This is a genomic window from Salmonella sp. NW884 (assembly GCF_051700745.1).
Classification (GTDB): domain Bacteria; phylum Pseudomonadota; class Gammaproteobacteria; order Enterobacterales; family Enterobacteriaceae; genus Salmonella; species Salmonella enterica.
Window position 1 is genome coordinate 340,368 of record NZ_JAMMDE010000003.1, and the last position, 57,671, is coordinate 398,038.

General features: G+C 53.9%; 52 protein-coding genes (2 of these 52 cut by a window edge). 26 read left to right on the forward strand and 26 right to left on the reverse strand.

Going from position 1 to position 57,671, the window contains the following annotated elements; translation table 11 throughout:
- Window positions 1-288: the 5' portion of a reactive chlorine-specific transcriptional regulator RclR gene (rclR, locus tag NA197_RS09725; RefSeq protein ID WP_000339624.1), read on the reverse strand. The gene continues 567 nt to the left of window position 1, outside the view; only the first 288 of its 855 coding nucleotides appear in the window; its start codon is at window positions 286-288; the stop codon falls past the left edge of the window.
- A 215-nt stretch (window positions 289-503) separates the two neighbouring features.
- On the opposite strand from rclR, the gene rclA reads away from it, so the two are divergent.
- From rclA to rclC, 3 genes are all read left to right on the forward strand, one after another.
- Entirely contained in the window at window positions 504-1,829 is a 1,326-nt protein-coding gene (gene rclA, locus NA197_RS09730; RefSeq protein ID WP_064042982.1) for a reactive chlorine resistance oxidoreductase RclA, read from the forward strand.
- Window positions 1,830-1,985: 156 nt separating this feature from the next.
- The gene (rclB, locus tag NA197_RS09735) at window positions 1,986-2,222 is read left to right on the forward strand and encodes a reactive chlorine resistance periplasmic protein RclB (RefSeq protein WP_000922170.1); all 237 of its coding nucleotides are present in this window, start codon (window positions 1,986-1,988) and stop codon (window positions 2,220-2,222) included.
- Between the two features lie 12 nt (window positions 2,223-2,234).
- Window positions 2,235-2,795 (forward strand): reactive chlorine resistance membrane protein RclC, encoded by a 561-nt coding sequence (gene rclC / locus NA197_RS09740; RefSeq protein ID WP_000362177.1) that lies wholly within the window; start codon window positions 2,235-2,237, stop codon window positions 2,793-2,795.
- 78 nt (window positions 2,796-2,873) lie between these two features.
- Here rclC and NA197_RS09745 read toward each other — a convergent pair whose 3' ends face one another.
- Window positions 2,874-4,049 carry a DnaJ family molecular chaperone gene (locus NA197_RS09745; RefSeq protein ID WP_064042983.1) on the reverse strand — a complete coding sequence of 392 codons (1,176 nt, stop codon included), beginning with the start codon at window positions 4,047-4,049 and terminating at the stop codon, window positions 2,874-2,876.
- A gap of 325 nt (window positions 4,050-4,374) precedes the next feature.
- On the opposite strand from NA197_RS09745, the gene pheP reads away from it, so the two are divergent.
- Window positions 4,375-5,769 carry a phenylalanine transporter gene (gene pheP, locus NA197_RS09750; protein WP_000786291.1) on the forward strand — a complete coding sequence of 465 codons (1,395 nt, stop codon included), beginning with the start codon at window positions 4,375-4,377 and terminating at the stop codon, window positions 5,767-5,769.
- 41 nt (window positions 5,770-5,810) lie between these two features.
- Here the strand turns inward: pheP and NA197_RS09755 are convergent, their stop codons facing one another.
- Window positions 5,811-7,058 (reverse strand): mechanosensitive ion channel family protein, encoded by a 1,248-nt coding sequence (locus NA197_RS09755; protein ID WP_001156965.1) that lies wholly within the window; start codon window positions 7,056-7,058, stop codon window positions 5,811-5,813.
- 310 nt (window positions 7,059-7,368) lie between these two features.
- Between NA197_RS09755 and NA197_RS09760 the strand changes: the two genes are divergently transcribed.
- Window positions 7,369-9,339 carry an autotransporter outer membrane beta-barrel domain-containing protein gene (locus NA197_RS09760; protein WP_064042984.1) on the forward strand — a complete coding sequence of 657 codons (1,971 nt, stop codon included), beginning with the start codon at window positions 7,369-7,371 and terminating at the stop codon, window positions 9,337-9,339.
- A gap of 266 nt (window positions 9,340-9,605) precedes the next feature.
- Here the strand turns inward: NA197_RS09760 and nfsB are convergent, their stop codons facing one another.
- From nfsB to NA197_RS09775, 3 genes are all read right to left on the reverse strand, one after another.
- Window positions 9,606-10,259, reverse strand: coding sequence for an oxygen-insensitive NAD(P)H nitroreductase (gene nfsB, locus NA197_RS09765; protein ID WP_064042985.1), 654 nt, complete (start codon window positions 10,257-10,259; stop codon window positions 9,606-9,608).
- 96 nt (window positions 10,260-10,355) lie between these two features.
- Entirely contained in the window at window positions 10,356-10,724 is a 369-nt protein-coding gene (locus NA197_RS09770; RefSeq protein WP_000348989.1) for an MmcQ/YjbR family DNA-binding protein, read from the reverse strand.
- Window positions 10,724-11,305: a TetR/AcrR family transcriptional regulator gene (locus NA197_RS09775; protein WP_000113609.1), complete on the reverse strand. Its 582-nt coding sequence runs from the start codon at window positions 11,303-11,305 to the stop codon at window positions 10,724-10,726. The genes NA197_RS09770 and NA197_RS09775 overlap by 1 nt, the downstream gene beginning before the upstream one ends.
- A gap of 288 nt (window positions 11,306-11,593) precedes the next feature.
- Here NA197_RS09775 and NA197_RS09780 point away from each other — a divergent pair, with 288 nt between their 5' ends.
- On the forward strand, window positions 11,594-11,935 hold the full coding sequence (locus NA197_RS09780; RefSeq protein WP_000155633.1) for a RamA family antibiotic efflux transcriptional regulator: 342 nt from the start codon (window positions 11,594-11,596) through the stop codon (window positions 11,933-11,935).
- 5 nt (window positions 11,936-11,940) lie between these two features.
- Here the strand turns inward: NA197_RS09780 and NA197_RS09785 are convergent, their stop codons facing one another.
- The 4 genes from NA197_RS09785 to NA197_RS09800 form a co-directional block, all read right to left on the reverse strand.
- Window positions 11,941-12,189 carry a DUF1158 family protein gene (locus tag NA197_RS09785; RefSeq protein ID WP_000682497.1) on the reverse strand — a complete coding sequence of 83 codons (249 nt, stop codon included), beginning with the start codon at window positions 12,187-12,189 and terminating at the stop codon, window positions 11,941-11,943.
- A gap of 66 nt (window positions 12,190-12,255) precedes the next feature.
- Window positions 12,256-13,374 carry a YbdK family carboxylate-amine ligase gene (locus NA197_RS09790; RefSeq protein WP_001196908.1) on the reverse strand — a complete coding sequence of 373 codons (1,119 nt, stop codon included), beginning with the start codon at window positions 13,372-13,374 and terminating at the stop codon, window positions 12,256-12,258.
- A gap of 11 nt (window positions 13,375-13,385) precedes the next feature.
- Window positions 13,386-14,090 carry an enterobactin synthase subunit EntD gene (entD, locus tag NA197_RS09795; protein ID WP_064042986.1) on the reverse strand — a complete coding sequence of 235 codons (705 nt, stop codon included), beginning with the start codon at window positions 14,088-14,090 and terminating at the stop codon, window positions 13,386-13,388.
- 45 nt (window positions 14,091-14,135) lie between these two features.
- Window positions 14,136-16,391 (reverse strand): TonB-dependent siderophore receptor, encoded by a 2,256-nt coding sequence (locus NA197_RS09800; protein WP_001034966.1) that lies wholly within the window; start codon window positions 16,389-16,391, stop codon window positions 14,136-14,138.
- A gap of 188 nt (window positions 16,392-16,579) precedes the next feature.
- On the opposite strand from NA197_RS09800, the gene fes reads away from it, so the two are divergent.
- The 4 genes from fes to wzz(fepE) all read left to right on the forward strand — a co-directional run bounded on the left by fes (window position 16,580) and on the right by wzz(fepE) (window position 23,310).
- On the forward strand, window positions 16,580-17,794 hold the full coding sequence (gene fes, locus NA197_RS09805) for an enterochelin esterase (RefSeq protein WP_064042988.1): 1,215 nt from the start codon (window positions 16,580-16,582) through the stop codon (window positions 17,792-17,794).
- Window positions 17,795-17,824: 30 nt separating this feature from the next.
- On the forward strand, window positions 17,825-18,043 hold the full coding sequence (locus NA197_RS09810; RefSeq protein ID WP_000396006.1) for an MbtH family protein: 219 nt from the start codon (window positions 17,825-17,827) through the stop codon (window positions 18,041-18,043).
- On the forward strand, window positions 18,040-21,924 hold the full coding sequence (gene entF / locus NA197_RS09815) for an enterobactin non-ribosomal peptide synthetase EntF (RefSeq protein ID WP_064042989.1): 3,885 nt from the start codon (window positions 18,040-18,042) through the stop codon (window positions 21,922-21,924). The genes NA197_RS09810 and entF overlap by 4 nt, the downstream gene beginning before the upstream one ends.
- Window positions 21,925-22,173: 249 nt before the next feature.
- A complete protein-coding gene (wzz(fepE), locus tag NA197_RS09820; RefSeq protein ID WP_023227377.1) occupies window positions 22,174-23,310 on the forward strand; it encodes an LPS O-antigen length regulator Wzz(fepE) in 1,137 nt (378 codons plus the stop codon).
- A gap of 52 nt (window positions 23,311-23,362) precedes the next feature.
- Here the strand turns inward: wzz(fepE) and fepC are convergent, their stop codons facing one another.
- From fepC to fepD, 3 genes are read right to left on the reverse strand one after another with little or no spacing between them, the layout of a single operon-like run.
- Window positions 23,363-24,157, reverse strand: a complete 795-nt coding sequence (fepC, locus tag NA197_RS09825; protein WP_000140620.1) for an iron-enterobactin ABC transporter ATP-binding protein — start codon at window positions 24,155-24,157, stop codon at window positions 23,363-23,365.
- Window positions 24,154-25,143, reverse strand: coding sequence for an iron-enterobactin ABC transporter permease (gene fepG, locus NA197_RS09830; protein WP_074181580.1), 990 nt, complete (start codon window positions 25,141-25,143; stop codon window positions 24,154-24,156). Before fepG ends, fepC begins: the two co-directional genes overlap by 4 nt.
- Entirely contained in the window at window positions 25,143-26,150 is a 1,008-nt protein-coding gene (fepD, locus tag NA197_RS09835) for a Fe(3+)-siderophore ABC transporter permease (RefSeq protein WP_001277879.1), read from the reverse strand. The genes fepG and fepD overlap by 1 nt, the downstream gene beginning before the upstream one ends.
- Window positions 26,151-26,260: 110 nt before the next feature.
- On the opposite strand from fepD, the gene entS reads away from it, so the two are divergent.
- Complete coding sequence (entS, locus tag NA197_RS09840; protein WP_064042991.1) at window positions 26,261-27,505, forward strand: enterobactin transporter EntS; 1,245 nt, start codon at window positions 26,261-26,263, stop codon at window positions 27,503-27,505.
- A 62-nt stretch (window positions 27,506-27,567) separates the two neighbouring features.
- Here entS and fepB read toward each other — a convergent pair whose 3' ends face one another.
- Window positions 27,568-28,524 carry a Fe2+-enterobactin ABC transporter substrate-binding protein gene (gene fepB, locus NA197_RS09845; protein WP_001523322.1) on the reverse strand — a complete coding sequence of 319 codons (957 nt, stop codon included), beginning with the start codon at window positions 28,522-28,524 and terminating at the stop codon, window positions 27,568-27,570.
- A gap of 308 nt (window positions 28,525-28,832) precedes the next feature.
- Here fepB and entC point away from each other — a divergent pair, with 308 nt between their 5' ends.
- The 7 genes from entC (at window position 28,833) to NA197_RS09880 (ending at window position 36,218) form a co-directional block, all read left to right on the forward strand.
- Window positions 28,833-30,008, forward strand: coding sequence for an isochorismate synthase EntC (gene entC / locus NA197_RS09850; RefSeq protein WP_000367601.1), 1,176 nt, complete (start codon window positions 28,833-28,835; stop codon window positions 30,006-30,008).
- A 9-nt stretch (window positions 30,009-30,017) separates the two neighbouring features.
- Window positions 30,018-31,628, forward strand: coding sequence for a (2,3-dihydroxybenzoyl)adenylate synthase EntE (gene entE / locus NA197_RS09855; protein ID WP_064042992.1), 1,611 nt, complete (start codon window positions 30,018-30,020; stop codon window positions 31,626-31,628).
- A gap of 13 nt (window positions 31,629-31,641) precedes the next feature.
- The gene (locus tag NA197_RS09860; protein ID WP_001007166.1) at window positions 31,642-32,499 is read left to right on the forward strand and encodes an isochorismatase; all 858 of its coding nucleotides are present in this window, start codon (window positions 31,642-31,644) and stop codon (window positions 32,497-32,499) included.
- On the forward strand, window positions 32,499-33,254 hold the full coding sequence (gene entA / locus NA197_RS09865; RefSeq protein WP_000145518.1) for a 2,3-dihydro-2,3-dihydroxybenzoate dehydrogenase EntA: 756 nt from the start codon (window positions 32,499-32,501) through the stop codon (window positions 33,252-33,254). Before NA197_RS09860 ends, entA begins: the two co-directional genes overlap by 1 nt.
- 2 nt (window positions 33,255-33,256) lie before the next feature.
- Window positions 33,257-33,670, forward strand: coding sequence for a proofreading thioesterase EntH (gene entH / locus NA197_RS09870; RefSeq protein WP_000637966.1), 414 nt, complete (start codon window positions 33,257-33,259; stop codon window positions 33,668-33,670).
- A gap of 181 nt (window positions 33,671-33,851) precedes the next feature.
- Window positions 33,852-35,957 carry a pyruvate/proton symporter CstA gene (gene cstA, locus NA197_RS09875; protein ID WP_001043108.1) on the forward strand — a complete coding sequence of 702 codons (2,106 nt, stop codon included), beginning with the start codon at window positions 33,852-33,854 and terminating at the stop codon, window positions 35,955-35,957.
- A 63-nt stretch (window positions 35,958-36,020) separates the two neighbouring features.
- On the forward strand, window positions 36,021-36,218 hold the full coding sequence (locus tag NA197_RS09880) for a YbdD/YjiX family protein (protein WP_000460619.1): 198 nt from the start codon (window positions 36,021-36,023) through the stop codon (window positions 36,216-36,218).
- A 35-nt stretch (window positions 36,219-36,253) separates the two neighbouring features.
- Here NA197_RS09880 and NA197_RS09885 read toward each other — a convergent pair whose 3' ends face one another.
- Window positions 36,254-37,342 (reverse strand): oxidoreductase, encoded by a 1,089-nt coding sequence (locus tag NA197_RS09885; RefSeq protein WP_001016849.1) that lies wholly within the window; start codon window positions 37,340-37,342, stop codon window positions 36,254-36,256.
- A gap of 126 nt (window positions 37,343-37,468) precedes the next feature.
- Between NA197_RS09885 and NA197_RS09890 the strand changes: the two genes are divergently transcribed.
- Window positions 37,469-38,629, forward strand: coding sequence for a pyridoxal phosphate-dependent aminotransferase (locus NA197_RS09890; protein ID WP_001245592.1), 1,161 nt, complete (start codon window positions 37,469-37,471; stop codon window positions 38,627-38,629).
- Here the strand turns inward: NA197_RS09890 and NA197_RS09895 are convergent, their stop codons facing one another.
- From NA197_RS09895 to dsbG, 4 genes are all read right to left on the reverse strand, one after another.
- Entirely contained in the window at window positions 38,630-39,247 is a 618-nt protein-coding gene (locus NA197_RS09895; protein WP_001164759.1) for an IbrB-like domain-containing protein, read from the reverse strand.
- Complete coding sequence (locus NA197_RS09900; protein WP_064042993.1) at window positions 39,220-40,455, reverse strand: phosphoadenosine phosphosulfate reductase; 1,236 nt, start codon at window positions 40,453-40,455, stop codon at window positions 39,220-39,222. Before NA197_RS09900 ends, NA197_RS09895 begins: the two co-directional genes overlap by 28 nt.
- Before the next feature lie 165 nt (window positions 40,456-40,620).
- Window positions 40,621-41,523, reverse strand: a complete 903-nt coding sequence (gene citR, locus NA197_RS09905; RefSeq protein ID WP_001578022.1) for a DNA-binding transcriptional repressor CitR — start codon at window positions 41,521-41,523, stop codon at window positions 40,621-40,623.
- Window positions 41,524-41,839: 316 nt separating this feature from the next.
- Entirely contained in the window at window positions 41,840-42,586 is a 747-nt protein-coding gene (dsbG, locus tag NA197_RS09910) for a thiol:disulfide interchange protein DsbG (protein ID WP_000597122.1), read from the reverse strand.
- A 440-nt stretch (window positions 42,587-43,026) separates the two neighbouring features.
- On the opposite strand from dsbG, the gene ahpC reads away from it, so the two are divergent.
- From ahpC to NA197_RS09940, 6 genes are all read left to right on the forward strand, one after another.
- Window positions 43,027-43,590, forward strand: a complete 564-nt coding sequence (ahpC, locus tag NA197_RS09915; protein WP_000052802.1) for an alkyl hydroperoxide reductase subunit C — start codon at window positions 43,027-43,029, stop codon at window positions 43,588-43,590.
- 241 nt (window positions 43,591-43,831) lie between these two features.
- Window positions 43,832-45,397, forward strand: coding sequence for an alkyl hydroperoxide reductase subunit F (gene ahpF, locus NA197_RS09920; RefSeq protein ID WP_000887644.1), 1,566 nt, complete (start codon window positions 43,832-43,834; stop codon window positions 45,395-45,397).
- 332 nt (window positions 45,398-45,729) lie between these two features.
- Complete coding sequence (locus NA197_RS09925; RefSeq protein WP_064042994.1) at window positions 45,730-46,290, forward strand: TorD/DmsD family molecular chaperone; 561 nt, start codon at window positions 45,730-45,732, stop codon at window positions 46,288-46,290.
- Window positions 46,283-48,562, forward strand: a complete 2,280-nt coding sequence (locus tag NA197_RS09930) for a molybdopterin-dependent oxidoreductase (protein WP_064042995.1) — start codon at window positions 46,283-46,285, stop codon at window positions 48,560-48,562. The genes NA197_RS09925 and NA197_RS09930 overlap by 8 nt, the downstream gene beginning before the upstream one ends.
- Window positions 48,559-49,116 carry a 4Fe-4S dicluster domain-containing protein gene (locus tag NA197_RS09935; RefSeq protein WP_001250381.1) on the forward strand — a complete coding sequence of 186 codons (558 nt, stop codon included), beginning with the start codon at window positions 48,559-48,561 and terminating at the stop codon, window positions 49,114-49,116. The genes NA197_RS09930 and NA197_RS09935 overlap by 4 nt, the downstream gene beginning before the upstream one ends.
- Window positions 49,116-49,883, forward strand: a complete 768-nt coding sequence (locus NA197_RS09940; RefSeq protein ID WP_064042996.1) for a dimethyl sulfoxide reductase anchor subunit family protein — start codon at window positions 49,116-49,118, stop codon at window positions 49,881-49,883. The genes NA197_RS09935 and NA197_RS09940 overlap by 1 nt, the downstream gene beginning before the upstream one ends.
- A gap of 67 nt (window positions 49,884-49,950) precedes the next feature.
- Here NA197_RS09940 and uspG read toward each other — a convergent pair whose 3' ends face one another.
- Complete coding sequence (gene uspG, locus NA197_RS09945; RefSeq protein WP_000278499.1) at window positions 49,951-50,379, reverse strand: universal stress protein UspG; 429 nt, start codon at window positions 50,377-50,379, stop codon at window positions 49,951-49,953.
- 222 nt (window positions 50,380-50,601) lie between these two features.
- Between uspG and NA197_RS09950 the strand changes: the two genes are divergently transcribed.
- Window positions 50,602-51,840, forward strand: a complete 1,239-nt coding sequence (locus NA197_RS09950) for a zinc-dependent alcohol dehydrogenase (RefSeq protein ID WP_023227389.1) — start codon at window positions 50,602-50,604, stop codon at window positions 51,838-51,840.
- An 80-nt stretch (window positions 51,841-51,920) separates the two neighbouring features.
- On the opposite strand, the gene rnk is transcribed toward NA197_RS09950, so the two are convergent.
- From rnk to citF, 6 genes are all read right to left on the reverse strand, one after another.
- Complete coding sequence (gene rnk / locus NA197_RS09955) at window positions 51,921-52,331, reverse strand: nucleoside diphosphate kinase regulator (protein ID WP_000089748.1); 411 nt, start codon at window positions 52,329-52,331, stop codon at window positions 51,921-51,923.
- 234 nt (window positions 52,332-52,565) lie between these two features.
- Entirely contained in the window at window positions 52,566-53,372 is an 807-nt protein-coding gene (rna, locus tag NA197_RS09960) for a ribonuclease I (protein WP_064042997.1), read from the reverse strand.
- A 109-nt stretch (window positions 53,373-53,481) separates the two neighbouring features.
- Window positions 53,482-54,945, reverse strand: coding sequence for a citrate/succinate antiporter CitT (citT, locus tag NA197_RS09965; RefSeq protein ID WP_000059029.1), 1,464 nt, complete (start codon window positions 54,943-54,945; stop codon window positions 53,482-53,484).
- Between the two features lie 37 nt (window positions 54,946-54,982).
- Window positions 54,983-55,879 (reverse strand): triphosphoribosyl-dephospho-CoA synthase CitG, encoded by an 897-nt coding sequence (citG, locus tag NA197_RS09970; RefSeq protein ID WP_064042998.1) that lies wholly within the window; start codon window positions 55,877-55,879, stop codon window positions 54,983-54,985.
- Window positions 55,851-56,402, reverse strand: coding sequence for a citrate lyase holo-[acyl-carrier protein] synthase (gene citX / locus NA197_RS09975; protein WP_001236065.1), 552 nt, complete (start codon window positions 56,400-56,402; stop codon window positions 55,851-55,853). Before citX ends, citG begins: the two co-directional genes overlap by 29 nt.
- 3 nt (window positions 56,403-56,405) lie before the next feature.
- Window positions 56,406-57,671, reverse strand: partial view of a citrate lyase subunit alpha gene (citF, locus tag NA197_RS09980; RefSeq protein WP_052932426.1) — the 3' portion only. It continues 264 nt past the right edge of the window; the window shows 1,266 of its 1,530 coding nt (coding positions 265-1,530); its start codon lies beyond the right edge, outside the window — the gene reads right to left on this strand; its stop codon occupies window positions 56,406-56,408.

Sequence of the window (57,671 nt, forward strand, 5' to 3'; positions counted from 1 at the left end):
CGTGTGCAGACGTAGACTACCGCACACGATATGTGTCGGTGCTTCGCCAGACTGGCGCAAACGGTGGGCGGAGTTTTGCGGCAGAATCACCACCTTTCCCGGCGTAAGCGTCATGGCGTCGCCGGTAGGCATTTCCAGTTGCGCTTCGCCCTGCGTAACGGTATGCCAGCGAATCACCGATAGTTCGCCAGCGGCGTGCGGCAACTGCCAGTCGCCGCCTAACGGACAATTCTTGTCGATTGAGCCCTGAGGGGCGTTAAGCGTCAATAGCCGACTAAGCGCATCCATATAGACTCCAGAACAGATTCTTTTTCAAAAATAGGGATAACCATTTCTGTCTCTGATCACTATATTTCGGACTCAATGTCATTTCTACTCTTGTTTTTGCTAACCGCCAATTTAGACGATAAGACAAAAAATGACGCGTTGCGGATAACCCTGTCTTTTTTGACGTTATTTATACTTGTCCTGACAAACAGATGGTGATTTGGCGGAGAAAGAAGATGACACAGTATCAGGCGCTCATTATTGGTTTTGGCAAGGCAGGAAAAACGTTGGCGGCAACTCTGGCGAAGACGGGATGGCGCGTGGCGATTATCGAACAGTCCGCCAGTATGTTCGGCGGAACCTGCATCAACATTGGCTGTATTCCAACGAAAACGCTGGTGCATGACGCGGAACGTGAGGGCGATTTTTCTGTCGCCATGCAACGCAAAGCGGCGGTCGTAAATTTTTTACGCGACAAAAATTTTCATAATCTTGCCGACCTGGACAATGTCGATGTGATTGAGGGAAGGGCGGAGTTTATTGATAACCATACCTTACGGGTATTTCAGGCGGACGGCGAGCGGGTGTTACGGGGAGAAAAGATCTTCATTAATACTGGCGCAGAGTCGGTGATCCCGGCTATTACGGGCTTAACAACGACGGCAGGGGTGTTCGATAGCACCGGACTACTCAGCCTGAGCCAGCGTCCGGCGCGCCTGGGGATTTTAGGCGGTGGTTATATTGGCCTTGAATTTGCCTCAATGTTCGCCAACTTCGGTACGAAGGTCACTATCTTTGAAGCAGCGCCGCAATTCCTGCCTCGTGAAGATCGGGATATCGCGCAGGCAATTACCCGTATTTTACAGGAAAAGGGCGTCGAGCTGATTTTAAACGCCAACGTACAGGCCGTATCCTCAAAGGAGGGCGCGGTACAAGTGGAAACGCCGGAAGGCGCGCATCTTGTGGATGCCCTGCTGGTGGCGTCGGGGCGAAAACCGGCGACGGCTGGCTTACAGTTGCAGAACGCCGGCGTGGCGGTGAACGAACGCGGCGGGATCATCGTGGATGATTACCTGCGTACCACGGCGGACAATATCTGGGCGATGGGCGACGTTACCGGTGGGTTGCAGTTTACCTATATTTCACTGGATGATTTTCGTATTGTACGCGACGGGTTATTGGGAGATGGCAAACGCAGTACCCGCGATCGCCAGAACGTTCCATACTCCGTCTTTATGACGCCGCCGCTCTCTCGTGTCGGGCTGACGGAAGAGCAAGCGCGGGCAAGCGGCGCAACGGTGCAGGTGGTGACATTACCGGTGGCGGCGATCCCTCGCGCCCGTGTTATGAACGATACCTGTGGCGTACTAAAAGCGGTAGTGGACGTGAATACGCAGCGTATTGTAGGGGTATCATTGTTATGCGTCGATTCTCATGAAATGATTAATATCGTTAAAACCGTTATGGATGCAGATTTACCTTATACGGTGTTACGCGACCAGATATTTACCCATCCTACAATGAGTGAGTCTTTAAACGATCTCTTCTCTCTCATTAAGTAAAACATAAATAATGTAGCCCTGTTAATCAGGGCTTTTTTTTGCCTGTCAGACTATAAAAATACGCCAGGACAAATATGCTGGCGTCTGAAAGAAAAGGCTTTAGTCAGGCATAACGTATTATAACAGCATTGACATAACCCACGACTGGAAATCTCGATGTTAAAAGTTACCACACTTATTGCTTCATTATTGGCTGCGCCGCTGGCGTTTTCCGCCTCCGCCCAGCCGCTAACTGACGTTGAATATATCAGCGTTTCTGCGGTGTCAGCAACACCGTCAATGCTTGAAGACGCTATTGCCAGACTGGCGCAAAGTAAACAGGCGTCGTCATGGAAAATTACGTCAATGCGTATTGATAATACGGGTTACGCCACTGCGATATTATATAAATAAGGAGAGCCTGAGATGGATAAATATCTTCGTCTGTTAAGTCAGGGGGATCGGCTGGGATTAACATTAATTCGCCTGAGTATCGCCATCGTTTTTATCTGGATTGGACTACTAAAATTTGTGCCCTATGAGGCAGACAGTATTACCCCGTTTGTAGCGAACAGCCCGTTTATGTCTTTTTTCTATGAACATCCGGAAGAATATCGTCAGCATCTGACTCATGAGGGCGAACTAAAACCGGAGGAACGCGCCTGGCAAACCGCCAATAATACGTATGCGTTTTCGGATGGTCTGGGCGTGGTGGAATTGATTATCGCGGCGCTGGTACTGGCTAACCCTGTCAGCCGCTGGTTAGGGCTGGCGGGCGGCGTGCTGGCATTCCTGACGCCATTTGTCACGCTGTCGTTTTTGATCACCACGCCGGAGGCCTGGGTTATGCCGCTGGGCGATGCGCATTATGGTTTTCCGTATTTATCGGGCGCCGGACGGCTGGTATTAAAAGATACGTTAATGCTGGCAGGTGCGGTGATGATCATGGCGGACTCCGCCCGTTCGTTACTTTTACAGCGACAGTAGCGACCCTCTTACCCTCTTTATGCCGCGATTCGTCGGGTGGCGCTTGCGCCATCCGACAATGTGTTGATAAATGATGGACTACCCTGACAGAAGTTCCTGTTCCACCTGTTGAACCTGCGCCTCCAGCGTATTGCGAATTTCGGTTAGCGCTCGTTCCTGCTCGGAGAAATAGGCTTCCTTATCCGCAACGGAAGAGGCGAGCCGCCAGGCATTTTCCGTTTCCAGTTGCGTTATCTCTTTCAACAGCGCGTCGATTTGCGTGCGGAGCTGGCGTATTTTATGGCGCAGATGTTCCAGATTATTTAGCCTGTCGCTTGCCATCATCGGTTCCAGGCCGCTTTGCAGCTGCGTCAATAACGCGCGAATTGCCGCCAGATCGGCATTCTGCCGCGCCTGATTAAGCTGTACCATCATCTGGTGCGCTTTTTCTTTCAATTCATCGGCGACCACATCCGGGTGACACAGGCGGCTGGCCTGACGCCACAAACGTTTTAATTCACTGCGTTCGTCAGCCGACAAACGTTGATCGCGGGCGTAGCGGAATTGCGCTTCCTGCTGCTGCTCCCGGTACTGGTGATAGTCCTGTTCCGCATTTTCCTGCGCCTGGCGGAATGCGCTGTCGTCCTGATGGGAAAAATCCGCTTCCAGCTCGCGAATTTCCGCCAGCAACGCGGTGATTAACTCCGTCTGCTGCTGGATTCGCTGACGGATGCCCACCGCTTCGCGCGAGGCGGCATTCAATCCTGTCCACTGCTGTTTTAGCGTTGCCAGTTGATCCACGGCCTGGGAAATAAATTGCAGGCAGGATTGATAATCCTTTTCCCGGCGTTTTATTTCGGCTTCTTGCTTACGCTGCATACTCACTGCGAGCTGTTTACGCAACTCCAGAATACGGCTCATCAACGGCCCGAGACGCAGATGATAGAGGTCATTGAAATCGTCGAGGATTTGTACCCGCGCATTTCGTTTGTCAATCAGATCGCGAAGCTGGGCTTCAAGCGCTTTCAGCTCCAGTTTACTGGCGGCAATAGAGGGATCTTGCCACGTCGAGAGCGCCCGTTGAGCCTGTAGCCAGGCGGCGATCTCTTGCATGGCGTCACTGAATCGACGAGCTTCAATCGCCTGGGCAATCGCGCTGATTACGGCATCCTGCGGCTCATTTTTCAGGTAGATGAGCTGATGACGGATAATCTCTTCGTCCTCAAGTTCGATGGCGCTTTTGATGATCTCTAAACGTTTGATGATTTTATTCATGACGTTGATGCCTGGCGTGGCTCAAAAACGGATAACAGATACCAGGTCTGATTCACCTTTTTGAAAATACTGAAAAAATACTAAATGTATTCTGTAGGGTGTCGTACTTTTCGTCCAGAGTTATTCACATATTTTATACCCGGCGTCTGTCACCCGTAACGTTCTATATCGGCGCGCACTCTTTTCTTTTTACTCCCCGCGACATCTTTTTTTACACGATAACGTTAACGTCCGGAGTTGAGCCTTGACAAACGATTGCGCCTTGCGGCAGCGAGAGCGAAATGTTAAAAGGTGCCCCTCAATAAAAACGATACAGGGGTAGGACGTGAAAAACGCGTCAACTGCATCCGGCGCCAGCGTGTCGGATGCCGCGTCGAAGAATGAACCGACGCTTCAACGGGGGTTGCAAAACCGCCATATTCAGCTAATCGCCCTGGGCGGCGCCATTGGCACCGGACTGTTTCTGGGCATCGGCCCGGCGATTCAAATGGCGGGGCCGGCTGTTTTGTTGGGCTATGGCGTTGCCGGGATTATCGCTTTTCTCATTATGCGCCAGTTGGGTGAAATGGTCGTGGAAGAGCCGGTTTCCGGATCGTTTGCCCACTTCGCCTGGAAATATTGGGGGCCGTTTGCGGGCTTTTTGTCGGGCTGGAACTATTGGGTCATGTTTGTGCTGGTCGGGATGGCGGAGCTGACCGCGGCGGGCATCTATATGCAGTACTGGCTGCCTGACGTACCAACATGGGTATGGGCGGCGGTGTTTTTTATTATCATTAATGCCGTGAATCTGGTGAACGTTCGTCTGTATGGCGAAACGGAATTCTGGTTCGCGCTGATTAAAGTGCTGGCGATTATCGGCATGATAGGTTTTGGTCTGTGGCTGCTGTTCTCCGGCCACGGCGGCGAACATGCCAGCATTGATAACCTCTGGCGTTATAACGGTTTCTTCGCTACCGGTTGGCATGGTTTGCTTCTGTCGCTGGCGGTGATTATGTTTTCTTTTGGCGGACTGGAGCTGATCGGCATTACTGCGGCGGAAGCGCGCGATCCGCAAAAAAGCATCCCGAAAGCGGTGAATCAGGTGGTATACCGTATTTTGCTGTTCTACATCGGTTCGCTGGTGGTGTTGCTGGCGCTCTATCCGTGGGTAGAGGTGAAATCCAATAGCAGCCCTTTTGTGATGATCTTCCATAACCTGGACAGTAATGTGGTGGCTTCGGCGCTGAATTTCGTTATTCTGGTCGCGTCGCTTTCGGTGTATAACAGCGGCGTTTATTCGAACAGCCGAATGCTGTTCGGCCTGTCCGTACAAGGCAATGCGCCGAAATTTTTAACCCGCGTCAGCCATCGCGGCGTGCCGGTGAACTCGCTGATACTTTCCGGAGCGATTACCTCGCTGGTGGTGCTGATCAACTATCTGTTGCCGCAAAAAGCGTTTAGCCTGTTGATGGCGCTGGTTGTCGCGACGCTATTGCTAAACTGGATAATGATCTGTCTCGCGCATTTACGTTTTCGCGCGGCGATGCGTCGTAAAGGGCGCGAGACGCAATTTAAGGCGCTGTTCTATCCCGCCGGAAACTATTTGTGCATTGCGTTTCTGGCGCTGATTCTGGTGTTAATGTGTACGATGGACGATATGCGATTGTCGGCGATTTTGCTGCCGGTATGGATTGTATTCCTGTTTATCGCGTTTACCGTTTTGCGCCGTAAGGCTCATTAACTTTTTTGCCCGATCCCATGCTCATGCGATCGGGCAATCCATTAATGCCGCAATGTCCCTGACAGCGCGCGAATATCGCTGCCGGTCGGCGTCTGATGAATACGCAAGCCAAACTCTTCCACCACGGCAAAAATATGGTCGAAGATATCGGCCTGGATGCTCTCATATTCCAGCCACACGACGGTATTGGTAAAGGCGTAGATCTCTATCGGCAAACCATGATCGTCAGGCGCCAGTTGGCGTACCATCAGCGTCATGTCTTTACGGATGCGCGGATGGTGGCGTAAATATTCGTTCAGATAGGCGCGAAATGTCCCGATATTGGTCATGCGGCGGTGATTTAAGGCTGATTCCGGCGCATCCAGTTGTTTATTCCATTCATCGATTTCCTGATGACGGCTGGTAAGGTACGGCTTTAACAGTTGCGCGGTTAACAGCCGCTGTTTTTCATCATCATCCAGAAAATGGATACTGGTCGCGTCAATATTAATGCTGCGTTTAATCCGGCGTCCGCCGGACGCAGACATGCCGCTCCAGTTTTTGAATGAGTCGGAAACCAGCGACCAGGTGGGAATGGTGGTGATGGTATTATCCCAGTTGCGTACTTTTACCGTGGTTAAGCCAATATCAATGACCGCGCCATCTGCGCCATATTTCGGCATTTCCAGCCAGTCGCCTAGTTTGAGCATATCGTTGGCGGAAAGCTGGATACCGGCAACCAGGCCAAGAATCGGGTCTTTAAAGACCAGCATTAATACCGCGGCCATCGCGCCCAGCCCGCTGATTAAAATTGCTGGTGACTGGCCAATCAGCAGTGAGATCATCAGAATGCCGACGATAATTGCGCCGATGAGCTTAATACCCTGAAATATTCCTTTTAGCGGTAACTGAGAGGCGGCGGGCCATTTTTGCGATAGATTGAAAATCACGTCCAGCAGAGAAAATAACGACAGCAGGGCGTAGGTCATAATCCATAACTGCGCGCAGGTCGTCAGGATATCCGCAGCCTCACTGCCTTTTTGTAGCCAGAGCGCGGCCTGAATATTGACAATGATGCCTTGCAGCGTAAAAGCCAGACGATGGAATAATTTATTCTGGGTAATAATTTGCAGCCACAGGCGGGAACTGGCGTTGGCACGTTTTTCGAAAGCGCGCAGTACTATCCAGTGCAAAATAATATGCACGACAACTGCTGTCAGAAAAATAATACCAAATATCACCACCAGCGACGTGGTGTGATTCATTTCAATTCCCGCTAAATCTTCTACCTGGGATATCAATTCCTGCATAATCTCTCCTTTATAAACAGCAGCCTATGATGACTGCTGAATGGCATTTATGCAAATCAGGACGCCTGCGCTTCAGGCATAATCAGCAACAGACGGGTAAAAGCGCCTCTGGGGTTATCCATACGCTATATTTTATCCAGTGCCCTATAAACGTCGTTATTTTACGCGGTTCCCTCTTTTTGAACAGGCGCCAGTACGTCAACAATGAATGAAAACTTTTTAACCAGAATGTTTAAAACGATTGCAATATCTCTGTCGGATAATGATTAGCACCGTCGTACCTATCAACAATAACATTAAGGAACATCGGATGACCCAAAAGCGTACCCTGCTAAAATACGGCATACTCTCGCTGGCGCTGGCCGCGCCATTATCTGCCTGTGCGTTTGACTCTCTTACGGTGATTGGCGATAGCCTTAGCGATACCGGGAATAACGGTCGCTGGACCTGGGATAGTGGTCAAAATAAGCTCTACGACGAACAGTTGGCCGAACGATATGGGCTGGCATTAAGCCCTTCCAGCAATGGCGGCTCTAATTATGCCGCCGGCGGCGCGACGGCGACCCCGGAATTAAACCCGCAGGATAATACCGCGGATCAGGTACGGCAGTGGCTTGCCAAAACGGGGGGAAAAGCCGACCACAACGGTTTGTATATTCACTGGGTCGGCGGAAACGATCTGGCGGCGGCCATCGCGCAACCAACCATGGCACAGCAAATAGCCGGTAATAGCGCCACTAGCGCGGCGGCGCAGGTAGGGCTGTTACTGGATGCCGGCGCCGGGCTGGTCGTGGTGCCAAACGTACCGGATATTAGTGCGACGCCAATGCTTCTGGAGGCGGTAATCACCGCCGGGCTGGGCGCAGCGGCGCCCCCGGCGCTAAAAGCGGCGTTAGAGGCGCTGGCGGAGGGAGCTACGCCCGATTTCGCCAGTCGGCAACAGGCGATCCGCAAGGCGTTGCTGGCGGCGGCTGCAACGGTAAGCAGCAATCCGTTTATTCAGCAACTGCTCGTTGAGCAACTGCTGGCGGGCTATGAAGCGGCGGCAGGGCAGGCGTCAGCTCTGACCGATTATTATAATCAGATGGAAGAGAAGGGGCTGGAGCAACACGGAGGTAATATAGCCCGTGCCGATATCAACGGCCTCTTTAAGGAAATTCTTGCCCACCCGCAGGCGTTTGGTCTGACAAATACCGTAGGCATGGCCTGCCCGCCGGGCGTATCCGCTTCGGCGTGCTCCTCGGCAATGCCAGGATTTAATGCATCGCAGGACTATCTGTTTGCCGATCATTTACATCCCGGTCCGCAGGTCCATACCATTATTGCGCAATATATCCAGTCGATCATTGCCGCGCCGGTACAGGCGACATATCTGAACCAAAGCGTTCAGTCGATGGCGCAAGGCAGTCGTGACACGCTTGACAGCCGTTATCAGCAGCTTCGCCAGGGGGAAAATCCTGTTGGTTCACTGGGCATGTTCGGCGGATACAGCGGGGGATATCAACGTTATGATAATAATGAGGCCGACGGGAACGGTAATCATAATAATCTGACGGTTGGCGTCGATTATCAGCTTAACGAGCAGGTACTGCTGGGAGGGCTGATAGCCGGTTCTCTGGATAAGCAACATCCTGACGATAATTATCGTTATGACGCCCGCGGTTTTCAGGCCGCCGTATTCAGCCATTTACGCGCCGGTCAGGCGTGGCTGGATAGCGATTTACACTACCTGTCCGCTAAATTTAGTAACATTCAGCGCAGTATAACGCTCGGTGCGCTAAGACGGGTGGAAGAGGGCGAAACCAACGGTCGGCTGTGGGGCGCGAGGTTAACCAGCGGTTATGATTTTGTCATGATGCCGTGGTTAACGACCGGACCGATGCTGCAATATGCATGGGATTACAGCCACGTTAATGGTTATAGCGAGAAGCTCAATACCAGTACATCAATGCGTTTTGGTGACCAAAACGCCCATTCGCAGGTGGGTAGCGCGGGTTGGCGTCTGGATCTCCGCCACAGCATCATTCACTCCTGGGCGCAGATTAATTATCGCCGTCAGTTTGGCGATGATACGTATGTGGCGAACGGCGGCCTTAAATCGACCGCGCTGACGTTTAGCCGCGACGGAAAAGCGCAGGATAAAAACTGGGTTGATATCGCGATTGGCGCAGATTTTCCGCTGTCGGCAACGGTGTCCGCTTTCGCCGGGCTGGCGCAAACGGCAGGGTTAAGCGATGGCAATCAAACCCGTTATAACGTTGGGTTTAGCGCCCGATTTTGATGACACGCCAGGGAGGGCCAACCCCGTGGTGACAATATCGCCATCGTAGGCGCAAACCGGTGTCACGCCGTTTTCTCCTTCATCCAGATAGGGGGTATCCAGATATGGCAAACGGCGTACCAGTTTTAAATATTATTTATTTTTAATAGGTTGAAAGAGAAAGTTAACACTAGCGATGTAAAACCTGGCACTTCGCGCTATTGATCATTGGGGAACCTGGCAGAAAGGTGAAAAAAGCCGGACGGGCGTCCGGCTTAGGCAGGGGATTAAACTTCCGTCAGTGTGGTTTCAAGCGGCAGACGTGATTTCGGCAGCCCGGCGTTGAAATCCTCGACGCTATGATGGCCGACCGGCACCACGACCAGACTGGTATAGCCTTTTTCTTTCAGACCAAATTCAGCGTCGAGCACCTCGGCGTCGAAACCTTCAATGGGGACGGCGTCGAGACCCATCGCGGCAACGCCCAGCAGAAAGTTGCCGACGTTCAGATAAACCTGTTTCGCCATCCACTGGTGGTCATCTTTCAGCGAGACGCGGTGCATATCGGCGAAAAAGCGGCGACCTTTATCATTTGCCGCTTTAGCTTCCGGCGTAGCGAAACGGCCATCGGCATCTTCCTGATCGACGACGCGCTCAAGCCATGCGTCATCCATCGCGGTTTTCGCGCAGAAGACCACCACATGGGAGGCGTCCAGCATTTTGTGTTCGTTGAACGTGTAGTTTCCGGCAGCGGATTTTGCTACGCGCGCTTTGCCTTCTTCCGTACTGGCGACAATAAAGTGCCACGGCTGGGAATTGGTGCTGGAGGGGCTGTACTGTAGTAGTGTTTTTATTTTATCCGCTTCTTCGGCGGTCAGTTTTTTGCTGGGATCGAACGCCTTAGTGGAGTAGCGCTGTAAGGCGACAGAAACGATATCCATAAATGCTCCTGGTTGGTTTAGTACCCTTTTGTATCAGCAGGGTACCGGGTTATCGGTAAAAAGATAAGGGAGGAAAATGCGGAAACGGTTATTGCATCAGCGCGGTCGCAGGCGCAGTTGCTCTCTTTTAGGCAGCCCGTCTACAACCAGATTCCATGAGTCATTTATCAAATCGTTGAGTAGCGAGACGGTGATATCCTCGCCCGCATAGACTGAAATCCAGTGTTTCTTATTCATGTGATAGCCAGGCGCAATGCTGGGGTAAATTTGTTGATTTACCAGGGATTTTTGGGGATCCGACTTCAGGTTCACCACTGGGCGACAGTGATGTTCAGTGAACAGCATGAATATTTTGCCACCGACTTTAAACACATCGTACTGTGGGCCGAAAGGCCAGCAGTGTTCGGTAAAAGGCAGTTCCAGCGCAAAGCGTTTTGCACAGGCGTGCAGTGTTTGACCGTCCATTATTGCTCCTCGCGAGTCAGCGCGCGCCACATGGCTTCGAATCCCAGCGCAATATATTCGCCAGCGCGAGCGGGATCGCGCGCGGCGAAATCCATTGTTGTTTCAGCCAGCGCCAGAAAAAGGCCGTCGCCGAAGGCGCGGTACTCATCCGACATAAATACCATCAAAACGGAACGATGACATAAATCGCGCAATTCGGGGAACATATCGTCGGCCCGTTGTTCCGTCTCTTTGGTGAGCTTTTCGCTGACGGCCAGTTGACGGATCGCCCGATGGCGCGCGGGATGGTTCAGACCCCAACTGATGTAACTGTTCCAGATAAAACGAGTCATCATTTTGGCATCGGTAATGGATCGATCCAGCTCCATTATCATTGACTGGCAGAGATCCTGCTTTAAATGCAAATACAACGTGTTAATCAGCTCATCTTTGGTCGCGAAATAGCGAAACAATGTTCCTTCTGCAACACCTGCGTTACGCGCAATCACCGCCGTTGAGGCGGCGATACCGGATTGCGCTATCGCCTGGGTTGCCGCTTCCAGTAATGCTTGTTTTTTGTCTTCACTCTTCGGACGAGCCACTACACGTTACCCTTATGTCTGTAAAAACATGATTGAATCACGCCCGTTGTCGCGTCGCAACGGTGAATGTCAACCTTTGAAAAGTACCTTGACGGCGTATCATTGCTTTCTATAATGAGTGCTTACTCACTCATAATCAAGGGCTGCCGCATGAAGTGGTAGAAAAGCATATTGCAGGCCATGCGATAAGCCGTCTCACAATTTGTGTGGTTATTACTATGCTTATTGCTGTTGCCGTAAATGTGCGGTGCGGGAGCCGCTGACGAGTTTGATAGAGGGGAGAGCACGATGACCATTTCCGCTCAGGTTATCGACACGATTGTCGAGTGGATTGATGATAATTTGAATCAGCCGTTACGTATTGATGATATTGCCCGTCATGCGGGGTATTCCAAGTGGCACCTGCAGCGCCTTTTTATGCAGTACAAAGGGGAGAGTCTGGGGCGCTACGTGCGTGAACGGAAGCTAAAACTGGCGGCGCGCGACCTGCGCGACACCGACCAGAAGGTGTATGATATTTGTCTCAAGTATGGTTTTGATTCGCAGCAAACCTTTACGCGCATTTTTACCCGCACGTTCAACCTGCCGCCAGGCGCTTATCGTAAAGAAAAGCATGGCCGTACGCATTGAAATGTTTAATCGGCCAGCGAAAACCAGCGCCGCCAGATAAAGCGAATGACATAATATTCCAGCGCGCCGAGCAACAGAAACCATAAACAAAACAACAAAGTATAAAGCTGGTTGAGATCCATAAGATGAAAGATCCCGACCAGTTTTTGCGCCAGCGCAAGGCCGAGCGAAGGGGCGGGCAGCAGCAGGCTGGAGAGCAACGCCATCAGCAAAATACCGGCAGCGGTCATCAATGATTCAAGCGGGTGTTTCATGGCTTTGTTAAACGTAAGTTAAAACGCCATTGTCCGGGATATCGCCTGGTAAGGCAAATATGCTGTCTATTGTCCCGCCCAGATTTCACAATGTTTTTGTACCAGACCTATCAGCGATCCGCCGTCGGCAATAAACTCCCGCATATATTGCGCTTCGTTACCGCCTTTTTTCACCTGCAGACGTAGCGCGTCAATGGCGCTGTCGGCGCCCAGCTTGCGCGCTGAGGGGGTAACGTTGTCCAGCAGACGCAGCGTATCATCTGCCAGGCGACGGCGGTCGCCGGTATAGGCATCGGTTAGCACGCCCTCCAGACCATAGCGGCAAGCCTGAAAACGGTTGAATTTATATAACAGATAGTCTTGTTCCTGCGGTTTAAAGGGACGCTCGGTCAGCAGCCAGTGCGCGGTCGCCTGAATCAACCCTGCCATATTGATGGCATGATCAAGGGTGAGCGGCGTATCCATCACCCGAACTTCTACCGTGCCAAAGGCCGGGCTGGGGCGGATATCCCAGTGCAAATCTTTGATGCTGTCGATCATCGTGGTGTAAGACAGACGACGAAATAGTCCGGCAAACTCTTGCCAGTTACTGACCCACGGCATGGGACCGTTATCGGGAAAAGCGGAAAAAATATTCAGGCGCGCGCAGGCAAAACGGGTGTCAGATCCTTGCATATAGGGAGACGCGGCGGAGAGCGCAATAAAGTGCGGCACAAAATGCGACAGCCCGTGTAAAAGATAAATCGCATCGTCGCCATTCGCGCAGCCGACGTGGACATGCTGACCGAAAACCGTCGCCTGTTGAATTAAGTAGCCGAAATTTTCCAGCGTGCGTTGATAGCGCTCATTATCACAGACCTCCTGACGCTGCCATTTTTGAAAAGGGTGCGTACCGCCGCCGCAAATGCCGAGATGGTGTTCCGACGCCGCCTGTAAAATAACGTGCTGCATGGCAGAAAGTTGGGCCGCCGCCTGGTCAATATCGCGGCAGACGCCCGTGGCCATCTCCAGCATACTTTCGGTGATATCGTGCTTAATTTCTCCCGCAGTAAGTTGGGGCTTAACGGCGTCGATCAGCGTAGAAGAGTCCTGACTTAAATCGTAGCCAGGTGGATTGATCACCTGCATCTCCAGCTCAATACCAAGCGTATAAGGTTCAGAAACGTGAAAATCATTCAGCGCCATAGCGATCTCATTTATCGGGGGATTGCGCTAAGTATAGAAGCGGGAGCGCTCCTGTCGTGGGGAAAGCGCGTTATTGCAGAAACAAGAGTAATAACGCTATTGCCACGTTGAAACCATTCTGTACGGACGGTACGTTCAGTCATCATGGCGGCAAAGGCTGGCAGCAGATGTAACGAGATGTGCGTGGCAGTAAGCGAGGTAACTTTTGCGCTATCGAATCCCGGGAGCGTGACGCGGTCTGAAAAGGCTTTATAAACGCTCTCTTTGGCGGAGAAGGCCAGCGTCAGGGCAAGCGGAAAAGGGAGCGAGCTCGCCTGGAGAATTTGGCGCTCATCGCTATCAATAATGGACGGCGCCAGCTCTGTCGCCGTGTGTTGACTCATGATTTTTTCTATATCAATGCCGACACGTTGTCGGGATATGACGGCCAGCGCCGTTGTCGCACAGTGGCTGATGCTGCCAAATAGGCCGTCCGGCCATAGCGGCTGTCGCTTGTCGCCCATACCGGGCACTGTCCTGACGCCCATCTCGCGTAGCGCATGAACGGCGGCGATGCGGCCTGCCAGATGTTCAGCTTTACGCTTGCGTCCGGCAGACCGGAGCCGATCGTGATGAGGCAGCCATAGCAGGTCGTGTTCGTGAAAGCTGCTCGCATCAAAGTCGACGATATGCAGCCTGTGTCCGGCAAAGGGAAGGGGAAAATGAGATGTCAGCATCGTTTTTGCCAATTCCCTCCCCGAATGAGGGAGGGAAGGTTGCCATCAGAAATGGGTATTAATGCTCATATACCACGTACGCCCCGGTTCGTTATAGGTGTACGCGCCAGCACCCGCCATATAAGCGCCAGTTTGCGTATCCCTGACGGTTTGCGCGTTACCTTCACGCCACAGACGTTTGTCAAAGAGGTTATCCACGCCACCGGTCAGGCTGACATTTTTGGTCACGTCCCAGGTCGCGCTCAGGCCAACAATACTGTATGGGCTGACCGCTTGCTTATCTGTTCCGGTAACGGGGTTACCCTGATAATCATATTTCTTCGGCTCTTGTTTGCCGTACCAGGTGAAGGTCGATTGCAGAGAAACGTCCTGACGTACCTGCCAGCTCAGGGTAGAGTTAAGCGTGTACTGTGGAATAATCGACAGGCGTTCGCCGGTCTCTTTGTTTTTACTCTGCAGCATATACGTAACGTTATTCGTCCAGTTGACGGTGTCGCTAACCGGTACGTTTAACGTGCCTTCCAGACCTTCAACGACCGCTTTCGGCACGTTCTCCCACTGATAAACATCCGTTTTGCCGTTGTTGATACGCTGCAACGGCACCGTACCCGCTTCGATCTTATTGCGGTAATCATTGCGGAACCAGGTGATGCCGGCCAGCCAGCCATCGCGTTTAAATTCCAGACCGATCTCTTTATTGATGCTGGTTTCGGCTTTCAGATCATCGTTACCCATCATATAGCAGCCGATGCCGGTACCCGCGCCAGTCGCGTAGCAACCCTGACCTTTACTGTACAAAATATAGTTTGGGTTAGTCTGGTACAGACTCGGGGCTTTATAAGCGCGGGCGATTCCCATTTTCAGGGTAAAGTCATCCCCCAGACCTTGCGACAGGTTCAGCGACGGGCTCCAGTTATCCCCCACAATACTGTGATGATCGAAACGTAGCCCCGGCGTCAGCATGGTGCTGTCGGTCAGTTCCATGTTGTTTTCAGCAAACAGAGAGAAAATTTCCGCTTTTGAATAGGGGCTACGATTGGTACTGCTGTAACCCGGGATATTTCCCCCCATAAAGGTTTGCGAGTTGGAGAGCTCGTCTTTCATACGCTGTTGGGCCCATTCAGTACCCAGCGTCAGGTTTTGATTGACCAGCAGATCGAAAGGAAGGCTCACTTCGCTGTGTAGGGTGACGTCATTCAAATCGGCATCGGCATATTTTTGCGATGCTTTGGGATCGAAAATTCCTTCGGTGCCGCCTGCCAGGCCTTCCGGCATCCGGGAGTTACGGGTATGTTCGTATTGCACCCAGTTACTGGTGGTTACGCCATTATCCCAGCCGCCGTTCCAGGTCAGAGAGTAGTTCTGCCGATAGAGGCGGTTCGTCTCTTTTCCGTAATTATCTTTCACCAGTTGGTTCGTATTGGTGTTCTGAGTATCGCCGGCATAGAGATTGCCCTGGCGACTGTATCCGGCCTCCAGCTCCAGAGACTGAAGCGGAGCAAAATCCCAACGAACCACACCGTTGATATCTTTGTTAATGACCCCCTCGCGTCCTGCCGGTAGCGTGTCGGCGTAACTCCCGGTACGTTCAGACTGATGCCCCTGGTTAATATTACGCGCATCCGCCTGCGTTTTGTCGAGGTTGCCATACAGACGGAAGCTGAAATCCCCGCCCAGCGGGCCGTTCAGGCTAAAGTTAGTGCGTTTGGTCGCGCCTTCGTCTTTATGTTCCGGCGCGTTGAAATAGGTATTCCAGGAACCGTGCCACTCGCTACCGCCTTTTTTGGTAATGATATTGACCACGCCACCCGCCGCGCCGTTACCGTAGCGTGCGGCGGCAGGGCCACGCAGCACTTCAATGCGTTCGATCATCTCCGGCGGCACCCACGCGGTATCGCCGCGGGTATCGCGTTCGCCGCGCCAGCCCAGGCGCACCGAGTTACGGCTGGTGACGGGTTTACCGTCTATCAGGATGAGGGTGTTTTCCGGCCCCATGCCGCGAATATCGATTTGGCGGTTATTCCCGCGCTGACCGCTGGTGGAGTTGCCGGTCAGGTTCACGCCCGGCATGGTGCGGATGATTTCTGACACGTCGCGCGCGGGCGGATTTTTGCGGATCTCATCGGCGGTGATGGTGGATACGCCTGGCGCCTGTAGGTTTTGCTGGGCAGCGGTCACCACGATGGTGTCTTCATTGGTGAGCGCAGCGCTATCGGTTTTTTCTTCCGCCATCACGGGCAGAGCGGCCCCGTAAATCCCTAAATTGACCAGTAAGGTCAGGGAATGAATCTTCTTGTTCATTGTATATCCTGCTTTTCTTTAGCCACATAAGCCAAAGCGCCCGTCAAAGGCATTGGCCGGGTGGTGAAATTGTGTTCGCGCGTCCCATAGCGCGACAATACGCTATTGCAAATGCAAATAGTTATCAATAATATTATCAATATATTTCACCTTTTATATACAAAATTCATAATAAACACAGGGTTATAATGAAAGAGGCGCTGGCAACGGGAAGTGAGGCCTGGTGGAGGACGAAAACCGGGCCGGAATGGATACGGGAAAAAGACGGAAATTATCGGGTCACTTTTTGGTGGCGCGACCCGCAGGGAAACGAAACACACTCCCCGATACGGCGTGTCTGGGTCTACATCACTGGCGTAACCGATCATCATCAAAACGCGCAGCCTCAGACGATGGCGCGTATTGCCGGAACGGATGTCTGGCGCTGGAGTACGGCGCTTAGCGCTAACTGGCGCGGCAGCTACTGTTTTATTCCTACCGAACGCGATGACGTTTTTGCCGCTTTTGCGCCGGGCGAAACGCCCGATCGGAACGCACTGCGTGAAGGCTGGCGACAGCTATTACCGCAGGCGATTGCCGACCCGCTTAATTCGCAAAGCTGGCGGGGAGGACGTGGTCATGCGGTTTCAGCGCTGGAAATGCCGGATGCGCCCCTTCAGCCGGGATGGGATCGTCCTGAAACGCCGTACTCGCCGCCTTTGATGATGCAGTGGCATAGCGCACGTCTGGGTAACTCCCGCCGCGTATGGATATTGACGACCGGAGACGAGGCGCCGGAGGAAAGACCGTTGGCTATTCTGCTGGACGGTCAATTCTGGGCGGAAAATATGCCCGTCTGGCCCGCGCTTGCCTCGCTGACTCATCAACGCCTGCTTCCCGGTGCCGTCTATCTGCTGATTGACGCGATTGATACTCACCACCGCAGCCAGGAGTTGACCTGCAATGCCGACTTCTGGCTGGCAGTGCAGCAGGAACTGTTGCCGCAAGTCAGAGCCGTGACGCCTTTTAGCGATGATGCCGGGCGAACGGTGGTCGCCGGACAGAGCTTTGGCGGCCTGTCGGCGCTGTATGCCGGCCTGAACTGGCCGACGCGTTTTGGCTGTGTACTAAGCCAGTCAGGATCGTTCTGGTGGCCTCATCGCATCACCCCGCCGGAGGGGGAAGTCATTACCCGGCTGAAAACCGGCGCATTATGTGCGCGCGGACTGCGTATCGTACTGGAAGCCGGCGTGCGTGAGCCGATCGTGTTTCAGGCGAATCAGGCGCTTTATGCCCAACTGAATACTTCGCAGCAGTCCATTTTCTGGCGTCAGGTTGACGGCGGACACGATGCGCTTTGCTGGCGCGGCGGGCTAACGCAAGGGCTGATGCTGCTTTGGCAGCCGCTTATCGACACGCTTTAACCGGGCACATGTCCATGACAGGAGTTGAGTATGGAATTCAGTAATCCCTTCGATAATCCGCAGGGACAGTTTTACATCCTGCAAAATGCGCAGCGTCAATTCAGCCTTTGGCCAGCGGCGTGCGCGCTTCCCGCAGGCTGGGACGTGGTATGCGAACCGCAATCGCAGGACGCGTGCCAGCAGTGGCTTAATACGCGCTGGACAACACTGAATCCGGCGCATTATGCCGATAAGCAGGAGGCGAAATGACGCAGCGTTTACCGTTAGTCGCCGCTCAGCCGGGGATCTGGATGGCGGAAAAACTCTCTGATTTACCCTCCGCCTGGAGCGTGGCGCACTATGTGGAACTGAATGGCGAGCTGGATGCCGCCTTGCTGGCAAAAGCGGTAGCGGTAGGGATGCAACAGGCGGATACGCTACGGATGCGTTTTACCGAAGAGAACGGCGAGGTCTGGCAATGGATAGATCCTGAGCACACCTTCGGCGAGCCCCCGATTGCCGATTTACGCGACCATCCCGATCCGCATCACGCGGCGCTGGCGTTAATGCAGGCGGATTTACGGCAAAACCTGCGCGCAGATAGCGGTAAGCCGCTGGCGTTTCACCAGTTAATCCGCATTGATGATACCCGCTGGTATTGGTATCAGCGCTATCACCATTTGCTGGTGGATGGCTTTAGCTTCCCGGCGATAACTCGCCAGATTGCGGCGATTTATCGCGCCTGGCAGAGCGACGCTCCTACGCCGGAGTCGCCTTTTACCCCCTTTGCGGATGTGGTCGAGGAATATCAGCGCTATCGCCAGAGCGAGGCCTGGCAGCGTGACGGCGCCTTCTGGGCGCAGCAGCGCCGCGAGCTGCCGCCGCCGGCGTCAATTTCTGCCGCGCCGTTGCCGGGGCGGTCGGCGAGCGCGGATATTCTGCGTATGAAATTGAGCGCGCCGGCGGGGGCGTTTCGCCAACTGGCGGCGCACATGCCTGAGATACCGCGAGCGGATCTTGCCCTGGCGCTGGTGACGTTGTGGCTGGGACGATTATGCGGGCGTATGGATTATGCCGCCGGATTTATCTTTATGCGGCGGATGGGTTCGGCGGCGTTAACGGCGACCGGGCCTGTCCTTAACGTGTTGCCGCTGGCGGTGAACCTTCATGCGACGGAAGATCTGCCAACACTGGCGAAGCGTCTTGCGGCGCAGTTAAAGAAGATGCGCCGCCACCAGCGTTACGACGCCGAACAGATTGTACGCGATAGCGGGCGAGTCGCAGGGGAGACGCCGCTATTTGGCCCGGTGCTCAATATAAAAGTATTTGATTATCATCTGGATCTTCCTGGCATACAGGCGCAAACCCATACCCTGGCGACGGGGCCGGTTAACGATCTTGAACTGGCGCTTTTTCCGGATGAAAACGGCGGTCTGGATATTGAATTGCTGGCGAATGCACAGCGTTACGATGATGCCACGCTCTCCCGCCATGCCTTACGATTGATGGCGCTTATCACGCAGTTTGCGGATAACCCGGCGCTGTGCTGCGGCGATGCGCAAATGCTGCTGGCGGAAGAACAAACGCAATTAACACACCTTAATAATACGGCGGTAACGATTCCCGCCGCCACGCTTAGCGATTTGGTGGCGCAGCAGGCGCAAAAAACGCCAGAGGCTTCCGCGTTGGCAGATGCGCATTATCACTTTACCTACCGTGAAATGCGCGAACAGGTTGTGGCGCTGGCATACGCGCTGCGGGAACGCGGCGTTCAGCCTGGCGATAGCGTGGCGGTGGCGTTGCCGCGGTCGGTTTTCCTGACCTTAGCGCTGCATGGCATTGTCGAGGCGGGCGCCGCCTGGCTGCCGCTGGATACCGGTTATCCTGACGATCGGCTGCGAATGATGCTGGAAGATGCGCAGCCGAAACTGTTAATTACGACTCAGGCGCAGCTGGCGCGTTTTCACGATATTCCGGGGATGGAATATTTGTGTTATAGCCAACCGCTACCGGTCAGTGACGCCACTCCGCTGAGGCTGTCGTTACCGCATCATACCGCTTACATCATTTTCACCTCTGGCTCGACGGGCAGGCCGAAAGGGGTGATGGTGGGACAAACGGCGATAGTCAACCGGCTGCTGTGGATGCAGGATCACTATCCGTTGACGGCGGATGATGTAGTAGCGCAAAAAACACCGTGCAGTTTTGACGTCTCAGTATGGGAGTTTTTCTGGCCGTTTATCGCCGGGGCGAAACTGGTGATGGCTGAACCGGAAGCGCACCGCGATCCGCTCGCGATGCAGCGGTTCTTTGCGCAATACGGCGTCACGACCACCCATTTTGTGCCGTCGATGCTGGCGGCCTTTATTGCCTCGCTCACGCCAGCGTCGGCTGGTAAAAGCTGCGCTTCCTTAAAGCGCGTTTTCTGTAGCGGCGAGGCCCTGCCGACGGCGCTGTGCCGCGAATGGGAGGCGTTAACCAACGCGCCGCTACACAATCTGTACGGGCCAACGGAGGCCGCGGTGGATGTGAGCTGGTATCCGGCCTGTGGCGATGAGCTGGCGGCTGTTGACGGCAACAGTATCCCGATTGGTTATCCCGTCTGGAATACCGGTTTGCGTATTCTCGATGCGCATATGCAGCCGGTGCCGCCGGGCGTGGCTGGCGATCTCTATCTTACCGGTATCCAACTGGCGCAGGGCTATCTGGGGCGTCCGGATCTTACCGCCAGCCGTTTTATCGCCGATCCTTTTGCGCCAGGTGAACGGATGTACCGTACCGGAGATGTGGCGCGCTGGCTGGATTCCGGCGCGGTGGAGTACCTGGGACGCAGCGACGATCAGCTCAAAATTCGGGGGCAACGTATTGAACTGGGTGAGATTGACCGCGTCATGCAAACGCTGCCGGATGTTGAACAGGCGGTAGCACATGCCTGCGTCTTTAATCAGGCGGCGGCGACGGGCGGGGATGCCCGGCAACTGGTCGGCTATCTGGTGTCGCACTCCGGTTTGCCGCTGGATTTACCGGCGCTGCAGGAAAAATTACGCCAAAAACTTCCCGCGCATATGGTGCCGGTTGTGCTGTTGCAACTTGCCAGCTTGCCGCTTAGCGCTAATGGCAAGCTGGATCGCAAAGCCCTGCCGCTGCCGGACCTGACGCCGCGCGTGAAAGGGCGTGCGCCGCAGTCCGCAACGGAGATTGCTGTCGCCGCGGCGTTTTCCCGCCTGCTGGGCTGTGAGATTAACGACGTTGAAAGTGATTTCTTTGCGCTGGGCGGACACTCGCTGCTGGCGATGAAACTGGCCGCGCAGCTAAGTCAGACGTTTAACCGCCAGGTGACGCCGGGGCAGGTGATGGTGGCGTCTGACGTGGCGCAGTTGAGTAAGCTGCTCGATACTGACGATGACGAACGCTCGCGCAATCTGGGGTTCGGGCCGCTGTTGCCGCTGCGTGAAAGCGATGGTCCAACGTTATTTTGTTTCCATCCGGCGTCGGGGTTCGCCTGGCAATTTAGCGTATTATCACGCTATCTCAGCCCGTCGTGGTCGATTATGGGGATTCAGTCGCCGCGCCCCGCTGGCCCTATGCAAACCGCAACCACTCTTGATGAGGTATGTGAACATCATCTGGCGACATTGCTCGCCCGGCAGCCGCATGGCCCTTATTATTTATTAGGCTATTCGCTGGGCGGGACGCTGGCGCAAGGGATCGCCGCCCGGTTGCGCGCGCGCGGTGAAACGGTGGCGTTTTTGGGGTTACTGGACACCTGGCCGCCGGAAACACAAAACTGGCGGGAAAAAGAGGCGAATGGCCTCAATCCGGACGTATTGGCGGAAATTGAACGCGAACGCGCAGCGTTTGTCGCCGCGCAGCAGGGAAATGCCTCCGACGCCTTATTTACCGCCATTGAAGGCAATTATGCGGATGCCGTCCGTTTGCTGACGACGGCGCATAGCGTACCGTTTGATGGACATGCTACGCTCTTTGTGGCGGATAAAACGGTGCCGGAAGGCGTATCGCCTGAACAGAGCTGGTCGCCGTGGATAGCGTCTTTGGCTATTTATCGCCAGCCGTGCGCGCATGTAGATATTATTTCTCCCTCCGCTTTTGAAACTATCGGGCCCATCATCAGCGAACTTATTAATAAATAACGGGCGTTGTTTCTGCCTTTAACAAATTAAATCCTGAAACCCATAATAATGACTAATTATTATGGGTTTTTTATTGCAACTATTAATTCTTTTAACATAAGTGATACATGCTACAGGCAAGTTTAATTCCGAATATTTAGCTTTTCGGGCACTGGCGCGTAAAGATTGTTTCGGATAATTCTGACTTGCTGTTAGAATCTCTGACAGGAATGTGTTCTTTCATTGGATAAAGTTTTCAGGTCATACGGCATGCCATCTCTTAATGTAAAACAAGAAAAAAATCAGTCATTTGCAGGTTACTCACTGCCGCCCGCCAACAGTCATGAAATCGATTTGTTTAGCCTTATAGAGGTGTTATGGCAGGCGAAACGTCGTATTCTTGCTACCGTTTTCGCCTTTGCGTGCGTGGGGTTGCTTCTGTCCTTTCTGCTGCCGCAAAAATGGACCAGCCAGGCGATTGTCACACCGGCGGAGTCGATACAGTGGCAGGGGCTGGAGAGAACGTTGACCGCGCTGCGCGTGTTGGATATGGAGGTAAGCGTTGATCGGGCCAGCGTATTTAATCTGTTTATTAAAAAGTTTAGCTCGCCCTCGCTGCTGGAAGAATATCTTCGTTCTTCTCCGTATGTCATGGATCAATTAAAAGGCGCGCAAATAGACGAGCAGGATCTTCACCGGGCGATTGTCCTGCTGAGCGAAAAAATGAAAGCGGTGGACAGCAATGCCGGCAAGAAAAATGAAACGTCGTTATTCACGTCGTGGACATTGAGTTTTACCGCGCCGACGCGGGAAGAAGCGCAAAAAGTGCTGGCTGGCTATATTCAGTACATCTCCGATATCGTCGTGAAAGAGACGCTGGAAAATATTCGTAACCAGCTGGAAATCAAAACCCGCTATGAGCAGGAAAAGCTGGCGATGGATCGGGTGCGTCTCAAAAATCAGCTTGATGCCAATATTCAACGTCTTCATTATTCGCTGGAAATCGCCAACGCCGCCGGTATTAAGAGACCGGTTTACAGCAATGGTCAGGCGGTAAAAGATGATCCGGATTTTTCTATTTCTCTCGGCGCGGATGGTATTTCCCGCAAACTGGAAATTGAAAAAGGGGTAACGGACGTGGCCGAGATCGACGGTGATTTGCGTAACCGTCAATACCATGTTGAACAACTGGCGGCAATGAATGTGAGTGACGTGAAGTTTACCCCGTTTAAATATCAACTGTCGCCGTCTCTGCCAGTGAAAAAAGATGGCCCGGGTAAAGCCATCATTATTATCCTGGCGGCGTTGATTGGCGGTATGATGGCCTGCGGCGGCGTATTACTGCGTCACGCGATGGTCTCGCGTAAAATGGAAAACGCGCTGGCGATAGATGAACGGTTAGTCTGATTTACCCGAAAAGCCGGATAGCGATATCCGGCTTTGTCATCTGTGTGGGCGACTATCGCCGCCCCAGCGGTACCACCAGCGGCGTCCCGGCAACCGGATCGTCGATAATCATACAGCGCAGCCCATAGATTTTTTCGATAAGCTCAGCGGTAACAATCTCTTTCGGCGCGCCCTGTGCAACAATGTTACCTTCGCGTAATGCAATCAAATGCGTGGCGTATCGGCAGGCCTGATTCAGGTCGTGCAGGACGGCGGCGAGCGTATAGCCTTTTTCGCGGTTGAGATCGCTTAACAACTCCAGCAAATCAATTTGATGGCTAATATCCAGCCACGTTGTCGGCTCATCCAGCAGCATGATGGACGTTTCCTGCGCCAGCACCATGGCTATCCACGCCCGCTGACGTTGGCCGCCGGACAGAGTATCTACGCTTTGCGCCGCTAGTGAGGTGATACCTGTTGCACGCATGGCACTGGCGACGGCATCGGCATCTTCCTTACGCCAGCGGGTAAATAACGGCTGATGCGGATAACGCCCTCTGGCGACCAGCTCTTGTACGGTGATATCGCCCGGCGTGGTGGCGTTTTGCGCCAGCAATCCGATGCGCCGCGCCACCTCTTTACTGGCGTAACGCTGTATTTGTTCGCCATCCAGCCAGACATGGCCGTCAACAGGCGTCATCAGACGGCTTAGCGTACGTAGCAACGTCGACTTGCCGCAGCCGTTAGGGCCGATGATGGCGGTAAAATGGCCGTCCGGAATCGAAACATTAAGGTTTTTTGCGACGGTATAGCTGCCATAACCCAGCGTTAACTGGTCGCCGCGCAAACGGGCTACGGATTCGGTCATTTTTTGCGGGACTCCTGAATTAACAAGACGATAAGGTAAATACCGCCGAGGCTGACGGTGACCACGCCTACTGGAAGCTGATAAGGCATAAACAGTTGCTGCGCGCACGCATCGGCGGCCAGTAGTAATAACGCGCCGCACAGCGCCGACTGGGTTAATCCCCAGCGCGCTGTGCCGCTAAGACGACGGGCGATGTGCGGCGCGACAAGGGCAATAAACGAGATGGGGCCAGCCAGTGCCGTTGCAGCAGCGGTGAGCGACACCGCCACCAGCATCAGCATCAGGCGTGACCGCTCCACGCTAACACCCAGCGCGCAGGCGCTGTCATCGCCCATCTCCAGCAGCCGCATACGACGCACCAGTAGCGCGGCGCCTGTCAGCATCACCATAATCAGCGGCGCCGAAGACCAGGTTTTTGCCCATGTCAGACCGTTGAGCGACCCGGCGTTCCATAAGCCGGCGGTGAGCGCCGTTTCCAGCGACGCCTGCAACAGAAGCCAGGTATTAAAGGCGACTAACATCGCGCGGATGCCAATACCGATGATAATCAGCCGAAAAGTTTCAATCCCGTTACGCCAGGCGAGCAGCCAGACAATCAATGACGTGACGATACCGCCCGCCATTGCCGCCAGCGCGATCGCGGTAAGATGCTGGCCAAACAGGACCATTGCGACCAGTACGCCGCTCCAGGCGCCAGTATTAAAGCCCATCACATCAGGGCTGCCTAGCGGGTTACGCATCAACGACTGAAAAATCGCGCCACTGACGCCAAGCGCAGCGCCAATCAGCAGCGCCATTAATACGCGCGGTAGTCGCCATTCGGTTACGACAAGGGTGATGTTACGCGGCGCGTCGCCCAGCAGCGCGGCAATAATCTGCCCGGTCTCAAGAGGCACGGCGCCGCTTTGCAGACTCCATAAGCCAATGGCGAAGCAGCCGGCCGCCAGAAGCAGGCAACTTACGATAAGCCGACGAGAAAGAAACATCACAGGCCGCCTCCGTTCGATTTACGGCGTACCAGAAAGATAAGTACCGGCGCGCCGATAAATGCACTGACGACCGATACGCGGAGTTCGCCCGGCACCAACAGACGACCAATAATATCGGCAAAAAGCAGCAGAGCAGGGGTTGCCAGTAGCGTCACTGGCAGCGACCAGCGGTGGTCTGCGCCCACCAGCCAACGCGCCATATGCGGCATCATCAGACCAATAAAGGCGATAGGGCCGACCAGCGCCGTTGCGCTGCCGCACAAGACGGTAATCGCCAGTAAACCGATAAGTTGGGTGCGCGCCACTTTACTCCCCAGCGCCGTCGCGGTATCGCTGCCGAGGCTCAGGCTGTTCAGCGCACGGCTCAGAAATAGCGCCACGATCCCAGCGATAACCACGGGCGCGAGCGCGACTTTCAACGTTTGCAGGCTGCGAATATCCAGCGATCCCGCCTGCCAGAAGCGAAGCTGGTCATAGACCTCTGGATTTAACAGCGCGATGCCGCTGGTTAGTCCTTCCAGTACCGCGCCAAGCGCCACGCCCGCCAGTGTCAGGCGGACCGGGCTTAACTGGCCGCCGCCCTGACTACCGGTGAAGGCGACAATCAGCGATGCGATAAGCGCGCCGCTAAATGCCATGAAAAGCTGCTCCAGCGGCGTGGAGAAACCAAACAGCGCCGCGCCCAGTACAATGGCGAAGCTGGCGCCGTTGTTAACGCCCAGAATCCCCGGGTCGGCGAGCGGGTTACGAGTGAGTGTTTGCATGAGCGCCCCGGCGAGACCCAATGCGCCGCCTGCCAGTAATCCGGCCAGCGTACGCGGCAAACGCGCATCCAGGACGATGGTGCAATCGGCGCTTTGGCACACGCCGGTGAACGCCTCCAGCACGACGGCGGCGGGCAGCGGTTTCGCGCCAATGACCAGGCTTAAAACCGCGGCGAGACTCAGTAATAACAACAATCCGGGCACGGCAAACGCGCGCGTCACGGAAAACGAGCATGACATAGTAACTTCCTTGATAATGATAGTAATTATCGTTATCTATCTTATTTGGTTATGTTAGCATGTGCAGCCATTGAATGGATATTTAAAAAAACTCGCATTAAGGCGTTGTAATGAATCGACAATCCTGGCTGCTCAATCTCAGCCTGTTGAAGACGCACCCTGCATTTCGCGCAGTATTTCTGGCCCGTTTTATCTCTATTTTCTCGCTGGGGCTGCTTGGCGTGGCGGTTCCGGTACAGATCCAAATGATGACGCACTCCACCTGGCAGGTAGGGCTGTCGGTAACGTTAACCGGCGGCGCCATGTTTATTGGCTTAATGGTGGGCGGTGTGCTGGCCGATCGCTACGAACGTAAAAAGGTGATTCTGCTGGCGCGCGGTACTTGCGGTATTGGCTTTATTGGCCTGTGCGTGAACGCGCTGCTGCCGGAACCCTCATTGCTGACGATATATCTCCTTGGCCTGTGGGACGGCTTTTTCGCGTCTCTGGGCGTGACCGCGTTACTGGCGGCGACGCCAGCGCTGGTCGGAAGAGAAAATCTGATGCAGGCCGGCGCGATTACCATGCTGACGGTACGTCTGGGATCGGTTATTTCGCCGATGTTGGGGGGCATATTGCTTGCCAGCGGCGGCGTAGCCTGGAACTATGGGCTGGCGGCCGCCGGGACGTTTATTACGCTATTGCCGTTACTGACGCTGCCGCGACTGCCTGTTCCTCCGCAGCCGCGGGAAAATCCATTTATCGCGTTACTGGCGGCATTTCGTTTTTTGCTCGCCAGTCCGCTTATCGGCGGTATTGCGCTGCTTGGCGGCCTGGTGACGATGGCAAGCGCGGTACGCGTCCTCTATCCGGCGCTGGCGATGAGCTGGCAAATGTCGGCGGCGCAAATCGGTTTGCTGTATGCGGCAATTCCGCTGGGGGCGGCCATTGGCGCGCTGACCAGCGGACAACTGGCGCATAGCGTTCGTCCGGGGCTCATTATGCTGGTTTCGACAGTCGGTTCTTTTCTGGCGGTGGGGGTGTTCGCCATCATGCCGGTCTGGATCGCAGGTGTTATCTGTCTGGCGCTGTTTGGCTGGCTTAGCGCCATCAGTTCGTTATTACAATACACCCTGCTGCAAACCCAGACGCCGGAAAATATGTTGGGGCGAATGAACGGCCTGTGGACCGCGCAAAACGTCACGGGAGACGCTATCGGCGCGGCGCTGTTAGGCGGTCTTGGCGCAATGATGACGCCGGTCGCTTCCGCGAGCGTGAGTGGATTCGGGCTGGTGATTATCGGTTTGCTGCTGCTGTTAGTGCTGGGCGAGCTACGCCGTTTTCGCCAGACGCCGCCGGTTAGCGATGCTGGCTGATGAAGACGCGTTTATCCGACTGACCAAATCTGTCTGGTCAGTCGGATAAGACTCCGATAAGGCTAAAACAGGGCGGCCAGTCGGTTAAGCAGCAACGTTGCGCTGTAATAATCCAGACGGAACGTCTCCGTACCCAGGGCATAGACGCGCTTATTTTGCACCGCTGGCAGGTGCGCCAGCAGCGGATTGGCGTAAAGGGCCGCAACATCGTTGTTGTCGCCGGCAAACAGGAAAAGAGATTCGCCGTTTAACCCGGCGGCCAGATTTTCACCGCCAAGCTGAATGATATCGTGGCGCTTACCCTGGCTTTTGCTGGTTTGCAGCCCTTGGGGCAATGTCGCCAGCGTAAAGCCTAACTGCGTCAATAGCTTGCCTTGTGCTGATTCTGGCGTCCACAGATTGGCGCTATGCGCGGCAGGAGTATACACCAGCGCGCTAACCGGCTGCGGCGGCAGGGCGATTCGCTGTTTAACCGTCGTCAGTTGCGCCTCAAATTCCGCTATTCGCGCGGCGGCCTGTTTCTCCTGACCGGTGATCTCGCCAAGCTGCGTGAGCAAACTCTGCCAGCTTTTATCGTCATAATTGATGACGAGCGTCGGCGCGATAGCGGAGAGCTGATCGTAAAGCGCCAGCGCGGAGTCGCCGCCGGTGGCGCTAATCAAAATGAGATCCGGCATTTGCGCGGCGACCGTTTCGGCATTCGGTTCGCCGATGTACAGCCGGGCGACATGGCGAGCCTTTGCTACGTCGCTCCACTGGCGCATAAACCCTTGATCGTCGGCAAAGCGGTTATTCGGCGTAGTGGCTCCGCTGGCGACGACGGGCGCATCAATCGCCAGCAGCGAGCCTGTCAACGTCACGCTGGTAGAGACGATACGCGCGGGTTTGTGGTCCAGAGTATGAACGCCGCGGCTGTCCTGAATTTGCCGGGGCCAACCGGCGTCCTGGGCTAAGGATATTCCTGAAATTGATAAACCAACCACTAAAAGCAGCCAACGATAAAAGGCGGGGAGTCTCACAATAGCGTCCTGTTATTAATAAAGTTAATGCTTCTCATTTTCATGTCAGCGGCAGCGAGATGCAAGCCTTAGTGCCATTTAACTCATGACCAGAGTTGACAGAGCGACGTTTTACTCTTAGGTTAGCGCACTAAAAATAGAAATAATAATCATTATTATACACAAAATCATTCAAGAAGCATCGCAACGGCAAGGGAAGAAATCCCCGCGAGCATAGATAACTGTGTGACCGGGGTTTCTGATCGCAGCCAACAAAGAGGCAGCTTGAAAGATGAAGTGTATATAAGCCTTTATCATTGGAGGATGATATGGATATGTCACTGGCCGAGGACGCTCAGGAGACAATGGCAACGCTTGCTCCCGATCGCTTTTTCTTCATGTCGCCGTATCGCAGTTTTACCACTTCCGGGTGCTTCGCCCGTTATACCGAGCCTGCGGTTGCCGGCGATTCGCCGGATAGCCCTTTCCAGCAGAAATTGCGCCAGCAGTTTGCCGAGGCCAAATCGCAGGGCATCGCCAACCCTATCCTGGTGGGGGCGATCCCCTTTGATACTCGTCAGCCGTCGTCGCTATTTATCCCGATGGCGTGGCAGTCCTTTTCTCGCCAGCAAAAGCAGCGCACGGCGCGTTATTTTACTGACCATCAGTCGCTGACGGTGACGGCGCGAAAGGCGATTCCGGAGCAGGATGCTTTTGAAGCGATGGTCGCACGCGCGGCTATGCTGACCGCCACGCCAGACGTCGATAAAGTGGTGCTTTCCCGGCTGATAGATATCACCACTGATGTGGCGGTGGATAGCGGAGCATTGCTGGAGCGGCTGGTTGCGCAGAATCCAGTTAGTTACAACTTCCATGTGCCGCTGGCGGATGGCGGCGTTCTGCTGGGCGCCAGCCCCGAATTGCTGCTACGCAAGGAGGGCGAGCGGTTTAGTTCGCTGCCGTTAGCAGGCTCGGCACGCCGACAGCCGGATGACGTTCTGGATCGCGAGGCGGGAAACCGACTGCTGGCTTCACAAAAAGATCGCCATGAACATGAGCTGGTGACGCAGGCGATGAAGCAGATCCTGCGCGATCGCAGCACGGAACTGCAATTACCTTCCTCTCCGCAGTTGATCACCACGCCGACGCTATGGCATCTCGGTACGCCGTTTGAGGGCAAGGCCAACGCCGGAGAAAACGCGCTGACGCTGGCCTGTCTGCTGCATCCGACCCCTGCGTTAAGCGGTTTCCCCCATCAGGTCGCGAAAAAGCTGATTGCTGAACTGGAGCCGTTCGATCGTGAACTGTTTGGCGGCATTGTCGGCTGGTGCGACGCCGAAGGAAACGGCGAGTGGGTAGTAACGATTCGTTGCGCGAAATTGCACGGTAATCAGGTGCGCCTGTTCGCCGGCGCCGGGATTGTCCCTGCCTCTTCGCCAGTCGGCGAGTGGCGGGAAACCGGCGTCAAGCTCTCTACAATGTTGAACGTTTTTGGACTGCATTAAGGAACGATGATGCGTATACCTTTCACCCGTTGGCCGGATGAATTTGCCCGCCGTTATCGTGAAAAAGGCTACTGGCAAGACGTGCCGTTGACCGATATTCTGACCCGCCACGCTGACAGCGACAAGGCGGCGGTCATTGAAGGCGAGCGCGCATTCAGCTATCGCCAGCTCAACCAGGCCGCAGATAATCTGGCCTGCAGTTTACGCCGTCAGGGCATCAAACCTGGCGAAACCGCTCTGGTACAACTGGGGAATGTACCGGAACTGTATATCACCTTTTTCGCCCTGTTGAAGCTTGGCGTAGCGCCCGTTCTGGCGCTGTTTAGCCATCAACGTACCGAACTTAACGCCTATGCGATGCAGATCGCGCCGACGCTGGTGATTGCCGATCGCCAACATACGCTGTTCGCCGGGGAGGACTTTTTCAACACGTTTGTGGCTGAACACCGCTCTGTGCGGGTGGTGTTATTGCGCAACGACGACGGCGATCACAGCCTGGACGCGGCGATGCGGCAGGCGGCGGAAGATTTCACTGCCACGCCATCACCTGCTGACGAAGTGGCCTACTTTCAGCTTTCCGGCGGTACTACCGGCACGCCAAAGCTTATTCCCCGTACCCATAACGACTATTACTACAGCGTGCGCCGCAGCAATGAGATTTGCGGTTTCAACGAGGAGACGCGTTTTCTGTGCGCGATTCCCGCCGCGCATAACTATGCCATGAGTTCGCCGGGCGCGCTGGGCGTCTTTCTTGCCAAAGGAACGGTAGTGCTGGCGACCGATCCCAGCGCCACGCTCTGTTTCCCGCTGATCGAAAAACACCAGATTAATGCCACGGCGCTGGTGCCTCCCGCGGTCAGTCTATGGCTACAGGCTATCCAGGAGTGGAGCGGTAATGCGCCGCTGGCGTCATTAAGGTTATTGCAGGTTGGCGGCGCGCGGCTTTCTGCGACGCTGGCCGCCCGTATTCCGGCTGAAATTGGCTGTCAGTTGCAGCAGGTCTTCGGCATGGCGGAAGGGTTAGTGAACTATACCCGGCTGGACGATAGTCCGGAACGGATTATCAATACCCAGGGAAGACCCATGTGTCCGGACGACGAAGTGTGGGTGGCGGATGCTGACGGGAATCCACTGCCGCCGGGCGAGATTGGTCGTCTGATGACGCGCGGCCCCTATACTTTTCGCGGCTATTTCAACAGTCCGCAACACAATGCCAGCGCCTTTGACGCCAACGGTTTTTACTGCTCCGGCGATCTGATCTCCATTGATCAAGACGGTTACATCACCGTTCACGGGCGTGAAAAAGATCAGATCAATCGGGGCGGCGAGAAGATAGCCGCCGAAGAGATAGAAAACCTGTTACTGCGCCACCCGGCGGTGATCCATGCGGCGCTGGTCAGCATGGAAGATGAACTGCTGGGGGAGAAAAGTTGCGCATATCTGGTGGTAAAAGAGCCGCTGCGAGCGGTACAGGTACGCCGTTTCCTGCGAGAGCAGGGCGTGGCGGAATTTAAATTACCGGATCGCGTGGAGTGCGTTGCGTCACTGCCGCTGACGCCGGTTGGTAAAGTCGATAAAAAACAATTACGCCAGCGGTTGGCGTCACGTTCACCGCTCTGAAGGAGAAAGAGAGATGGCAATCCCGAAACTACAGTCTTACGCGCTGCCCACCGCACTGGATATCCCGACCAACAAAGTGAACTGGGCATTTGAGCCGGAGCGCGCTGCGCTGCTCATCCACGATATGCAGGATTACTTTGTCAGCTTTTGGGGCCGCAACTGCCCAATGATGGACCAGGTGATTGCCAATATCGCCGCTCTGCGCCAGTACTGTAAGGAACATCATATCCCGGTCTATTACACCGCTCAGCCGAAAGAGCAAAGCGATGAAGATCGCGCGTTACTCAATGATATGTGGGGGCCGGGACTGACGCGCTCTCCGGAACAGCAGAAGGTGGTAGAAGCCTTAACGCCGGATGAGGCGGATACGGTGCTGGTGAAGTGGCGCTATAGCGCGTTTCACCGCTCGCCGCTGGAACAGATGTTAAAAGATACCGGACGTAATCAGCTCATCATTACCGGCGTGTATGCGCATATTGGCTGTATGACCACCGCTACCGATGCGTTTATGCGCGACATTAAGCCGTTTATGGTGGCGGATGCGCTGGCGGATTTCAGCCGGGAAGAGCATCTGATGGCGCTGAACTATGTGGCGGGGCGTTCCGGTCGCGTCGTCATGACTGAATCGCTGCTGCCGACGCCGGTTCCTGCCAGTAAAGCGGCGCTGCGGGCGTTGATTCTGCCGTTGCTGGATGAGACTGACGAGCCGCTGGATGATGAAAACCTGATTGATTATGGCCTGGATTCAGTACGCATGATGGGGCTGGCGGCGCGCTGGCGTAAAGTACACGGCGATATCGACTTCGTGATGTTGGCGAAAAATCCGACCATTGACGCCTGGTGGGCGCTGCTTTCTCGCGGGGTAGAGTAATGACCGGCTTTGATTTTTCAGATAAAACGGTATGGGTGACCGGGGCGGGGAAAGGGATCGGTTACGCGACGGCGCTGGCGTTTGTCGACGCCGGGGCGCGGGTGATCGGCTTCGATCGCGAATTTACGCAAGAGAATTATCCCTTTGCTACCGAAGTCATGGATGTGGCGGATGCCGCACAGGTCGCGCAGGTGTGCCAGCGTGTGTTGCAAAAAACGCCGCGGCTGGATGTGCTGGTCAACGCCGCCGGTATTTTGCGTATGGGAGCGACCGACGCGCTTAGCGTCGACGACTGGCAGCAGACATTTGCGGTCAATGTGGGCGGGGCATTTAACCTGTTTTCGCAGACGATGGCGCAGTTTCGCCGTCAGCAGGGAGGGGCGATTGTCACCGTAGCCTCAGATGCTGCGCATACGCCACGTATCGGTATGAGCGCCTACGGCGCCTCTAAAGCGGCGCTGAAAAGCCTGGCGCTAACCGTAGGGCTGGAGCTGGCGGGCTGTGGGGTGCGCTGTAATGTGGTGTCGCCTGGTTCGACTGACACCGATATGCAGCGCACTTTATGGGTGAGTGAAGATGCCGAACAGCAGCGTATTCGCGGTTTCGGCGAACAGTTTAAGCTCGGCATACCGCTCGGTAAAATCGCCCGTCCGCAGGAGATAGCCAATACCATTTTGTTTCTTGCCTCCGATCTGGCCAGCCACATTACCTTGCAGGATATCGTGGTGGACGGCGGTTCAACATTGGGAGCCTGACGATGATCTGGAAACGGCATTTAACGCTGGATGAATTGAACGCTACCAGTCAGAACACGCTGGTGGCGCATCTGGGCATTGTTTACACCCGTCTGGGCGATGACGTGCTGGAGGCGGAAATGCCCGTCGATGCCCGCACTCATCAACCGTTTGGTCTGCTACACGGCGGCGCATCGGCAGCGCTGGCGGAGACGTTGGGATCAATGGCCGGTTATCTGATGACCCGCGACGGGCAGTGCGTGGTCGGGACCGAGTTAAACGCCACTCACCACCGCGCCGTCTCGCAGGGGAAAGTACGCGGCGTTTGCCTGCCGCTGCATCTGGGGCGGCAGAATCAAAGCTGGGAAATTACGCTCTTTGACGAGCAGGGGAGGCGCTGCTGCACTTGTCGCCTGGGAACGGCGGTAATGGGATAGTTCTGGCAAAGTAAAATGCAATTGCAGCATTAACGAAGAAAGGAAGTGATCTGGTTAACACTGTAATGTAAAAAATGGGTAACAATCCGGTTTTATCATGTTGTTGTGTTGTTAATTACGGTAAAGGTGTTATAGAAACAAAATGTAACATCTCTCTGGAACACCCAAACGGACAACAACTATGAATAAATCAGGGAAATACCTCGTCTGGACAGCGCTCTCAGTATTGGGTGCGTTTGCCCTGGGCTATATTGCGTTAAATCGTGGGGAACAGATTAACGCGCTATGGATCGTGGTGGCGTCGGTCTGTGTCTATCTAATTGCGTATCGTTTTTATGGGCTCTATATCGCCAAAAAAGTGCTGGCGGTTGACCCAACGCGTATGACGCCCGCGGTACGTCATAATGATGGTCTGGATTATGTCCCGACCGATAAGAAAGTGCTGTTCGGTCACCATTTTGCGGCCATTGCTGGCGCAGGTCCGCTGGTCGGGCCGGTACTGGCGGCGCAGATGGGCTATCTGCCGGGGATGATCTGGCTGCTGGCGGGCGTCGTGCTGGCGGGAGCGGTGCAGGACTTTATGGTGCTGTTCGTCTCGACCCGGCGCGATGGGCGTTCGCTTGGCGAGCTGGTTAAAGAGGAGATGGGCGCGACGGCAGGGGTGATCGCGCTGGTGGCCTGCTTTATGATCATGGTGATCATTCTGGCCGTCCTGGCGATGATCGTGGTGAAAGCGCTGACCCATAGCCCGTGGGGAACGTACACTGTCGCGTTCACTATTCCACTGGCGATTTTTATGGGCATCTACCTGCGTTATCTGCGTCCGGGGCGCATCGGCGAGGTGTCGGTCATTGGGCTGGTATTTCTTATTTTCGCTATTATTTCCGGCGGATGGGTGGCGGCAAGCCCAACCTGGGCGCCGTACTTTGATTTTACTGGCGTGCAGCTTACCTGGATGCTGGTGGGGTATGGTTTTGTCGCGGCGGTACTGCCGGTCTGGCTGCTGCTCGCGCCGCGTGATTACCTCTCTACCTTCCTGAAAATTGGTACGATTGTCGGTCTGGCGGTCGGGATTCTGATTATGCGTCCGACGCTGACTATGCCAGCGCTGACCAAATTTGTTGATGGTACCGGACCGGTCTGGACGGGCGACCTGTTCCCGTTCCTGTTTATTACCATTGCCTGCGGCGCGGTCTCCGGTTTCCATGCGCTCATTTCCTCCGGCACGACGCCGAAGATGTTGGCCAACGAAGGCCAGGCCTGCTTTATCGGCTACGGCGGGATGTTAATGGAATCTTTCGTCGCCATTATGGCGCTGGTCTCCGCCTGTATTATCGATCCGGGCGTTTACTTTGCGATGAATAGCCCGATGGCGGTACTGGCGCCAGCGGGGACAGCGGATGTCGTAGCTTCTGCCGCGCAGGTGGTCAGTAGTTGGGGTTTCGCTATCACGCCGGATACGTTACACCAGATTGCCAATGAAGTCGGCGAACAATCCATTATCTCCCGCGCAGGCGGTGCGCCAACGCTGGCGGTAGGGATGGCCTACATTTTACATGGCGCCTTGGGCGGCATGATGGATGTGGCGTTTTGGTATCACTTCGCCATTCTGTTTGAAGCGCTGTTTATTCTGACGGCGGTGGATGCGGGTACCCGTGCGGCGCGCTTTATGTTGCAGGATCTGTTGGGCGTAGTGTCGCCAGGGCTGAAACGTACCGATTCGCTGCCAGCGAACCTGCTTGCTACGGCATTGTGCGTGCTGGCGTGGGGGTATTTCCTCCATCAGGGCGTGGTCGATCCGTTGGGCGGTATTAACACCCTGTGGCCGCTGTTTGGCATCGCTAACCAGATGCTGGCGGGTATGGCGCTGATGCTTTGCGCCGTGGTACTGTTCAAAATGAAGCGTCAGCGTTATGCGTGGGTCGCGCTGGTGCCAACGGCCTGGCTGCTGATTTGTACGCTGACGGCGGGCTGGCAGAAAGCGTTTAGTCCGGATGCGAAAATCGGCTTCCTGGCCATTGCCAATAAGTTCCAGGCGATGATCGACAGCGGCAATATTCCGCCGCAGTACACCGAATCGCAGCTCGCGCAGTTGGTATTCAATAACCGTCTGGATGCCGGGCTAACCATCTTCTTTATGGTGGTGGTCGTGGTGCTGGCGGTCTTCTCTATTAAGACGGCGCTGGCCGCTCTGAAGATTGACAAACCGACGGCGAATGAAACGCCGTATGAGCCGATGCCGGAAAATGTGGATGAGATCGTGACGCAGGCGAAAGGCGCGCACTAATCTTTTTTCATCAATAGCCCTCTCCAGAATAAGGAGAGGGCATTTGGATGACAGGTGACAACGATGTTCGATACGCTTTCGAAAGCCGGAAAATATCTGGGACAGGCCGCAAAAATGATGATTGGCGTGCCAGACTACGACAACTATGTGGAACATATGCGCATAACGCATCCGGATCAGACGCCGATGACCTATGAAGAATTTTTCCGCGAGCGGCAGGATGCGCGCTATGGTGGAAAAGGCGGCGCGCGTTGCTGCTGAGTGTTGCCAGGCCTGATAAACGCAACGTCACCAGGCTATATTCTGAAAAATTCAACTTTTTCAAACGCCGCACGCAGGGTGTCTGGCGTTAACGTCACCGGTAAATAGTGGATGGATTCGACCGGGCGCAGGGTATGCGCGATGACCCTATCGATCTCGGCGGTGTTATGAATATCCACGTCCAGTTCGCTAAGCCGGGCCGGCAGATGAAATCGCCGGTACGCTGTAATCAATTGCGCCAGCACGTCATCTTGTCCCAGTAGCGCGCTTTGCACCAGAATGCCATAAGCCACTTTCGTTCCGTGCAGGAATTTTTCCGTTTGCGGCAGGACGGTCAGACCGTTGTGTACCGCATGGGCGGCGGCGACACGGGTATAGCGTTCCCCGAGGCCGCCGACCATACCGCCGCCAGCAATAATCGCATCCACCACGTCGCAAAATGCCTGGGTCAGCCGACGCTGCTGTTTATCCGCTAATGCTTGTTCGCTGCTGGTCAGCAGGAGATCGCGAATAGCGCACGCGCTGTTAATGCCCAGTCTTACGGTCAATGGCAACGTTTCAGGCTGCGGCGCAAGCACAACGGCTTCATACCATTTCGCCAGCGTATCGCCAATGCCAGCTAACAGATAGTCATCGGGCGCCTGCAGAATAATGCGCGGTTCGACCAGCACCAGAAAATTGGCATCATCAAAAATTTCGAACTGTAACGCCTGTCCCGCGTCGTTATACCAGACGGAAAGCGGTGTCCAGGCGGCGCAGGTCGCCGCGATTGTCGGGATAGCGACAAACGGCAGCGCCAGACGGCGGGCGAGCGCTTTGGCGGTATCGAGCAGCGCGCCGCCGCCGACGCCTATCACCACCTGACGATCGTCGTTGCAGGCGTGCGCCAGTTGGGCAACATGGCGTTCGCTACAATGGCCGGTAAACGGCAGATGCTTTGCGCCAGCACGTTCAAACGCTTCCGGCAGGTAAGGCCGGGCGGCGGCAATCGCGCGTTCGCCGTACACCCAAACGGCGTGGGAAAGCTGTTCCGGCGTGAAAAAGTCGGTCAGTCTTTCGAGGCTTCCTGCATGGGAGAAATAATTCGCCGGGCCGGTAACGACGCGGATCTCAGTGTGGTTCATGTTGTGTTGTCCTTAGGGTCTTCTCACCGTTGTTATTATATTTAGACATCTAAACGTCTTGATTGCCAAATACTAACACCCTGTGATAGTGTGTCAACAACCACATCACTGGCGGGTATGAAGATAATGAGAAATAACCCACTGATTCCAAAAAGCAAATTGCCAAATCTTGGTACCACGATTTTTACGCAAATGAGCGCGCTGGCGCAGAAACATCAGGCAATAAATTTATCGCAAGGCTTCCCTGATTTTGATGGTCCTCGTTATTTGCACGAGCGGTTGGCTTATCATGTCGCGCAGGGCGCGAATCAATATGCGCCGATGACGGGGGCGCAGGCGCTGCGGGAGGCCATTGCCGATAAAACGGCGGAAATATATGGTTATCGACCCGATGACGTCAGTGATATCACCGTCACAGCGGGCGCGACAGAAGCGCTGTATGCGGCGATTACCGCGCTGGTGCGGGCAGGGGATGAGGTTATCTGTTTCGATCCCAGTTACGACAGCTATGCCCCAGCCGTGGCGCTCTCCGGCGGCGTGTTAAAACGCATAGCGCTTACGCCGCCGCATTTTCGCGTCGACTGGCAGGCGTTTTCGGCGTTGCTTAGCGAGCGCACGCGGCTGGTGATCCTCAATACGCCGCATAATCCCACCGCTACCGTCTGGCGTCAGGCGGATATCGAGGCGCTGTGGCAGGCTATCGGCGAGCGGGAAATTTATGTATTAAGCGATGAAGTGTACGAGCATATTTGTTTTGCCGCCGAAGGTCATGCCAGCGTATTGGCGCACCCTCAGTTACGAGAGCGGGCGGTTGCCGTTTCATCGTTTGGTAAAACCTTTCATATGACGGGATGGAAGATTGGTTACTGCGTTGCGCCTGCGGCTATTAGCGCCGAAATACGCAAAGTTCACCAGTACCTGACGTTTTGCGTCAATACGCCGGCGCAACTGGCGCTGGCGGATATGCTGCGCGCCGCGCCGGAACACTATCGCGCGTTACCCGATTTTTACCGGAAAAAACGCGATGTGCTGGTTAACGCGCTGGCGCAAAGCCGATTAAAAGTACTGCCCTGTGAAGGTACCTATTTTCTTTTAATCGATTACAGCGCAGTGTCGACGCTAAATGACGTTGAGTTTTGCCAGTGGCTAACCGAAGAAGTCGGTGTCGCCGCTATTCCGCTCTCTGTCTTTTGCGCCGCCCCTTTCCCGCATCAGCTTATACGTTTATGTTTCGCTAAACAGGAATCAACGCTGCTGGCCGCCGCAGAGCGCCTGTGTAAACTGTAGTTATTTAACCGTCCACGCTCTGGAGAATCGACGGTCTGCAAAAAGTTCCTGCAGTCCGTTGATCTGTTTCAGGCGCAGGACTTCATCGGCGTCCATACCTAACTCCTGTCCGATTTTGCTCTCGTCCCAGCCTAGCTGAGAAAGTTCGCGTACGATTTCGGACATGGCGTGGATCTGGTGGCGTCCGCGCGCGCGGTTATGCCGGATGGTTGCCGCCATCCGTTCGTGACGTTCTCTGTCCAGACACGCTACCGGCAGATAACCTTTCAGGCGCCTTTTCAGGACCGCTTTTCCTTTGCCCAACTCATGACGGTGAAAGCCGTCTACAATCTCGTATTCCTCCGTATTGGCCTTTACCACCACAATCGGCTGAGTAAACCCATCTTTTTCAATCGATTTAAGCAGCAATTTTTTCTCCGGCGGCGCAACGTTATTCGGGTTGTAGTCATTAGGCGAAATATGATCGTTTTTCACCCACAGGACACAATCGACTGGCTCATCGCGAAAAGGACTAACGTTATGTATCGCCATTCTAAATTCATTAATGGCGGCGATCCTTTCCTCTTCAGGCAGTCCAGAGAGAAAGTGAGTTATTTCGGTTGTGAGTCGGTGTTGCATAAGATCCCCCATTCCTGGCGTTTAGCTTTCATGCGTTCGTTATAACGCTGGTAACTCTTAGGTTTTGTCGGACTGAATGACAGCGCCCGGCACCAGTAATCATTGTTCAGTAATACTTTGCAGATCCGTCGCCATGACGGAATATCCCGCGATCCGATATCGCTCTGCTGCGTCTGTGGAATGGTGTTCATGCCTTTTTTCTTATACCACTGCAAATAAACGGCGATTTTATTACGGTAATGTTCGGCAGTGACTTCAGGCATACTGTGTAGCAGGAGCAGCGCGTACTCCTCCCAGTTAAGGTGATCGGGTTTTAAAATTTTCCGGTGGCCGTAAAAATGGCTGTCCTGCCCGGCGTATATTCCTCCGCTGAGTACGCCGCTGACTCTGGCGCACATGGCCGCCCAGCGCTCAGGTTCGATAACATGATACAGCCATAACCCCTGCCGTTGTTCCGGGCCGAATGGTTCGCAAATACGCATGTAACGGACCGGTACGCCAGCCTGATACATCAAATTATACAAGGGGTTACATGATTTACCTGTTTTGGCGAACCAGGTCCAGATATCTGCGGTTTTCCAGTCATAGATGGGGTAGATATACCAGGTGTGCCCCTTGGGGGCCAACGTGGTCCAGGGCTTATCGTCGGCAAAGCGCAGCTTATGCGAGTTAGCGATAGCGACAAACCGGTTATAGGATTCGTCGGAACGAATACCGACCAGCATAGCGGCAGGGCGCTTTTCTGAAAACCAGTCGGCAAAATCGCGAACGAACTGTTCAAAAGTCATGCCGTGTTGATAAAAGGAAAAAAAGGCCGGATCGGTAATCGCATCTTCTGGCGGTTGTCGTACCCAGTCGGTTCCCGGCTGCCAACATTGCCACTCCGGCTGGTATTGTGAAAGGGAATTTTGTGTGGTTAAGGGTAATGCGACCCAATAAAAACGCTCAATAACGTCCGCGTAGTATTCACGTAACGATTCAATATAAGCGATAGTACAGGAGAATTGCGCTTCCCAGTCAATGAAAAGAACGTGGATCTTTTTATTCATTTTGCGCGCCAACGTTGCCGTCAGGTGCAGCATAAGTCCTGAATCTTTACCACCAGAAAATGAGACGCAGACCCGGGGTAAAGTTTTCAGGGTCCATGTTATACGCTCTTGAGCCGCTTCCAGAACATTTTGCTCAAGCGGAACTTTATAAACCGACATCTCTGGATAGTCTCCAATGTGTTAACTACAATATATTCGCAATAATTAACATAAAGGATAATCTGATTATATGAACTTGCAATGTCTTATTATATTCTCTAAGTAAATACATTCTACGAATGTATACACTTAATTTATATTATTACTCGTTCTCTGATCTCCTTATTAACGCTTTTTTGTGATGTGCTCAATGAGCTCAGCAAATCCGCTATTATTCAGCGAAGCTCTATTGTACATAAGATAGAATTGTATAGGAGCAATGGTAAAAGGTGTGGCGACTTTTTTAAGTTTGATAGAGGAAGAGTAATAGTCAACAAATGTTTGTGGTAAAAAACCAATAAGCTCCGTGGAGCTGATGGAGTTGGCGATAGTCATCACCGATTTGCTTCTTAAACCAATTATTCTCTCCCCCAGCACATCATCTATAAGTGAATGATACTCTTTCATACCGGTTGCCCGGGAGACGAGTTGCGTAAATGACTCTTGTAGAATTTCATCGATAGTGGCGGTGTCGCCTAGTCGGGGATGGTTTTCACTGCAAACCAGGATACATTCTAGCCTATTAAAGTGAGTACAAACAATAGAACGATTATTAAGTGGGGCCATTGAAACCACAACATCTGCTTTGCGGTAGGCAAGCAGATCTTCAGGCAGTTCGTCAGTGGTCAAAATGTCGTGATGTTCAATTTCAACCTGTGGATCTTTGCGGATATATTTAACTAATTTCATCGCATATTGAGTGATCAACAGCTGTGGGCTGTAGATAATAAATTTTTTCTTCAGGCTGGACTGATTCATTATATTAATAGTTTGTTCCAGACTGTTAAGGTTATTTTCTAAATGATAATGTAAATTAATGCCTGTTACGGTAGGCGTAATTCCTTTGCCTGAACGAATAAATAGAGGATCATTGAATTGCGTGCGCAGGCGTTGCAATGACTGACTGACGGCAGAAGGTGTAATATAGAGTGTTTCCGCTGCTTTGCTAATGCTTAAATGTTGATAGATACATTCAAATATAACCAACAGGTTAAGATCAAATTTTTTAAGGTCGTAAAGGTTAGCCATAGTATCTTCCCGGCATTATCATGGTATCTCCCATGATTATGACTTAATCTCAATAATTTACCAGAATTATGTTTATTAAACTTAATGTAGAGTTTATTTAAACTAAAATACCACAGTTATGAATATTTTAGCGAGTAAATAATTACGGTAAAGGCGAACATAACTTACACTGATATAATCACGCCGCTAGCCTAAAAAGGCTGTGCCGGATGACATGCTGGTCTGGCGTCGCGTTAATACCGGGAGGAGGTTGGCCCGACAAACGTAGCGCTGTCGGGCGGGGTACGGTTAAGCTTCTGCCTTGCTAATTTCTGCGTTAAGGCTGCCCCATCATGGCGTCCAGTTGCGCTTTTTCCGGTAAACCAACAACCTGTTGCAAAATCTTATCTTTATTCATGTAATAAATTGCTGGCGTCGCGTTAGCGCCAAGATCGTCCATTAACTGCTGATTCTGATTAATGACTTTCATCTGCGCCGGGGGGATGGACGCCGGAACCTCCAGCTTCATCTTTCCTGCGGAGGCTTCATAGTCATGCCAGGTTTTCGCCGGGTCTTTCGCGGCTAAAATCGCTGCGGCTGTGGCCGGGCTTTCCGGTTTAATCACGCCGACCAGTAATGTGCGTAATTGTACCTTGCCGGATTCGACCCACGGACGAGCTTGTTGCCAAAACTGCTTACAATAGGGGCAGAAAGGGTCGGCGAAGACATACAGCACCACCGGCGCGTCTTTTTTACCGTCGAGTATCCATGACGCTTTTTCCATTTTCTGCCACATTTCACGTCCGGCTGGCGCATAGATCTCTTTTTCTATCAGGGCGTTGCTAAGATTTTCACCTTTTTCATTATACATATAGCCGGAAATCGCGTGTTTACCGTCCGGCGTCAGGTAAATCGTGACGCCCATATCCTGATACTTTCCGAGATAGCCCTTCATGCCCCCCGGCGCCTCGAAGGATTTCAGGATAGTTATACCCTGTTTTTCAATGGCTTTAACCGGCGCAGGCAGTTCTTCCGCGTGGGCGAGAATGGGCAGCATAGCAAGCAGCAATGTACGTTTAATCATATTTTTTCCTTTTAATATCAAAGCGAAAAGAGTATTAATGATGATGCCTATCGCAGACATAGGTAAGAGCTGGCGTGCCAGGATTGCCCTTTCTATGCTGGGGTGATGTAATCCTTTTCGCTGTTACAGCCTTTGTTAAGGTAATGTAGAGCGCAACACTTAGCCAGCATATACGCTATGGATTTCGAGTGGCAGGCAATACGCCTGCCATTTGCAAGACGAGTCGTACTGGCTCTGAAGTTACCTACGGGTAGTTCAGGTAATGGGGCCGCCTGTCAGGCGGCCTTTTTACTTTAGATGGCTGACAGGGCGCAGTGTTCACAATGTCGCCCGAATCGGGTTGTTAGTTAACGCTTATTGATTTGATAATGGAAACGCATTAGCCGAATCAGCAAAATTTCGTTAACTTACTCCTCAACGAAAACACGGAGGAAGTATAGATGTCCTTAATTAACACCAAAATCAAACCTTTCAAAAACCAGGCGTTCAAAAACGGTGAATTCATTGAAGTCACCGAGAAAGATACCGAAGGCCGCTGGAGCGTCTTCTTCTTCTACCCGGCCGATTTTACCTTTGTGTGCCCGACTGAACTGGGTGACGTTGCCGACCATTACGAAGAACTGCAGAAGCTGGGCGTAGACGTTTATTCCGTCTCAACCGATACTCACTTCACGCACAAAGCATGGCACAGCAGCTCTGAAACTATCGCAAAAATCAAATATGCGATGATCGGCGACCCGACTGGCGCCCTGACCCGTAACTTCGACAACATGCGTGAAGATGAAGGCCTGGCAGACCGTGCGACCTTTGTTGTTGACCCGCAGGGTATCATTCAGGCGATCGAAGTTACCGCTGAAGGTATCGGCCGTGACGCGTCTGACCTGCTGCGTAAAATTAAAGCAGCACAGTATGTTGCCGCTCACCCAGGCGAAGTATGCCCGGCGAAATGGAAAGAAGGTGAAGCGACTCTGGCTCCATCCTTAGACCTGGTCGGTAAAATTTAAATTTCCGTCGTCTTTCACGCCATAGCTGCGTTGGCGTCGCCTGCTCACCCCGGTCACTTACTTCAGTAAGCTCCCGGGGATTCTCAGGCTAGCCGCCTTACTCTGACGTGAAATACTTTGGGAATTGTTTCAGTCATGGGCGCACCCGCGCCCATTTCATTTCAGCACCATGACGCAAGTTGCATTAATGCAGTCCCACGAAGTCGGCTTGCATGATGATGTTTTCAGAGAGGGAAGAAGAATGCTCGACACAAATATGAAAACCCAGCTCAGGGCTTACCTTGAGAAACTGACCAAACCTGTTGAGCTGATTGCCACGCTGGATGACAGCGCTAAATCGGCGGAAATCAAGGAACTGCTGGCTGAAATCGCCGAGCTGTCCGACAAAGTCACATTTAAAGAAGACAATACTCTGCCGGTGCGCAAGCCGTCTTTCCTGATTACGAATCCAGGCTCTCAGCAGGGGCCGCGCTTTGCCGGTTCTCCGCTGGGCCACGAATTTACCTCGCTGGTTTTGGCGTTGCTGTGGACCGGCGGTCATCCGTCAAAAGAAGCGCAGTCGCTGCTGGAGCAGATTCGCGATATTGACGGCGATTTTGAATTCGAAACTTATTATTCACTCTCCTGCCATAACTGCCCGGACGTAGTGCAGGCGCTGAACCTGATGGCGGTGCTGAACCCGCGTATTAAACATACGGCAATTGATGGCGGCACCTTCCAGAACGAAATCACCGAACGTAACGTGATGGGCGTTCCGGCGGTGTTTGTCAACGGTAAAGAGTTCGGCCAGGGACGTATGACTCTGACCGAGATTGTCGCTAAAGTGGATACTGGCGCAGAAAAACGTGCGGCGGAAGCGCTGAACAAACGCGATGCGTATGACGTGCTGATTGTCGGCTCCGGCCCGGCGGGCGCGGCGGCGGCGGTCTACTCGGCGCGCAAAGGCATCCGTACCGGTCTGATGGGCGAGCGCTTCGGCGGTCAGGTGCTGGATACCGTGGATATCGAAAACTATATCTCGGTGCCGAAAACCGAAGGCCAGAAACTGGCGGGCGCGCTGAAAGCGCATGTCAGCGATTACGACGTTGACGTTATCGACAGCCAGAGCGCAAGTAAACTGGTTCCGGCAGCGACAGAAGGCGGCCTGCATCAGATTGAAACGGCGTCCGGCGCAGTATTGAAAGCGCGCAGTATCATCATCGCCACCGGCGCGAAATGGCGCAATATGAATGTGCCGGGCGAGGATCAGTATCGCACCAAAGGCGTCACCTATTGCCCGCACTGCGACGGTCCGTTATTTAAAGGCAAGCGTGTGGCGGTCATCGGCGGCGGCAACTCCGGCGTCGAAGCGGCTATCGATCTGGCAGGTATTGTAGAACACGTTACGTTGCTGGAGTTCGCGCCGGAGATGAAGGCTGATCAGGTGCTACAGGACAAAGTGCGTAGCCTGAAAAATGTCGATATCATTTTGAATGCGCAAACGACAGAAGTGAAGGGCGACGGTTCGAAAGTGGTGGGACTGGAGTATCGTGACCGTGTCAGCGGCGATATTCATAGCGTCGCGCTGGCAGGAATTTTTGTGCAGATTGGTCTGTTGCCGAATACCCACTGGCTGGAAGGCGCGCTTGAGCGTAACCGCATGGGCGAAATCATTATTGACGCCAAATGTGAAACCAGCGTTAAGGGCGTCTTCGCCGCAGGCGATTGTACCACCGTTCCTTACAAACAGATTATCATCGCCACCGGCGAAGGGGCGAAAGCCTCGTTGAGCGCCTTTGATTATCTGATTCGTACCAAAATCGCATAAAAAGAAGTAAGCACACCTGCAAGGTCAGTTAACTGGCCATCGTAAATGGCCCGATAGTGTAAGCTATTCGGGCCTGCGGCGTTTATGCCTGGGGAACGCCGCCGGCTAAAACACCTTCTTCATTATCAATACCCTGAAACCGTCTGTTAATAACAGACGGTTTTTTATTTCAACGGTCTTCTGTTTTTAAACTTTGAAACAATAAAAAAGCCTTCTACGGATTTAACTGGAATTTTTCTGTTTTTTTATCAAAGAAAGATTAAGCGCTTCCGCTAACATGCCCATTCTTTTTTCTTGATTTATATTGCATTTGTATGTGAGGTTATTTATTCATGGATTCAATCTATGAATCACTGACGGAATTAGAAAAAACAGGGCTTACATTGCGTGATTTTTTTAATTCTCATGATAGTCATTCACTGAAATCTGCCTACGTGAGATTAAATCCCTCTGCTGCGGTAAACCTTACCGACCGGGCGTGGCTGGAAGCGGAGTATGACTTTAATGCGTTATTCGTCGGCCCTGGCAAGCTGCTGGCTGCGCCTTTCGCTTCAGTGTATCTGGAAGAGGATGCGCTGGTGATGGGAAAGGCGACGCTGGAGATACGGGATTTTATGGCAGCGTTGGGATTATCAGTTAATCAGGAAAACAATATTCCTGACGATCATATTTCCTGCGTGCTGGAATTGACCACACTATTACTGGCTAATACCCGGCAAACGTCACCATACCGATCTACTCTCACTCAATATATCAATAACTATTTAACAAAGTGGGTGCCATTATATATCGAAAAAATAAAAACTTATGCACAAACGACCACGTTATATACGGTGGCGGACATCTTATTTTATTGGCTTGATGAATTAAAACGAGAGTATCAATATGAGTAATGAGACAGGACATCTGAACAGACGTTCTTTTTTAAAGGGGATAGTGGCACTGGGCGCCGTTGCGGCTTTACCCGGAGGATTACTGACCTCCCGATGCGCGCTTGCGCAGCCGCCTGTTCCCTTTAACCCTAAAACGTACAAAATTTATCGTAACGCGTGCCCGCGTAACTGCTATGACACCTGTAGCCTCAAGACGTGGGTAAAGGATGGGGTCATTACTTTCGTGGAGGGCGCGCCGGAGTCAACATTTACTCACGGTACGCCTTGCGTCAAAGGGTTGAGCTATCCGCGCCGGGTTTATAGCCCCGATCGTATTAAATATCCCATGGCGCAGGACGTTCGCGGTAGCGGCAACTGGCGTCGCATCTCATGGGAAGAGGCGATGCAGCGCATTGCCGCCAAAATGCTGGAGATTAAGAAAAAAGACGGTTCTATGCTCGGTCTGGCGCTGACCAAATATTCCGGTAAGTTTGGCGTGCTGAACTATGCCGTTGAAGGGATGATGTCCTCGCTTGGCTATACCACCCGTTTTGCCGGTACGCCGTGCTGGCCTGCCGGTATCGACGCGCAAAACTACGACATGGGCGACATGTGGTGTAACGACCCGGAAGATATGGTGAAAGCGAAATACATCATTATCTGGGGCGCCAACCCGGCCTGGTGCTCAATGCACAGCATGAAGTACATCTATCAGGCGCGCGAGAAAGGGGCGAAGGTCGTGGTTATCGACCCGCTGCTGTCGCAGACTGCTGCCAAAGCCGATCTCTACCTGCGCGTGCGGCCTGGCTCAGACGGCGCGCTGGCGCTGGGAATGGCGCGTCATCTGGTGGATAAAGGCCTGGTGGATCAGGATTTTGTCAACAACGATGCTCATGGCTATCCGGAATTTGAAGCCTATCTGCGCAATAACGTCACCGTGGAATGGGCGGCAGAAATCTGCGGCCTGTCTGCGGATGTCATTCGCCAGCTGGCGGAAGAGTTTACGGCGGTTAAGCCGGCCACGGTCTGGATTGGTTACGGGATGCAGCGTCATGTCAACGGCGGCGCCAACGTTCGCGCTATCGATGCCTTTGTCGCTATGTCCGGCAACATCGGTGTCGAAGGCGGCGGCGCGCGTTATGGCCATCTGCATACCTGGGGCTTTAACTATAACGCCATGCTGCAGAAGCCGCCGGTGGGCGCTATTGGCATACCGGGAGCGGCGGGCACCACCAGTGAATTCGGGGCTGCCGCTGGCAGCGACGCCGTGCAGTACTCCGATCGCTCTCTGAATATTAACCAGACGGCGCAGGGGATTCTGGAGGCCAACGATCCGCCGGTTCGTATGCTGTGGGTTGCCTGTAAAAACCCGTTTGCCCAGGATTTCGATCGCAGCAAGATGAAAAAAGCGTTTGAAAAACTGGAAATGGTGGTCTGCGCCGATCAGTTCTTCAACGAAACGGTGCAACACGCTGATATCGTGCTGCCCGTTACCACCGCGTTTGAAGAGTGGAACGTGGATGCTTCTTACTGGCACTACTGGCTTTCCATTAATCAGCCGGCGATTAAGCCGATGTATGAAGCAAAATGCGACCTTGAAATCGCTACCATGCTGTCGCGCACCATTAATAAGATGGCGCCGGGTTCCTGTACCTTCCCGCAAGAGTTCGATCACAAGCGCTGGCTGGATCAGGAGTTCAACGACGGTATGGCGAAAATGTTTGGCATCTCTTCCTGGGACGATCTGCTGGACGGGCCGAAAAAAGCGATCCTGCCAAGTTCTGCCGCCTGGTACGATCGCAAGTTCAAAACGCCGTCAGGCAAGTATGAATTTAAATCTGAACTGGCGGAGAAAAACGGCCACACCGCGCTGCCGGAATACAAACCGGAAGCCGAGAGCAAACTGCCTTTCCATCTGTTTACGCCGCACGTGCAGTTTGGCCTGCACTCGCAGTTTATCAACCTGGACTGGATGCAGGTGTTCTACCCGGAACCGTTCGTTTATATCCATCCTTCTTCCGCGAAGAAAAAGGGCATCAGCGAGAACGATCTGGTCAAAGTTTTCAATGGCACCGGTGAAGTTGAGCTGCGGGCAAAAGTCACCACCAACGTACCGGAAGATTTTCTGGTGATGTATGAAGCGTGGTTCCCGAAACGGCAGTACAACGTGCAAAACGTCGTGGCCGATACGCCTGCTGATATGGGGCTGATGAAAACTGGCGCGCCGGGCGCCGCTATCCACAGTCAGTTTGCTGACGTTGTATTGATCGGTAAAGGGGAGCCCGTAGCATGAGACGTGCGTTTTTAGTGAATAGCGATAAGTGCATCGGCTGCCGCGGCTGTGCTATGGCGTGTAAAAGCTTTAACCAACTGGAGCCGGATCGCTTCTGGCGCTACGTTTATCCGTTGGATAAAGACATCTATCCACATGAAGAGCGGGCGTTTTACTCGCTGGCCTGTAACCACTGCGAACATCCGGCCTGCGTCGCCGCCTGTCCGGTCGAAGCCTATACCAAACGTGAAGATGGGGTGGTGGTGCATAACCCTGAGCGCTGCATTGGCTGCAAAAACTGTATTCGTAACTGTCCTTATGGCGCGCCGCGTTTTAATGAAGAGACGCGTAAAGCGGAAAAATGCAGTATGTGCTACGAGCGTCTTGATATCGGTATGAATCCGGCGTGCGTAAACGCCTGTCCGGTGGGCGCCTTGTCGATTATCGATTTGGATGCCGATCCTGTGCCCGATAATGCGGTGCAGTATCCGCCAGGGTTCCCGCATATGCCACAGCTTAATCCAGGAACGCGCTTTATTCTGGCGCGCCAGCCTAAGCAGCCGGAGGACAAGTAATGGAAAAATATGAACTGCCGCTGGTGTTTTTTACGGTATTAAGCCAGATGTCTGTCGGGATGGCTTTGGTACTGACATGGCGTACGCTGCGTGGTGAAGTGGAAGGCCAGCGTTTCTATTGGTTGGCCACCGGGCTGGTGCTGGCACTGGCGTCTATTGCCGCGATTCTGCATCTGGCGCATCCCGATCACGCTTATGATGCGCTGATTAACCTGCGACATGCCTGGTTAAGTCGGGAAATCCTGGGCGCCACGTTGTTTGGCGCAGCGGTCGGCGTAACGTTCCTGGCAAAGGGACATAAAGCGATGGCTCTTATCGCCTCCGTGTTCGGCGTGTTACTGGTGGCGGTGCAGGGGATGACCTACGCCGCGCCAGCGATGGTGGCTATCGCTAATGGATTTACCATGCTGTTATTTTTTATTACGGTATGGGTCATGGGTTGCGCGGCGATTCCGCTGTTAAAACTCAGGCCTGCCGTTCCTGCGTTACGCCAGGGAATTGTGGTGTGTATCGCGGTACTTATCGCGGCGCCGCTGGTGTGGTTAAGCGGGGGAACGGTCATGCAGATGACGGCGCGTTCATGGCTGGCTTCACCGTTTTATCTGGCAAGCCTGGTCTGCCTTGCGCTCGCTTTTGTCGCCAGCCGTCACGGTGATTCGCGCCCGAAACTCCTGTTCGTCTTGTTATTCGTCGGCGTATTTCTGAGTCGGCTGGTCTTTTTTGGCGACACGGTGAGTACTATTGTGAATATCGGGCATTTGTACTAACGATGATGCAGTAAAAAGCCCTGCCAGGCGTGACCTGGCAGGGCGTGTCAGTTTTTAGCCGCCAGAGTTAACGCACAACCAATACCGGCAGCGTTGCATGGCGCACCACGCTTGAGGCGTTAGACCCCAACAGGTGTGTCGTGATGGACGGATTACGCGAACCGATTACCACGACATCCGCATCCAGTTCTTCGCCCATCTCATTAACGACATCGCGCACGCTACCAAAGCGAACATGCGTTTTAATTCGTGAAGGATCGATACTGAAGTGTCCCACCATCGTTTGCAGACGCGTTTCCGCCTCATGCTGTAAATGTTCTTCAAAGCGACGCACGTCGGCGGCAAAGCGGTGCAGACTCATACTCGCGGACCCAGGCAGTACATGCAACAGATGAATGACGCCATCCTGTTGCGCCAGAAACTCAGCGTGGCGAATGGCTTTATCGCTAAGTTCCATTTCAAAAACATCAACCGGCATAATGATTGTCTTATACATACCCGTTACTCCCTGTTAATCAATACTGAATTTATTCAAGCATATAATAATGTTTCTTTCTGCTATTTGTCTGGCAATTTTAAATATTACGGCAACCTGATGTTAAAAAAGTCGTGTATTTTCCAGGAAAAATCCTAAAGCCACCTGTTTTGCCGGCAGTCTCTCCGGGATAGCTACCCTTTTATAGTCGAACGCAACATTCACCGTTACCCCGGAGGCTGCATGAAAGCATTGACGTATCACGGTCCACATCACGTAAAGGTTGAAAACGTACCCGATCCCGGCATTGAGCAGCCTGACGATATCATTTTGCGTGTTACCGCCACCGCAATTTGCGGATCTGATTTGCATCTTTATCGCGGCAAGATCCCACAGGTAAAACATGGCGATATTTTCGGCCATGAATTTATGGGCGAAGTGGTGGAAACCGGACATGATGTAAAGAATATTCAGAAAGGGGAGCGGGTCGTTATCCCGTTTGTCATTGCCTGTGGTGACTGCTTTTTCTGTCGGCTACAGCAATATTCAGCGTGTGAAAACACTAACGACGGACACGGCGCGGCGATGAATAAAAAACAGATCCCGCCACCGGCGGCGCTGTTTGGTTATAGCCATCTGTATGGCGGCGTTCCCGGCGGACAGGCCGAATATGTTCGTGTGCCAAAAGGTAATGTCGGTCCATTTAAGGTGCCGCCGCTGTTATCTGACGATAAAGCGCTGTTTCTTTCTGATATTTTGCCTACCGCCTGGCAGGCGGCAAAAAATGCCCAGATTCAGCAAGGTTCCAGCGTGGCGGTTTTTGGCGCAGGGCCGGTAGGATTACTGACTATCGCCTGTGCGCGACTGCTGGGCGCGGAGCAGATCTTCGTCGTTGATCACCACGCCTGGCGCCTGCGTTTCGCCGAAGAACGTTACGGCGCGATACCGATCAACTTCGATGATGAGAACGATCCGGCGGAAAAAATCATCGAGCAGACGGCAGGACACCGCGGCGTGGACGCGGTAATTGATGCCGTAGGCTTTGAAGCGAAAGGCAGCATGACGGAGACGGTGCTGACGAACCTTAAACTGGAAGGCAGCAGCGGCAAAGCGCTGCGACAATGTATCGCGGCGGTCAGACGCGGCGGCGTGGTCAGCGTGCCCGGCGTGTATGCCGGTTTTATTCACGGCTTTTTATTCGGCGACGCCTTTGATAAGGGGCTAACTTTTAAAATGGGCCAAACCCATGTTCACGCGTGGCTGGGGGAATTATTACCGCTTATTGAAAAAGGGTTGCTGAAGCCGGAGGAGATTGTCACGCACTATATGCCGTTTGAAGAGGCGGCGCGCGGCTACGAAATTTTCGAAAAACGCGAAGAAGAGTGCCGGAAGGTTATCCTGGTGCCGGGAGCGACGTCGGCACAAGCGGCGCAGAAACAGGCGACGGGAGTAATCAACCCGATGCCAGGCGGCGTTGTCTGAAACAGGCAAATGAAAGGGCTAACGGAAAGAGGATGCGCAGGCATCCTCTGTGTAAACGCATTAACGCTTATGCAGATGGTTTAACGCAGGAAGTCGCCCGCGGCTTCAGGCTGATATTCGAGTTCCAGCACTTCGAGATGGGTGGAGGCGCCGCCCGGCAGTTCCCAGTGAATGGTGTCGCCGACGCGCAGTCCCAGCAACGCCGCGCCGACGGGCGCCATTACCGAAAGCTGGGTACTGCTGTCCGTCATATTGGCGGGGTACACCAGCGTCCGCACGCGTGTTTCACCATCGCTCAAATTGCGGAATTTAACGCGGCTGTTCATGGTGACGACATCGTTCGGCATCTCTTGTGGCGAACACATTTGCGCGCGATCCAGTTCGGCGTTGAGCGCGTCGGCAATCGGCAGATCCGCATACGCAGGCTGTTCCAGAAGACGATCAATACGTTCGGCGTCAAGGTCGTTAATGATAATAGTGGGTCTGGACATTTCTTACTCCATGTCATCGATACTGCGAGTAGTGCAGGTAAATGGTCCCAAAAGAAAACCCTCACCGTCTGGCGGCGAGGGTTTAACTCTCATGATGATACTGAGACTTACCCCGTCTTTGAAGTGATTTAGTTCACATTCGGGTAAATCCTCAAACGTCATAGCCCTGAGTGAATTTTAGTCTACATTCGGGCGTGTTCTCAAATGTGGCTACGGTTTTAAACCTCTGCTTCGTCAATAACCGGCTTTATCGATAATAAACTGTTTCCCGCAGTTGCCGGGATGCGGCTGCGGCAGGAATGAGGCAGAGGAGAGCGGGGCGTTAATCATCGACGCCTTTAATGAAAACTGAATCTCTGTTAAATAGGCGGGATTGCCATGGCAGTTTACTTTAACGGCTTTGACATTATCCTGGCCCCACGTTTGTGCGACGACGCTATCAAACTCAGCGCGGCTAACGGTCTTGCCGTAATTATCCGCCAGAAACTGCCCCAGCGCGCTGTCTTTTATCGCCTTATCCAGCCGTATCATGGTGCCGAAATAGGCATTGGGATCAAACCCGAAACAGGCGCCATGTTTGGCATATTCGTAGCGCTCCAGACAGGAATTCCCCCCCGCGCCGGGCATCACTTCCTTAAGCGCTGTCGCGATGTCAGGCGAAAGTCCGGGGGCGGGGGCGGAGCATTTCCGGCTGGCCTTGACTTCAGGCAGATTCGGGATTGGCCGCGTCGCACAACCAAAGCGCTGCCAGCGTCTCTGGTCAACACCGCGTGCGGCGATAGATTTGGGTAATCCTGGCCACAGGCCGTGGACGGTCAGAAAGTCTGCTTTGTTGGCTGGCTCTTTTTGCAGACGGCACTCATCGGGTTCCCGATGGCGGCGTTCATGCTGGCTTTGACAAAAACCGGTTTGCCAGGAAAGCGCCAGCACATAGCCAGTGAAATCACCGTATTGTTGCGCCTGAAGTTCGTCGGCGTTGGCGGCAAAAATCGGGGTTAAGAGGGCAGCCAGCAGCGGACTGTAATGCCATATTGTGTTCATGATGAATTCGATAATTTATAGACATTATGAATGTTACTCATTTAATCATAAAAAATGCCGCTCAGGTGAACCTGAACGGCATCATTTTTAACCTACGTTGGCGTAATGTTTAATTCCACATTGCCAGAATCGGCCAGCCCACCAGCAACAGCATCGCGATATAGATAACGCCAAAGATTGCGCCAAGCCGCCAGTAGTCTCTGGATTTCACGTAACCGCAGCCGTAGATAATCACACCAGGGCCGGTGGCATACGGCGTCAGACAGCCCATGATACCGATAGACAGCACCAGCAGAATACACAGTTGTTCCATCGGAACGCCCGGAATGCCTTTACCCACCGCCAGAATGACCGGCAGCATGGTCGCGGTGTGAGCGGAAAGACTGGCGAACAGATAGTGCGCGAAATAGAACACCAGTACCAGTACAATCACGGTTGCATCCGGCGAGAAACCTTCCAGATGCGTACTCATGGTATTGGCGAACCAGTCAATAAAGCCGGAGCGGGTTAATCCATTGGCCATGACCACCAGCGTAGCGAGGTTCACCAGGGTGTTCCAGGCGCTGTTGTAGCGCGTAATGTCTTTCCACGGCACAACATGCAGCGCCAGCATCAGCGAGACGGCCAGCAGACCCACGGCAGTGGCGTTGATGATTTTTCCACCAAAAACCCACAATCCTAAGCTAAGCAGCACCAGGCCAATCAGCGTCCACTCTTTGCGGGACAGACGCCCCATGTTTTTTAACTCGCCGCCAGCCCAGGCTGCGACTTCCGCACTGTGGGTCACTTCAGGTTTATAAAGCACATAGGAGAGCCACGGCGCAACGATCAGTAAAATAATCCCTACCGGCAGAAAGCTGAGAAACCACTGCAGCCAGCTAATCTGGACGCCGGCGATCTTGCTGACGAACTCCAGACCTAACACGTTCGGCGCCGCGCCAGTGACAAACATCGAAGAGCTCAGGCTGGTACTGATCACCATCATCCACATCAAATAACCGCCGATGCGGCGTGCGGAAGGATCGTTTGGAAACGATTTAAACAGCGGCGGCAGGTTCTTGATGACCGGGAAGACAGTCCCGCCGGTACGAGCCGTATTGGAGGGAGTAAACGGCGCCAGCAAAATATCGATAATGACAATCGCATAGCCGAGCGTCAGCGTGCGTTTACCCATGAATTTTACCAAAAACAGCGCAATGCGGCGCCCCAGTCCGGTCACTTCGTAGCCCAGCGCGAAAATAAACGCGCCGAAAACCAGCCAGACCGTGGTGCTGGAGAAACCGGCAAGCCCCCATTTCAGCGCCTGTTTACTGGCTTTAAACGCCGGATCGGCCAGTTCTGAAGCGTCAAATAGCAGGTAATTGCTGCCGATAACGCAAATGGTTACGGCGATAAAACTGATCGCTGTCGCCGGGATCGGCTCCAGGATCATACCGACAATCATCGCGACGAAAACCGCAAAATAGTGCCAGGCCTGCGGCGGCATACCATCTGGAACAGGAATTAGCAACATGACGCCCATCACCACTAATGGGGCCAACAACTTCCATATATTATCTTTGGATAAAGACATAAATGACTCTCCGGAAAGGATATTTTCTATAATTGTGTTAATGATTAACTTGCGAAATTTGCGCTAAAAACCAGGTCACGATCAGCAGATCGGCGCTACCGCCTGGGCTGAGATTGCGTTCAATGCATTGCTGATCGAACCGGTGGAGATAAACGAGATCGTCAGGCGTCCGTATGCCGCCCTGATGTAATAAGGACGCCGCTTGCTGCTGTAACCAGCGCAGACCGTCCGCCCCGCCGCGCGACGCGACGTTGGTATCGCCGTTAAGCGACATCAGCAGCAGTAAGGTATCAAGCAGCGCCAGTTCCGGATCGCGCCCCTGCGCCAGTAATGCGCGGTAGTGCGGCAATGCGTGGCGGATGACCAGCGGATAGCCCGCTTCCGCTTCACCGCGCGCGCCGGTTAATCCCAGTTGCTGATACAGCCGCTGACCTGCGGTGAGCTGTAGGTTGTTCTGGCGCAGTTCGCGCGTGGTCAGGCCGCGGCAAAAATCGGCGGCGGTAGCGCAGAGGGTTTCTGCGGCGATCGGCTGGCGTAGCTGATACAGGCGGCCAATGGCGGCGCACAGTAACCCCAGCGAGAAAATGCTGCCTTTATGGGTATTGACGCCCGCCGTTGCGCGAAACATCGCTGCTTCACAGGCCATCCCCAATGGACGCAGGCCCGCCAGAACCGACTCTGGCGGCAGGCGCGTGCAGCTGGCGCCATATTCCATAAAGCGCGGCAGCCATTGTCGAATCGCCTCCGCGCTGCGGTGAAAATCCGCCAGCGCCATATCTTTGTGCGCTCCGCAGTTTAGTCGGTCTACCAGACCGGGTTTTGGCGATAAATTTACCTCGGTCAGCATGGCGCGCCAGGCCAAATCGGCCCAGGCGTCGTACAGCGACCGCGGCTGAATGGAGGCGTTAGTCGGGTTGGCGGGAATCGGCATCATGCAGCAGCGCCTCCATATGAATCAGTAAATCAGTCAGCGCGTGGGTTTTACCCCGCGCGCATTCAGCCGCGCTTTGCCCGCACAGCAGACAGCGGCGAGCGGGAAGCGCGAAATGGCGGCGGGAGAGTATTTCGCCTTCCGCCGTCAGGACATCGATATCCCACAGGCGCCCCAGTGGATAACGCTGTTCAAGTGCGATGGTCGCCTGTTTGAGCGCCTGAGCGGGCGCGTCAATCGCCAGCAGCCCTTCCGGCCCGCTGGCGGAAACCAGTGCAGCCTGCTCCCGGATGGTCCAGCCATACTCTTCTGCCAGTGTGTGCAGGGCAGTCACGCCGTGATTAAAGATCCGGCGGGTTAACGCGCTGTCTTTTATCGGGCCTGGCGCCACCACGGTAAAGGAGACCAGCGGAGTGGCGTGGCGCGTTAGCCAGGCGCGCTGTCTTGCTTGTCTCTCATCCCGGCTGGCGAGCAGCTCAGGAATAGAAACGTCGTGACAGGTGGCGAGTTCAGGAAACAGGCGCATGGCTTATTCCTTCACCTGATGCACCACATCGATCACTGAACCGTCGCGATAACGCACGACAGCAATCACGCGGTCGGTGAATTCGATAGGGCGGGGCTGACCGGTAAGCAGTTGCGCGCGTTCGCGCAGCCACTCAATCGATACCACTTTCATTCCCGCTGCTTGCAGTCGTTCAGCCAGCTCCGGACGCGCCGGATTGACGGCGATACCGTGATCGGTGACCAGAATGTCGACGCTGGAGCCCGGTGTGACGCAGGTGGTGACGTTATCAACCAGCGTGGGGATGCGACCGCGTACCAGCGGCGCGACGATGATGGACAGCGCCGCCGCGACGGCGGTATCGCAGTGACCGCCGGACGCGCCGCGTAGAACGCCGTCGGAGCCGGTCAGCACGTTAACATTGAAGTGGGTGTCTACTTCCAGCGCGCTCAGTACCACCACGTCCAGACGGTCAACGGAAGCGCCTTTAGAGCCCCAGTTGGCGTACTGGTTAGCGCTGATTTCGATATGGTTCGGGTTGCGGGCCAAAGATTGCGCAGCGTTACGATCGAAGCTCTGCACGTCAAGCAGTTTGCGGATTAAGCCCTTTTCATGCAGGTCGACCATGGTGGCGGTGATACCGCCCAGCGCGAAATTAGCCACAATGTTGCGGCTACGCATTTTGTCTTCCAGGAAGCGGGTGACCGCCAGCGATGCGCCGCCGGTGCCGGTTTGCAGGGAGAAACCTTCGTTGAAGTAGCCGGAGTGAGCAATGACTTCCGCCGCGCTGCGGGCGATCAGCAGTTCACGCGGATTAGTGGTCATGCGGGTCGCGCCAGCGCCGATTTTGTTTGCATCACCGACTTCTTCGATTTGCACGATCAGATCAACCTGATCCTGAGCGATGCTTGCCGGGTTATGCGGATACGGCAGCAGTTGCTCCGTCAGCATCACGACCTGCTTCGCGCTGTCGGCATCCACCATCGCGTAGCCCAGTGAACCGCAACAGGCTTTGCCGGTATAACCGTTAGCATTACCGAATTCATCGCAGGAGGGCACGCCAAGAAACGCAACATCAATATTGAGTTCGCCGCTTTGTACCAGATGCACACGACCGCCGTGGGAGTGAATCTGAACCGGCTCAGCCAGCAGGCCGCGAGAAATTTCTTCCGCCAGCGGGCCGCGCAGGCCTGACGTGTAGATGCGGCTGACCACCCCGTTACGAATGTGTTCAACCAGCGGCGCGTGGCAGTCGCTCAGCGAGCTGGAGGCCAGGGTCAGATTTTTGAA

Coding starts and splice junctions, on each gene's coding strand:
- NA197_RS09925 (WP_064042994.1), top strand. CDS start 45,730: ATGGATTCAATCTATGAATCACTGACGGAATTAGAAAAAACAGGGCTT.
- dsbG (WP_000597122.1), bottom strand. CDS start 42,586: ATGATTAAACGTACATTGCTGCTTGCTATGCTGCCCATTCTCGCCCAC.
- ahpC (WP_000052802.1), top strand. CDS start 43,027: ATGTCCTTAATTAACACCAAAATCAAACCTTTCAAAAACCAGGCGTTC.
- fepD (WP_001277879.1), bottom strand. CDS start 26,150: ATGTCATGCTCGTTTTCCGTGACGCGCGCGTTTGCCGTGCCCGGATTG.
- entE (WP_064042992.1), top strand. CDS start 30,018: ATGCGTATACCTTTCACCCGTTGGCCGGATGAATTTGCCCGCCGTTAT.
- entC (WP_000367601.1), top strand. CDS start 28,833: ATGGATATGTCACTGGCCGAGGACGCTCAGGAGACAATGGCAACGCTT.
- NA197_RS09755 (WP_001156965.1), bottom strand. CDS start 7,058: ATGCAGGAATTGATATCCCAGGTAGAAGATTTAGCGGGAATTGAAATG.
- rclB (WP_000922170.1), top strand. CDS start 1,986: ATGTTAAAAGTTACCACACTTATTGCTTCATTATTGGCTGCGCCGCTG.
- NA197_RS09790 (WP_001196908.1), bottom strand. CDS start 13,374: ATGGCGCTGAATGATTTTCACGTTTCTGAACCTTATACGCTTGGTATT.
- citG (WP_064042998.1), bottom strand. CDS start 55,879: ATGATGCCGATTCCCGCCAACCCGACTAACGCCTCCATTCAGCCGCGG.
- fes (WP_064042988.1), top strand. CDS start 16,580: ATGAAAGAGGCGCTGGCAACGGGAAGTGAGGCCTGGTGGAGGACGAAA.
- cstA (WP_001043108.1), top strand. CDS start 33,852: ATGAATAAATCAGGGAAATACCTCGTCTGGACAGCGCTCTCAGTATTG.
- NA197_RS09785 (WP_000682497.1), bottom strand. CDS start 12,189: ATGAAACACCCGCTTGAATCATTGATGACCGCTGCCGGTATTTTGCTG.
- rclC (WP_000362177.1), top strand. CDS start 2,235: ATGGATAAATATCTTCGTCTGTTAAGTCAGGGGGATCGGCTGGGATTA.
- NA197_RS09860 (WP_001007166.1), top strand. CDS start 31,642: ATGGCAATCCCGAAACTACAGTCTTACGCGCTGCCCACCGCACTGGAT.
- NA197_RS09935 (WP_001250381.1), top strand. CDS start 48,559: ATGAGACGTGCGTTTTTAGTGAATAGCGATAAGTGCATCGGCTGCCGC.
- NA197_RS09890 (WP_001245592.1), top strand. CDS start 37,469: ATGAGAAATAACCCACTGATTCCAAAAAGCAAATTGCCAAATCTTGGT.
- rnk (WP_000089748.1), bottom strand. CDS start 52,331: ATGTCCAGACCCACTATTATCATTAACGACCTTGACGCCGAACGTATT.
- entD (WP_064042986.1), bottom strand. CDS start 14,090: ATGCTGACATCTCATTTTCCCCTTCCCTTTGCCGGACACAGGCTGCAT.
- NA197_RS09770 (WP_000348989.1), bottom strand. CDS start 10,724: ATGGACGGTCAAACACTGCACGCCTGTGCAAAACGCTTTGCGCTGGAA.
- entF (WP_064042989.1), top strand. CDS start 18,040: ATGACGCAGCGTTTACCGTTAGTCGCCGCTCAGCCGGGGATCTGGATG.
- entA (WP_000145518.1), top strand. CDS start 32,499: ATGACCGGCTTTGATTTTTCAGATAAAACGGTATGGGTGACCGGGGCG.
- NA197_RS09900 (WP_064042993.1), bottom strand. CDS start 40,455: ATGTCGGTTTATAAAGTTCCGCTTGAGCAAAATGTTCTGGAAGCGGCT.
- rclA (WP_064042982.1), top strand. CDS start 504: ATGACACAGTATCAGGCGCTCATTATTGGTTTTGGCAAGGCAGGAAAA.
- ahpF (WP_000887644.1), top strand. CDS start 43,832: ATGCTCGACACAAATATGAAAACCCAGCTCAGGGCTTACCTTGAGAAA.
- NA197_RS09930 (WP_064042995.1), top strand. CDS start 46,283: ATGAGTAATGAGACAGGACATCTGAACAGACGTTCTTTTTTAAAGGGG.
- NA197_RS09800 (WP_001034966.1), bottom strand. CDS start 16,391: ATGAACAAGAAGATTCATTCCCTGACCTTACTGGTCAATTTAGGGATT.
- entS (WP_064042991.1), top strand. CDS start 26,261: ATGAATCGACAATCCTGGCTGCTCAATCTCAGCCTGTTGAAGACGCAC.
- NA197_RS09950 (WP_023227389.1), top strand. CDS start 50,602: ATGAAAGCATTGACGTATCACGGTCCACATCACGTAAAGGTTGAAAAC.
- citT (WP_000059029.1), bottom strand. CDS start 54,945: ATGTCTTTATCCAAAGATAATATATGGAAGTTGTTGGCCCCATTAGTG.
- rna (WP_064042997.1), bottom strand. CDS start 53,372: ATGAACACAATATGGCATTACAGTCCGCTGCTGGCTGCCCTCTTAACC.
- fepC (WP_000140620.1), bottom strand. CDS start 24,157: ATGACCGAATCCGTAGCCCGTTTGCGCGGCGACCAGTTAACGCTGGGT.
- NA197_RS09940 (WP_064042996.1), top strand. CDS start 49,116: ATGGAAAAATATGAACTGCCGCTGGTGTTTTTTACGGTATTAAGCCAG.
- uspG (WP_000278499.1), bottom strand. CDS start 50,379: ATGTATAAGACAATCATTATGCCGGTTGATGTTTTTGAAATGGAACTT.
- NA197_RS09810 (WP_000396006.1), top strand. CDS start 17,825: ATGGAATTCAGTAATCCCTTCGATAATCCGCAGGGACAGTTTTACATC.
- citX (WP_001236065.1), bottom strand. CDS start 56,402: ATGCGCCTGTTTCCTGAACTCGCCACCTGTCACGACGTTTCTATTCCT.
- NA197_RS09895 (WP_001164759.1), bottom strand. CDS start 39,247: ATGCAACACCGACTCACAACCGAAATAACTCACTTTCTCTCTGGACTG.
- entH (WP_000637966.1), top strand. CDS start 33,257: ATGATCTGGAAACGGCATTTAACGCTGGATGAATTGAACGCTACCAGT.
- fepG (WP_074181580.1), bottom strand. CDS start 25,143: ATGTTTCTTTCTCGTCGGCTTATCGTAAGTTGCCTGCTTCTGGCGGCC.
- NA197_RS09780 (WP_000155633.1), top strand. CDS start 11,594: ATGACCATTTCCGCTCAGGTTATCGACACGATTGTCGAGTGGATTGAT.
- NA197_RS09880 (WP_000460619.1), top strand. CDS start 36,021: ATGTTCGATACGCTTTCGAAAGCCGGAAAATATCTGGGACAGGCCGCA.
- NA197_RS09760 (WP_064042984.1), top strand. CDS start 7,369: ATGACCCAAAAGCGTACCCTGCTAAAATACGGCATACTCTCGCTGGCG.
- nfsB (WP_064042985.1), bottom strand. CDS start 10,259: ATGGATATCGTTTCTGTCGCCTTACAGCGCTACTCCACTAAGGCGTTC.
- NA197_RS09745 (WP_064042983.1), bottom strand. CDS start 4,049: ATGAATAAAATCATCAAACGTTTAGAGATCATCAAAAGCGCCATCGAA.
- citR (WP_001578022.1), bottom strand. CDS start 41,523: ATGGCTAACCTTTACGACCTTAAAAAATTTGATCTTAACCTGTTGGTT.
- NA197_RS09885 (WP_001016849.1), bottom strand. CDS start 37,342: ATGAACCACACTGAGATCCGCGTCGTTACCGGCCCGGCGAATTATTTC.